A 57,671-nucleotide genomic window follows, 5' to 3' on the forward strand; every position below is an offset into this window, starting at 1 on the left:
AGAACCGTGAGCCGCGCGGCCTCGTCTCGTACCCTGGCCGCATCCGCGGCCGCACCGAAGCCGGCAATGCCGCAGATATTCTCCGTGCCCGCGCGTCGTTTCTTTTCCTGCCCGCCGCCCTCGATGAGTGGCGTGAGCGTCAGCCCGTCTCGCGCCACCAGCGCTCCAACGCCCTGGGCTGCGCCGAGCTTGTGTCCGCTCAGCGACATCATGTCGACCCCGAGGATCGGCCAGGCAATCGGCGTCTTGCCGGCGCCCTGGACGGCGTCCGTATGGACGAGCGCCTGGTGCTGCCGCGCGAGTTCGACCACCTGCGCCAGGGGTTGCACGATGCCCGTCTCGTTGTTTGCCATCATCACCGAGACGAGGCAGCGTCGCTTGTCGCGCGCCAGCACCCGGTCCAGTCGATCGAGATCGAGCACGCCCTCGGCGGTGACCGGAGCCACATGGACCTCGGCGCCCGCGGCCCGCGCCGTTTCGATGACGCTGGGATGTTCGATGGCCGAGATCACCAGCCGCTCCACGCCGGCCCCCTTCAGGGCCAGCGCATTGGCTTCCGTGCCACCGCTGGTGAAGGTCACCATGTCGGCGCTGGCACCGACCAGGGCTGCGACCTGCGCCCTCGCCGTCTCGACGACACTGCGCGCCAGCTGACCCTCGCGATGGACGGAGGAGGCATTGCCGCCTGCGTCTAGCGCTGCAATCATCGCCGCCCGCGCTTCCGGACGCAGGGGAGATGTCGCATTATGGTCGAGATAGCTACGCATTGCCGTCATGTCTTCATCTAATGCGTGAGTTCGAGCGCCGGCGACTTCACCACCGGAACCGTGCGTCCAAGCACGCGCTTGTTGATCACGTCGGCGAGGCTGACCGAGGCCAGGAACACATGGATGTGCCGCCCCAGCTCCTCCCACAGATCGTGGGTCTGGCAGCGCGAGCCGCCGACGCAGCCGATGGGCGAGCCGCTCTCGCACCGTGTCACCTTCAGCGGCTCGTCCACCGCGATGATGATGTCGGCGACGCGGATATCGTCCGCCGTCCGTGCCAGTCGATATCCTCCACCGGGCCCGCGGGCGCTGTCGACCAGGCCGCCGCGCCGCAATTTCACGAACAGCTGCTCGAGATAGGCCTGGGAAATTCCCTGCCGATCGGCGATCTCTGCAAGGGTCACGGCGGCGCCATGGGAATGGGTCGCGATATCGGCCATTGCCATTACCCCGTAGCGCCCGCGTGTACTGAGCTTCATGCTCTGGTCCTCTGCTGAGTCCGCCGCGGTTCCGAGAAAGCTGGAGCCATGTGCGAATGACTTGAAATTGCCGGCCCGGCCTGTGATATGAACGCAGGCGGCGGGCTCCGACGCACCCTTGAATTATTCTAAGGTGCATATAGAAAACCTGACCGCGCAAGTCAACTAATGCCCGACGTCTTTCCATATGCTGAAAGTGTCGATCATTCTCGAAACGTTCAAAACACAGGACTGAAAGTGCGATGCCGGAAGTGATTTTCAATGGACCGGCCGGTCGCATCGAGGGCCGTTATCACCATAATAAGGGCCCCAACGCGCCGGTTGCGATCATCTTGCACCCGCATCCCACCTTCGGCGGCACGATGAACCATCCCATCGTCCACGCGCTCTACTATGCCTTTGTGAAGCGCGATTTCTCGGTCCTGCGCTTCAATTTCCGCGGCGTGGCGCGCAGTCAGGGTGTCTTCGACAATGGCGCCGGGGAATTGTCCGATGCAGCCTCCGCTCTCGATTGGGCTCAGGTGATCAACCGCGATGCCCGCACCTGCTGGATCGCGGGCTTCGATTTTGGCTCCTGGATAGCCATGCAGCTCCTCATGCGCCGGCCGGAGATCGAGGGTTTCATCTCGGTGGCGCCCATGGCCAACCACTACGATTTTTCGTTCCTCGCCCCCTGCCCAGCCTCGGGCATCTTCATCAATGGCGACAAGGATTCGGTCACCTCGCCTGAGCATGTGAATACGCTGGTGAGCAAGCTGAAGACCCAGAAGGGCATCCAGATCGAGCACCGTCCGATCGTTGGCGCGAACCATTTCTTCGAGAACAAGCTCGATGAGCTGATGGAGGTGGTCGAGGACTATATCGACCGTCGCCTGGCCCAATCCGAAGCCGCCTGACGGTACGGAGCCATTCCGGAGGGGTCGGCAAGCAGTGTTTGGCGGCCGAGCAACGCCGCCTCACTCCCCCAGCAGCCTCTCCAGGCGCGCCTGCTCCTCCACAGAGAGCGGCGCCTCCGGTTCTTTTCCGCGCATCCGCCGCCGCTGCATCGCCACCAGGCTCACCCCGGCCAGCAACAGCACGAAGGGCGTCAGCCACAGGGCCCAGGTCGCGGGTTCAAAGCGGGGCCGCAGCAGCACGAATTCGCCATAGCGCGAGACCACGTAGTCGATGATCGTCTCGTCGCTGTCCCCCGCCGTCAGCCGCTCCCGGATCATCAATCGCAGGTCGCGGGCCAGCGGTGCATCCGAATCGTCGATCGACTGGTTCTGGCACACGAGGCAGCGCAGCTCCGCCGACAGCGTCCGTGCCCGCGCCTCGAGCGCGGCATCCGGCAGCACCTCGTCCGGCTGCACCGCCAAGGTCGGCACGGTCATTGCCAAGGCCAGGAGGCTCGCCAGGATCAGTCGCCGCATCATCAGGCCTGTTGCAGCGAGCGGCCGGGCTTCGCCTTCGCCGGCATCGGCGCGCCGATGCGGAAGCGCCGGTCGGTGAGCGAGATCGCCCCGCCCAGGAACATGATCCCCGCGCCGATCCAGACCAGCGGCACCAGCGGGTTGAAATAGAGCCGCACCACCCGGGCACCCGCCGGGGCATCGGCCTGGGAATCGCCCATGGCGAGGTAGAGATCTCCAGACCAGAAGGGATGGATGCCCACTTCCGAGGTCGTCTGGCCGCTGGGCTGGAAGGTCCGCTTGGAGGGTGTCAGGAGGCTCACCACCCGGCCGCCCGATTCGACCTTGAACCGCCCCTGCTCGTCGCGCCAGTTGGGCCCGCTGACCGGCACCGCCCCTTCGAAGGTGACGGTGGCCCCGGCCATGTTGACCACCTGTCCCGGCGCCATGACCAGAACCTGCTCCTGCCGCCAGGCGGTCACGCCGACGATTCCCAGCACCATCACGCCGACACCGGCATGGCCCAGCACCGAGCCGAAGGTCGAGCGTGGCAGCCCCACCAGCCGCCGCAGCGAGGCTGCCGGCCTGTCCTGGCCGAGCTTGGTCCGGAAAGCGAGCTCTGCGAAGGCTCCGGCAATGAGCCACAGCCCCAGCGCGATCCCCAGTGGCGCCAGCATCGGCCCCTCGGATTTGAGCGCAAACGCGATCCCGCCGCCGAGGAGGGCGATCAGCGCCGCAGCCCAGAGCCTTTGCACCGCAGCCCAGGCATCCGCCCGCTTCCAGGCGAGCATCGGCCCGATCGGCACCAGCAACAGCAGGGGCAGCATCAGCGGCCCGAAGGTCAGGTTGAAGAAGGGGGGGCCCACGGAGATCTTGGCGCCCGTCAGCACCTCGAGCGCCAGGGGATAGAGCGTTCCCGTCAGCACCGCGGCCGCCGCTGCCGCGAGCAGCAGATTGTTCACGACCAGCGCACTTTCGCGGCTCACCGGCGCGAACAGCCCGCCCTGCTTCAGCTGCGGCGCGCGCCAGGCAAACAGGCTCAGGGCGCCGCCGATGAACAGGCACAGGATGAGCAGGATGAAGACCCCGCGTTCGGGATCGACGGCGAAGGCATGCACCGAGGTCAGGACGCCCGAGCGCACCAGGAACGTGCCGAGCAGGCTCAGCGAGAAGGCCAGCACCGCCAGTAGGATGGTCCAGACTTTCAGCGCATTGCGCTTTTCCACCACGACCGCTGAATGCAGCAGTGCGGTGGCCACCAGCCACGGCATCAGCGAGGCGTTTTCCACCGGATCCCAGAACCACCAGCCGCCCCAGCCGAGTTCATAATAGGCCCACCACGAGCCCATGGCGATGCCGACCGTCAGGAACATCCACGCAGCCAACGTCCAAGGCCGCACCCACCGTGCCCAGGCGGCGTCCACCTGCCCGCCGATCAGGGCGGCGGCGGCAAACGAGAACACGATCGACAACCCGACATAGCCCGCATAGAGAAAGGGCGGGTGGAAGGCGAGCGCCGGATCCTGCAGCAGCGGATTGATGCCGTTGCCGTCCACCGGCGGTGGCATCAGCCGCTCGAACGGATTGCTCGTCAGCAGGATGAACAGCAGGAAGGCGAGCCCGATCATACCCTGGACGCTCAGCGTCCGCGCCTTCAGCGGCAGCGGCAGATTGCGCCCGAACAGCGCGATCAGCGCGCCGAACAGCGACAGGATCAGCACCCAGAGGACCATGGAGCCCTCATGATTGGCCCACACCCCCGAGATCTTGTAGAGCAGCGGCTTGGCGGAATGGGAATTCGCCCAGACGAGACGCACCGAGAAATCCGAGACGACGAAGGCATAGGTCAGCGCCAGAAACGCCGTCGCAATGAACACGAACTGCGCCAGCGCCGCCGTGCCGGCGACGCCCATCATCCGCGCATTGCCGCGTTGCGCGCCATAGAGCGGCACGAGCGCCTGGTAGAGCGCCATGACGGTGGCCAGAACCAGCGCAAAATGTCCAGCCTCGATGATCACTGCGTCTTCACCGCCTCACCGTCCTTCCACACGCCCTTGGCCTTCAAGGCATCCGCGACCTCGCGCGGCATATAGGTCTCGTCATGCTTGGCGAGCACCGTATCGGCCGCAAACCCGCCTTGTCCGTCCAGCGCGCCCTCGGCGACCACCCCCTGTCCCTCGCGGAACAGATCCGGCAGGATTCCGGCATAGACGACGGGCAGGCTTTTGTCCGTATCGGTCACCGTGAACTGGATGCGTCCGTCTGGCAATTGCTTGACGCTGCCCTGCTCCACCAGCCCGCCCAGCCTGAAGCGCTGCCCTGGTGACACCTTCAGGGCTGCTTCGCTGGGTGTATAGAAGAACACGATCGTATCGCTCAGCGCATAGAGCACCAGTCCGGCGGCGACGCCCAGCACCGCCAGTCCCGATCCGATGAATGCCCCTCGCCTCTGCTTCCTCGATAGTGCCATCGTGTCTCTTCGCTTTCATCGTGCCGGTCGAACCGGCTGCCGTTCTATCCTTCGACCCCCAGCGCCTTGCGCGCTTCCGCGATGCGCGCCATGGCCGCCTGGTCGTCCTTGAACCGGCCGGCCGCCGCATTGAGCGCGGCCTTCGCCGCCTCCGCCTCGCCCAGCACCACCCGCGCCCTGGCGAGCCGGAGCCAGCCCTCCAGATCATTGCCGTCCTGTTCGAGCCGTGCCGCCAGCCCGTCCACCATTTGGCGGATCATCGCCTGCTGGGAGACTGCATCCTGCGACGTCACCGCCTCGACCTGCCCCTCCGACAAGGCGGGCGCCGCATCTTGCCCCGCGACGCTCCGGATCGGCGCCTTGGTCTGGTCGATATTGGCCTGCACGAAGCCGCGCCAGGGCGCGTCAGCGGGAGCCTCCGCGATCAGCTTTTCCCAGCGGGCCAGGGCCTCGCTCGTTTTGCCGTCCTGCTTCTCCGCCATGCCCAGGTAGAAATCGGCCTTTGCCTGTTTGGGATCGGCCTTCAAGGCCGCGCTGAACGCCTCCCGCGCCCGCTCGGAGACGATCCCGCCATCGGCAAGCGTGGCCGCTTCGCCATAATTGGTCAGCATGTCCGGGCTCTCGCCCTTGAAGCTCATGATCCGCACATAAGCGTTGGCGGCGTCTGCATAGCGCCCCTGGCGCAGATAGACCGGCGCCACCACGCCCCAACCCTCGGCATCGGTGGGATTGTCCGCCAGATGCGCCTCCACACGCGCCACCAGGGCGTCGAAATCGCGGTTCTCCAAGGCATGTGCCATGCGCTCCGCATGGGGTACGCCCGGCATCAGCGGCTGGCCCAGCGTCAGATAGGCGGCAAGGCTTAACAGGGGAACGCCGATGAGCCCGGCCAGGAGCATGGGCCTCACCGGCCCCTCCCGGCGGACGTCCTGTGACCGGTCGGCAGCAGCGATCAGCCGCCGCGCCACCTCGGTGCGGGCCGCCTCCGCCTCGCGCGGTGCGATCTGTCCGCGTCCGAGGTCCTGGTCGATCTCGGTCAACTGGTCCCTATAGACGGCTACCTCTTGATCCGCCGCGGTCGGGCCTGCCGCATCGGCGCGCACCAAGGGCCAGAGCACCGCCACGAGGGCGATGGCAGTCAGCAGAGCAACGAGTATCCACAGACCCATCGTATTCAACCCGGTCGACCGAGCACGCCTCTGCGTGGTCCGGTGTCGCAGTTCTGGCTCCCTGCGTCGCAAACCCGTGGGCTCGGCAAGCAGCCGGTGTTAAGTTCCAACCGACAAAAAATCCAGGCGCACGCGCGCGCCGAAATTCCCAGGATTCTGGGCCGGGCCCGTGAGACCATGAAGCCTTACTCGATTTTTTCTCTCGCACGCAATGCGTTGAACTATCACAAGGACTGGAGCCGCGCCTGGCGCAGCCCGGAACCGAAACCCGCCTATGATGTAGTGATCATTGGCGCCGGCGGCCATGGCCTGGCCACGGCTTATTATCTGGCCAAGGAGCACAAGGTCACCAATGTTGCCGTGCTCGAGAAGGGCTGGCTCGGCGGCGGCAATACCGGCCGCAACACCACCATCATCCGCTCAAATTACCTCCAGGACGAGTCCATGGCGATCTATGAGCTGTCCCGCCAGCTCTATGAGGACCTCTCCCAGGACCTGAACTACAACACCATGTTCTCCCCGCGCGGCCTCTTGATGCTGTGCCAGACCGAACATGAGCTCCGCGCCATGAAGCGCACCGACCATGCCAACCGCCTGGCCGGGATCGACGCCCGCATGATCGACCGCGCGGAGGTCAAGCGCCTCGTCCCCATCATTAATGACGACATGAACTGCCGCTATCCGATCCTCGGCGCCTATTACCAGCCTCGCGGTGGCACCGGCCGCCACGACGCCGTGGCCTGGGGCTATGCCCGCGGTGCCGACAGCCGTGGCGTCGACATCATCCAGAATTGCGAGGTCTTCAAGATCCTGCGCGATGGGGGACACGTCACCGGCGTCGAGACCAGCCGCGGCACGATCCGCGCCAGGAAGGTGGCGGTCGTCACCGCCGGCAACACCTCGCCCATCATGCAGTCGGCCGGCGTGCAGATGCCCATCGAGAGCGTCTGTCTCCAGGCCCTCGTCTCCGAGCCGATCAAGCCGGTGATCGATGTGGTCGTCATGGCCAATACCGTGCACGGCTATATGAGCCAGTCCGACAAGGGCGAACTCGTCATCGGTGGCGGTGCCGATCCCTACAACAACTATTCCCAGCGGGGCTCTCTACCGGCTCTGGAACATACGGTGACGGCCCTGGTGGAGACCTTCCCCATCATCTCGCGCCTTCGGATGCTGCGCATGTGGGGCGGCATCGTCGACATGACCGGCGACCGTTCGCCGATCATCGGCAAGACCGACGTCCAGGGTCTCTACGTCAATTGCGGCTGGGGCACCGGCGGCTTCAAGGCGATTCCGGGCTCGGGATTTGTCTTCGCCGACACGGTGGCCAATGACCGTCCTCACCCCATCGCCGCGCCCTTCGGCCTCGACCGTTTCGCCCAAGGCCGCCTCATCGACGAAAGCGTCGCCGCCGCGGTGGCCCACTGATGCTGACAACCCTCCCCCCACCCCCATCCCGGGCCTTCCCCCCACCGTCATCCTCGGGCTTGACCAGAGGATCCAGGATCCCAGGGGAATGCGTATGCCGCTTGGCCCTTCACCCTCGGGTCAAGCCCGAGGACGACGCCCAAAAAGGAGCCATGCGGCGCATCCCCTCTCCCCTTGCGGGAGAGGGAGGGGCCCGTTGCGCCAGCAATGGGAGGGTGAGGGGCACCCTTAGACAACCCCGTTGCGCCAGCGCTGGGAGGGTGAGGGGTCGCCGCGCGCTCCCCAGTCAAACGAGAGGCACCGAATGCTCCTGATCACCTGCCATGTCTGCGGCGCCCAGGGCGACGAGACCGACTTCCATTACGGGGGCCAGGCCCATGTCCGGCGCCCCGCCACTGCTAACCCTGAGGACATCAGCGAGGCCGCCCAGCGCGACTACATGTATACCCGCCTCAATCCGAAGGGGCTTCATTTCGAGCGCTGGCGCTGCGATCGCGGCTGCGGCAAGTGGTTTCACGCCGCCCGTGACACCGTCACCATGGCCTTCGCGGCGACCTATGGAGTGACCGAACGTCCCCCGGCCCACATCATCGCGATGATCCCCGAGACGAACCCCTGGCACGGCGTCTTCACCGAAGCCCCCGTCTCGGAGCCTCATCCTGAGGAGGCCCATCGGGCCGTCTCGAAGGACGGAGAGCCCTCATGACCGGCAAGCCTTATCGCGTGGCCTTGAGCCCCGAGTCCGGCCGGCTCATTGATCCGACCCGTCGCCTCTCCTTTACCTTCGATGGTCAGCGTATGACGGGCTTTGCCGGCGACACGCTGGCCTCGGCCGTCCTTGCGAACGGCCAGCGCCTCTTCGGCCGCTCCTTCAAATATCATCGCCCCCGTGGCCTCCTGGGCCTCGGCTCCGACGAGCCCAACGCCCTGGTCGGCATCGGCGAGGGCACCCGCCACGAGCCCAATTTGAGAGCGACTCAGGTCGAGCTCCATGACGGCCTTGTCGCGGTGAGCCAGAACCGCTGGCCCGATCTGAGGCTTGATGTGGGTCAGCTGAACCAGCTCGCCTCCCGCATTCTCCCGGCCGGCTTTTACTACAAGACCTTCATGTGGCCGCAGAGCTTTTGGGAGAAGCTCTACGAGCCGGTGATCCGTCGTGCCGCCGGCCTGGGCCGGGCCCCCACCGGCTGGGATCCCGACACCTATGAGCACATCAACGTCCATTGCGACGTGCTCGTGGTCGGTGCCGGCGCCGCTGGCCTTGCTGCCGCCGAAGCGGCAGCGTCCCGCGGTGCGCATGTCATCCTCGCCGACGAGAATCCGCGCCTCGGCGGTCTTGCCGACATCGGGGGCGGCCTGATCGATGGCCATGCTCCCATTGACTGGGCCAGGCAGACGGCAGCGAGCCTTGCGGCCGCGACCAACGTGCATATTCTGACCCGCACCACCGTCTGGGGCCATTTCCACGACAATTTTGTAGGGCTTTTTGAACGGCTCGGAGACCAGAATCCGGGCTTGACCGGCACACCGCGCCACCGTCTGTGGAAGGTGCGCGCCCGCCATGTGATCCTGGCCACGGGTGCCCTGGAGCGTCCCGTTCCCTTCGCGAACAATGACCGCCCCGGAATCATGCTGTCGACCGCGGCCCGCGGCCTTCTCCATCGCTACGGTGTCTCGCCCGGCAGCCGCGGCGTCGTCTTCACTACCAATGATGACGGCTATCGCACGGCACTGGCCCTCGCCAAGGCGGGCGTCCCCATCGCCCGGGTTCTCGACGCCCGTGCCGAGGTCGATTGCGAACTGGCCGATCTGACCCGGGAGGCGAACATTCCCGTATCCCGCGGCATGGCCGTGTCCAACGTGGCCACGAGCTTCGGCGGGCTGGGCATCACCGGCATCACCGCGGTGGGCTATCGCCCCGGCCAGGGTCGCGTCACCAGCCACGAACAGATTGCCTGCGACTTCGTCGCTGTCTCAGGCGGCTGGAATCCGGCCGTCAATCTCTGGAGCCACAATGGCGGCAAGCTGAAATATGACGAACAGCTTGCGACCTACCGACCGGATGCGCACTCCGCCGCCATGTGCGCTGTGGGCGCCGCGAACGGCACTTTCGCGCTCCCCGACATCCTCGAGGAGGCCTATGCGGCCGGTGAAGCGCTGTCCGGCGCCCCGCGCCGTCACCGCCCCCGCGCCCATCAGCGCGAGATCAGCCCGGCCGAGCCCGTCTGGTTCGTGCCGGCCACCGGCAAGTCCAACGAGGGCAACAAGCATTTCGTCGACTACCAGAACGACGTGACGGTCGCCGACCTCGAACTCGCTGTGCGTGAGGGCTATCAGTCCATTGAGCACGTCAAGCGCTACACCACCTGGGGCATGGCCACCGACCAGGGCAAGACCAGCAGCGTGATTGGCTTAGGCATTGTCTCCGGCGCCATCCACAAGCCGGTGCCCCAGATCGGCACCACCACCTACCGTCCGCCCTACACCCCGATCTCCTTCGGCGCCATGGCCGGCAGCCATGCCAAGCACCTCTTCATTCCCGTCCGCCGCACCCCGATCAACGCGTGGCATGTCGCCAACAATGCCTCGTTCGAACCCGTAGGCCACTGGCGGCGCCCCTATTGCTATCCCAGGCCTGGCGAGGACCGTCACGCGGCCGTCAATCGCGAGATTCTGGTGGTGCGCGAGAAGCTCGGCCTCATCGACGCCTCGACCTTGGGCAAGATCGAGATCAAGGGCCCCGACGCGGCAGCCTTTCTCGACCGCATCTATACGAACACCTTTTCGACCCTGAAGGTCGGCCGCGCCCGCTATGGGCTGATGATGAACGAGGCCGGCTTCCTCTTTGACGACGGCGTCACGGTGCGCCTGGGGCCGGATCACTTCCTCATGCACACGACCTCCGGCGGTGCCGACCGGGTCGCGGCCTGGCTGGAGGAATGGCTGCAGACCGAATGGACCCAGGATAAGGTCTATGTCACCAACGTCACCGAACAATGGGCCCAGTTCGCCATTGCCGGGGCCAAGGCCCGCGCCCTGCTTGAGAAGCTCGGCACCGACATCGATCTCTCGCCCGAGGCCCTGCCGTTCATGGGCTATGCAATGGGCACCCTCGCCGGCACGCCTATTCGCCTGTTCCGCATCTCCTTTTCCGGTGAGCTCTCCTTCGAAGTCGCCACGCCCGCAGGCTTCGGCCGGGGTCTGTGGGATGCGATTCTCACGGCTGGGCAGGAGTTCGGTATTGGCCCCTACGGAACGGAGGCCCTCCACGTCCTGCGGGCCGAGAAAGGGTTCATCGCCATCGGCGACGAGACCGACGGCACCGTGACGCCGCTCGATCTGGGTCTCGACTGGGCCGTCTCCAAGAAGAAGCCCGACTTCCTCGGCAAGCGCGCCCTTGAGCTCTCTTATCTCAAAGCCCCCCACCGCAAGCAACTCGTCGGCCTCCTGACCGAACTGCCCGATGAAATCCTCCCCGACGGCGCCTACGCCGTGGAGCAGATCCTGCCCAAGCCGCCCATGACCATGATCGGCCAGGTCAGCTCCACCTATTGGAGTCCGACCCTAAAGCGCTCGATCGCCCTGGCCCTCATCAAGGACGGTCGAGCCCGCATGGGCACCACCCTCAGCTTCCCCGTCGGCGGAGATAAAGTGATCCGCGCCAAGGTGGTCGAGCCGATCTTCTTCGACAAGGAAGGGACACGCCAGAATGTCTGAGCCGATCTTTGCGAGCCCGCTGTCCCATCGCCGCGAGCCCACTCCGCCCCCGGGACTGTCCATCGCCATCGAGGAGATCACCGGACAGGGCGCCATCGACCTGCGCGGCGACCCCGCCGATCCGGCGTTTCTCGACGCGGTCCGTGACGTCTTCGGCCTCACTTTGCCCACCGCGCCGCGCACCTCCGCCGCCCATGGGGCGGTGACCGCCCTGTGGCTGTCGACCGACCAATGGCTCATCCTTGTCCCCCGCGACGAAGCCCCCGCCATGACGGTGGCTCTCAGTGCTCGGCTCGGCGATCTCCACAGCCTGGTCTGCGATGTGAGCGACATGCGCTGCATCTTTCGTCTGGAGGGAGACGGCGTCCGCGAGGTCCTGATGAAGGGCTGCTCGCTCGATCTGTTCGGTGCCGCGATCGAGCCGGGCTACGTCAAGCGCGTTCTGTTCGCCGAGATTGCCGCCCTGATCCGTGTCGTTTCGCGTCAGCCCGAGGTCTTCGAGCTCTACGTCTTCCGCTCCTATGCCGATTACGCCTATGACTGGCTCCTGAAGACCGCGGCCCTGGGCGCCAGGCTCACGCTCTATGGCGAGCAACCACCCCCCGCCGTCTAGCGCGCCCACATTCCGTCGCAACCAAGCACCCCGCCAGCCTCCTCCCGCGCGACTGTAACGCAGTTGCGAAACCTCTCATTTCCGTGTTTGAGAATGTCGCCGCCCCTCTTGGGCGCACGCTTCGGGGAGAGTTTCATGGAAATTGCTAAGCCGTATCTGATGTTCTTGGGCGACGTGCACGACCAGCTTGCCGCCAAGACGGCGCAAGGGGTCGTCGATTGGCGTCCGGACTGGTGCGTCGGCCAGCTGCGCCTCCCCGGCTGCAAGGCCGATTGCGGCCTCAAGGACGTCTCCATCGACGAGGCGGTGAAGCTCGGCGCCCAGACGATGGTGGTGGGTGTCGCCAATGCCGGCGGCGTGCTTCCAGAGCATTGGGTGGCCGAGATCGTGACTGCCTTGGAACAGGGCCTCGACGTGGCGACCGGTCTCCACAAGCGCCTGAATTCTATCCCTGAGATCGCCGATGCCGCAGCGCGCCATGGCCGTAAGCTGCACGACGTGCGCTTCTCCGATCAGGCTTTTGCCACTGGCAAGGGCACCAAGCGGCCCGGCCTGCGGCTGCTCACCGTCGGCACCGACTGCTCCGTCGGCAAGAAATACACAGTCCTGGCCCTGGAGAAGGAGATGGTCGCTCAGGGCCTCGATGCCGCCTTCTGCGCCACGGGCCAGACGGGCGTCCTGATTTCCGGCCGCGGTGTCGCCATCGATGCCGTCATCGCCGACTTCATCTCCGGCGCGGCCGAGTGGATTTCTCCGGCCAATGACCCCAAGCATTGGGACCTGATCGAGGGCCAGGGCTCGCTCTTCCATCCCTCTTTCGCCGGCGTCACCTTGGGCCTGCTCCACGGCGCTCAGGCCGATGCCTTCGTCGTCTGCCACGAGCCCACTCGCAAGACCATGCGCGGCGTCCAGCATCCCCTGCCCACCATCCAGCAGGTGATCGACCGCACCATTCTCGAAGGCAGCCTGACAAACCCGGCCATCGCCTGCGTCGGCATCGCCGTGAACACCCAGGCTCTGGGCGAGGCCGAAGCCGAGCGTTACCTCGCCGCCGTCACTGAGGAGCATGGCCTGCCCGCCACGGATCCGATCCGCTACGGTGTGGCCCCCATCGTCGCCGAGATCCTGAAGCAGTTCCCCCGCTGACCCTGCGGAGCATCCCCATGCGCAGCCTTGCCGTCGCCCATGAGAGCTGGCCCATCGCCGGCACCTTCACCATTTCCCGCGGCTCGAAGACGAGTGCCGAGGTGGTGGTCGCCACCCTCACCGAGGACGGGGTCACCGGCCGCGGCGAATGCGTCCCCTATCCCCGCTATGGCGAGACGGTGGCCGCGGTGATGACCCAGATCGAGGCCATGGCCGGCGAGATTGGCGCAGGCCTCGACCGGGACCGCCTGCGCAGCCGGATGCCGGCGGGAGCGGCCCGCAATGCCCTTGACTGTGCCTTGTGGGATCTCGAGGCCAAGCAGGCCGGCCGGCGCGCCTGGAGCCTGGCGGGCCTGGCCGAAATGAAGCCCCTGGTCACCGCCTTCACCCTCAGCCTGGATGAGCCGGCGGCCATGGCCGCCCAGGCGGCCCGCTCCGCCGACCGTCCGTTGCTCAAGCTGAAGCTCGGCACCGCCGATGGCGACATCGCCCGTCTCGAGGCGGTGCGCCGTGCGGCCCCGAAGACTCGCCTCGTCGTCGATGCCAATGAGGGCTGGCGCCCCGAGCAGCTGCCGGATCTGTTCCGCGCCTGCGCCGATCTCGGCGTCGAGCTCATCGAGCAGCCCTTGCCTGCATCCGACGACGACGCTCTCGCGGGCCTCGATCGCCCCATCGCCATCTGCGCCGACGAGGCGGCTCACGGCCTCGACACCCTGCCCCGCTTGATCGGCAAATATGATGCGATCAACATAAAGCTCGACAAGACCGGCGGCCTCACCGAGGCCCTGATGCTGGCCGAGGCGGCAGCGGCTCAAGGCATGCAGATCATGGTCGGCTGCATGTTGTCGACCTCGCTCGCCATGGCCCCCGCCATGATCGCGGCGCAGACCGCTTCCGTGGTCGATCTCGATGGTCCGCTCCTGCTCGCCCGCGACCGCGACCCCGGCATCACCTTCGACGGCAGCATCATGCAGCCACCCCCGCCGGCACTGTGGGGGTGACCAGACAGGTTCGCCGCCCGCATCTCCCTCCGTCGCGGTCTGCCGACGCGGTCCCGAATCAAATCGTGGCGGGCCCCTTCACGATCTTGACCGTTGCCTCCCCCTTGGCGCGCCGGGACCGTCCTACATAGCGTTCCAGCCGGTTGACGCCGAAGGCGGCGATCAGGCTCACCGCCAGCAGGATCAAGGCCGCCGCCGTATAGGGCTCGTTATAGCGATAGGTCTGGCCGGCGATGTTGTTCGCCGCCCCGAAGACGTCGATGACGGTGATCGCCGCCAAGAGCGGCGTCTCCTTGAACAGGCCGATCAGGTAATTGCCCAGGGGTGGCAGCATGGGCGGCAGCACGACTGCTTCCCCGGCAGCCCCGACGGATCCTTCTCCGAGGTCCTTGCCGCAGCCCTTCTCGACTGGGCTGCCGATGCCGACTGCTTCGTTGATCTCCATGGCGGTGATCTCTGCGAGAACGTCGCCCATTTCACCATCGCCCAGACCGTCGGCGATCCCGAATTCGATCGCCGCAATCAGGAGATCGCCGCCTGCTTCGATCCCGAGATCCTGGTCCGCCTCGCCCCCTCCCATCTTGACGCCCCCGGCCGCAGTTGCACCGGCCGCGCCACCCAGCGCCGCCACGCCGCCTTCGCCGAGGCCGGCCGCATCGGCCTCATCGAGGAGCACAACGTCGCCTTCCATCTGAATGGCCTGCTCCGCCTGGCCCATCTCCACGGCATGATCGACACAGCCCCGCCGCTTTCGCGCCGTCCCGTTCTCGTCGATGACTATCTTTGGCTGCCCGCCCCCAGCGACGGCCTCTACCGCTATGTGGCCAATCCCGGCCAGCGCGTCCTGAAAGGCGAGATCCTGGCCCGCATCAAGAACCTCTATGGCGACGAAATCGGCACCGTCAAAGCCCCCCGGGACGGCCATCTCCTCTGGAGCCTCACCCATGCTCTGGTCATGAAGGACACCTTCGTCATGGGCCTCGGCATCACCGCGGGCTGACCGCCACGGCCCAACCCGTGATCCCTGGCTCACCCACCGCACACCCGTCATCCCGGGCGCAGCGAAAGCAGCGACCCGGGCCCCCGTCCTGCAAGGGCAGTCCCCAACTCCTCGCCCCTAGGATCCCGGCGGCACCGGGATCAGCCGATGCTTCAGCATGATCGCCGTCATCCGCGCCGGATCGGGCGCCCCCGTCGCCATCTCGGCGGCGATGTCGCGGAAATACTGCGCCCCGAGCACGCCCGGTGTCAGCACGCTCAGGCACACCGCCGTCTCCGGCCCCGGATTGCTGAAGCCATGCACCACCCCGCGCTTGATGAACAAGGACCGTCCCGGCTCGACCGCGACCTCCTCCGTGCCCACCCGGAACGTCAACCGTCCGGACAGGCCATAGACCGTCTCATCCCAGCTCTCGTGATAATGCGGAATCGGCACCTTCGCCTGCGCCTGAACCGTCATCCGGAACAGGTCGAGACTGCCCTCGGTCCCGTCCTTGCTCTCCAGGAATTCAAGGCTCAACCCGCCGATGATGATGGTCTCTGTCATGGTGTTTGTGGACCTTCTGAAGCGCGTTGCGAGCTCTGCCCGCCCTGATTGACCTAAGCTCTGCCTAACGGCCTCACCGAGGCGTGCCGTTCTGCAACCCTTCCTCAACCATTCTCCGCGATAGTCCTTGCGAGCAAGGGGTAACGCCGGTTGGACGGGGTCGCGTATGAGTGAAGGGGGCAGATTGGCGCCGCTCCGCGAGGAGGATTACGGGCTGATCGAGAGTGCGGTCATGGAGACCGCCCGCGGTCGCTGGTTCCTCTCCGAATATGCCCGCCGCAACCGGTCGGCCGACACCCGCATCCTGCTCGATGCCATCAAGCGGCTGGAGCGGGTGGTGAGCGCCCAATCCGTCGAATTCCTTCCTTCTCTGGAGGGGGCCGGCGCACCTGAGCGCCTGCGCCTGCTGATGGCCGAGGCGGGCCACGACATCGCTGCCCTGCTGGCGACCTCCGGCAGTGACGCCGACCGGGTGCTGGCGCGCCGCAATCCCGCGGGCGTCCTCGACCGGCGCCTCAGCGAGGCGAGCGCCCTCATGGACGCCCTGATTGCAACAATGCGCAGTGTCCACGATGCCGTGGCGACCGAAAGCGCCGAGGGATCGAGAACCGTCGAACTCCCTCGCGACACGGATGTTCCTGGACCCGGAACGCCGGGTGCCGCTGCAGCCGAGACGCATGTCGCAGATGTGACGCGTGCATCGGGGCTCGGCGAGATCCGGGGCCGCTTGGCCCAGGCCCTCGATCGCCTCACCCTCCTTTCCAAGCACCATCATGGGGTGGTTCAGGCCATGCGCCGCGGCGCTGTCCTCTTCCAGGCCCTCGAACAGGCCATGGGCGGGGAGCACACCGTCCCGGAACGGACGAACGCAGTGTCCCGCGTGCCCAGCCCTGCACCTGTCTCGAAATTCGTCCGCGACCGGGAGGAGTCCGCCCCGTCCTCCGATCAGGCAGGCCGCATCGTCATCATCCGCACCCCTGGCGCGGGCTCTCGTCCCGACGAGGACGAGCCCCTCAGCCTGGTCGCCACCGACCGCTAAAAGAAGCTCCCCTGAGGTCGGAGACCGAAACCCAGATGAGGTCGGTCGAGCAGCGGCCGTTGACTGCGCCGCGGAGCGACGCCGGCACAAGAGTGCCCGCACGATCGGAGGGTCATCGACGACACCCTTGAAGGGCGCTGGAATACGATTGGGACCGGCAAAAGAGTCCCGATTGTCGCGTCTGTACCCTCGATGGCCGCACGACCACCCGATCTCAGCGATCCGAAGCCGGCGACGGAGCGCGTCAAGGACGGCAAAATGTCCCCGCAGCCCTCGGCGATTCGCGATCTCGGGGCCCGCAGAGGAACGCGACCCTGATGACTGGACGAGGGGACCTGCCCCCCGCGGAGGAATACCCCTGAGCCGCCCATGGACATGACAGGCGCAGCAAGAGCGGACCGCCCGCCGACACGGGCTCTGCAGCTGCTCGACACCAAGGTCGGACGGCGCCTCACCCTGCTGGGCACGAGGCCGGAGCCCTCCAGGAACGACAGGACGCAGTGGCGTCGCCGCGCCTTCAAGGTCAGCGCGAGTGAAGAACGTCGAGCAACCGAGCACGGCCTTTTCGTCGACGAGGACGGTCGCAATCGAGTACGGCGTGCCGTGGAGGACGACGTGCACCCAAGCACGACATTCCGTCGCGGAGGCCTGCATCGCACGCGGCGTGCCGTAGAGGACGGCTTGCATCACGGTTGGTGAGCCGCAGAGGACGGCTTGCGACCGCGCACGGGCGTTCAGTCGCGGACGCCTGCATCACGTTAGGCGTGCCGTGGAGGACGGCTTGCGACCGAAAACGGCGCATCGTCGAGGACGGCTGCCGCCCCGGCTCGAGCCTATGCGCCGGCCATTCTGCTGTGCACCGCGCCCCCATTCCTGAAGACCGACTCATGCCGCTGGTCGCGCCGCCGCCTCCTCCGTCGGCAGCGGTGACGCCCGTCGGCGTAGGGTCTGGCCCGGTGCGACCCCCTCTGGTCTGCCGGGCCTTGCGATCAGCCGTTGATCGCGGCGGCGAAACTGTCCCGGTCGACATTGCCTCCCGAGGCGACCACGACCACGGCCTGCCCGGGCTCCGCGTTGAGCTTTCCCGACAGCACCGCGGCCAGCGCGACGGCGCCGCCCGGCTCGATCACCAGCTTGAGCATGTCGAAGGCCACCCCCATGGCTGAGCGTACCTCGTCGTCATTGGCGACGAGGCCGCCGGCAAGCCTCAGCCTGTTGATGGCGAAGGTGAGTGCCCCTGGCTCCCGCGACATGAGGGCATCGCAGATCGAGCCGGTGGCCTGTGCATTCTGCTGCCGCGAGCCTGCCGTCAGCGAGCGCGCATGATCGTCGAAGCCCTCCGGCTCCGCACACCAGATCTTCGTGTGCGGCGAGCGGTGCTCCAGGGCCAGCGAGATGCCGGCCACGAGACCGCCGCCGCTGGCCGGGACCACCACATGGTCGATGCTGATCCCCTCCGCCTCGGCCTGATCGGCGATTTCGAGGCCCACCGTCCCCTGTCCGGAGATGATCTGCGGGTCGTCGAAAGGCGGAACGATCACGGCGTTGCGCTGTTCTGCGAGCGTTGCGGCGATGGCCACCCGGTCTTCCCTGGCCCGGTCGAAGGTCACGACCTCGGCGCCGTAGGAGGCTGTATTCCGGAGCTTTATCGGGGGGGAATCGGCCGGCATGACGATCACCGCCGGCAATCCGCAGAGCTGCGCCGCCGCAGCGACACCCTGTCCGTGATTGCCCGATGAGAACGCCACGATGCCCTTGGCCGTGCCGCCCTGGCTCAGCTGCGACACGCTGTTATAGGCGCCCCGGAACTTGAACGATCCGGTCCGTTGCAGAACCTCCGCCTTGACGAACAGCCTAAAGCCCAGCCGCTCGTCGAGTTTCGGCGAATTGAGCAGGGGTGTCCGGATCGCCTGCCCCTGAATGCGCACGGCCGCGCGCTGAATGTCGTCGAAGCTGGGGATTTCTGGACGTTCCGGATGCATCTTGCCCTCCAAACTCTCTGCCGCGGATCTTGAAGACCGCCCCCGATATCCCATATTTTAGGCCTAGCATGGAGGCCCTTAAATGACACTCACGAAGACGAGCGGACGCCGGTGGACCCCCTTGAGCATTGCCGCCCTTGTCTTGGGATTCATCGTCTGGTGGCCGTTGGGGATAGCCTTGGCCGCCTACATCCTATGGGGCGGCAACGTGGATGGCCAGCTGAGAAATGCCTGGGATGAGATCACCTGTCGTAAGCGCCCCTTCTATGGGTTCATGCCAGCCTCCCCCAGCTCCGGCAACCAGGCCTTCGACGACTACAGGCGCGCGACCCTGCACCGTCTTGAGGAAGAGCAGCAGGCCTTTGCCGCGCATGTGGAGCGACTTCGTGCGGCCCGCGATCAGGAGGAGTTCGACCGCTTCATGGCCGAACGCAGCCTGCAACGGACCTCGGAGTAAAGTCACAGAGGCTCGGGGCAATCCCTCGGGCTTCTGTTCAGGGGGCATGGCCCTCGGAGGCGCCCCCACGGGGCCTTGCCTCGGAGGCACTCCCTCGGCGGAACTGCCTCGGGAGCACGCCATCGGGGCCGGCCGACAGGGACACAACCCTCGAGGGAGATCGCCCTCGGGGGCATCGCCTCAGACGCGCCACCTCGGGACATTGCCTCGGAGGCACCGCCTCGGAGACTGCCGGAGGGGGCAGAGTGCTCATGGGCACAGGCTCGGAGGCACGGGCTCGGAGGCACAGCCTCAGAGGCACCGCCTCGGCGGAACCGCCCTCACGGGCTTTGCGGCTCGGCAAACTCTGCAGCGTCGGAACCATCAAACGCTTGGCGCCTTTCGCCCGCACGGCCAAACAAGCCTCTTTATCGCCGGCCAGACCGGGACACGCCTTGCGAGACACGCCTTGCGCGCCACGCCCTGAGCACCCCACCGCCGCACACCTTGCGGCGGCACAGCTCGAACGCGAAGCTTGAGCTCAAAGAAGCTTGAGCTCCAAGCGGCAGGGAACCGCGTGTATCCACCTGAGCGAGGCTCTCTCCCTCACCCGCCACCGGACAAATTCCCGCACCACGTCGCGCCGGGACCTGTCTGGAGCGACAGCCATCCGGAGCGACAGCGACCGGCCCACCGCGAGGGCAGGCCCCGGGTCATTCCGCGGCGAGCTCTTCAGTCTCCTCGCTGCCCAACAACAGGGAGGAGGCCACGAGCCCTGCATTGCTGCGAATGGCGCGCTCGATCGAGGCGGCGATATCGGGATTGGCCTTCAGGAAGCTTTTCGCGTTCTCGCGGCCCTGGCCGATGCGGTCGGAATTGTAAGAGAACCAGGATCCCGATTTCTCGACGATTCCCGCGGTCACGCCCAGATCCAGCAATTCCCCGTTCTTGGAGATGCCCTCTCCATACATGATGTCGAATTCGACCTGCTTGAAGGGAGGCGCAAGCTTGTTCTTGACGACCTTCACGCGCGTCTGGTTGCCGACGATGTTCTCCCGATCCTTGATCGCGCCGATGCGCCGGATGTCCAGCCGCACCGAAGCGTAGAATTTCAGGGCATTTCCCCCGGTCGTGGTTTCCGGATTGCCGAACATGATGCCGATCTTCATGCGAATCTGATTGATGAAGATGACCATGCAGTTGGATTTGGAGATGGAACCCGTGAGCTTCCGCAAAGCCTGGCTCATCAGCCGGGCCTGCGAGCCGGGAAGGCTGTCACCCATTTCGCCCTCGAGTTCGGCCTTTGGCGTCAGGGCCGCGACCGAATCGATCACGAGGACCTCCACGGCCCCCGACCGAACCAGCGTGTCGCAGATTTCGAGCGCCTGTTCTCCGGTATCGGGCTGCGAGATCAGCAACTCGTCGAGCTTGACGCCCAGCTTGCGCGCATAGATGGGGTCGAGCGCATGCTCGGCATCGATGAAGGCGCAGATGCCGCCGCGCTTTTGAGCTTCGGCGATGGTCTGCAGCGCAAGCGTTGTCTTTCCGGAGGATTCGGGACCGAAAATTTCGACCACGCGGCCCCTCGGCAGACCACCGATGCCCAGGGCGATGTCGAGCCCCAGCGATCCGGTCGAGACCACCTCGGTCTCCACGGCCTTGTCGCCCTGGCCGAGCTTCATGATCGAGCCCTTGCCGAAATGGCGCTCAATTTGCCCCAGGGCCGCTTCTAGTGCCTTCTGTTTGTCCATAGCCCCGTTCTCGATGACGCGCAGGTCCGGTTTTGACATGTTCTATCCCTTATTCCATATGGCTCCAAGCGGTGCAACGGGGGCTCATCACCAATTCGTTCTACATATGTACTTTTTTTGTTCCAAAGCAAGCGCTATCTGGGGCGCGGCTGCCTGTCCAGGAGGGATTTTCCGACGATTGTCGGCCTTTGCGGCAAGAGTTTTCAACAACAAGTGGGAAGGTTCCGGGTGCCAGCCTGAGGGGCATTGCAAGAAGCAGCCGCCGATTGGGGAGAGAGGAATGGCACCCGGTCCTGTTCTCCGCCTCGAAGGATGAGAGCGGATCACGTCGCCCACCCACCATGCCGAAACTTCACCCGCGCGTCAACCTGAAGTAGTTCTATTCCAAAAATGCATCTCTAGAGGGTTCCGCACCACCTCAGGGCAGGTTGAGGGCGTCCAGTCCGCGATACCAGGCTGAGGCCGCCGCGACATAGGCTCGTCTCAGCCCGTAGAAGGGAATTTCTCTCGTTTTGCTGAGGGGGATGGGAAGCGACGCCGCATCGCCATTGGCGGCGTATGTACCCGTGGCCCCGCCCAAGGCGGACGCCATGGCCACCCCCCTGCCATTATAGCCCATCACCCCGATGAGGCCGGGTTCGGGCTCGATCACATGCGGAAAATGGTTGACGGTGACGGCCACCCTCCCGGACCATCGGAACTCGAAGGGGACGGATCCCAATTGCGGAAAAAGGCTCCGGGTCGCTTTCTCCACATGGGCGAAATCTGCCGGCGAGACGGGATCGGCAAAGCGGCCCCTGCCCCCGACGACGAGCCGCCCCGCGGGATCTTTGCGACAATAGAGGAGGAGACGGCGCGTATCCGAAGTCCCCTGTCCGTCGGGAAGGATTGAGGATGCGACATTTCCTGACAAGGGCTTCGTCGCCACGATGAAGCTGGCGACGGGAATGACTGTCCGCTCCAGATGCGGCAGCAGGTCTCGCCCATAGCCATTGGTACACAGGATGATCTTGTCGGACACGACGCGACCCTGTGCGGTTTTGGTGAGCCAGCCTTGGCCCTGTCGCTCCACCGCGACCGCAGGGGACGACATGTAGATGTCCACACCTTCCGAGATCGCGGCACGCGCCAGTCCGCGGGCATAGCTCAGAGGATTGAGTACGCCCCCCCGCCGGTCCAGCAACGCCCCCTCATAGGCGCCCGTGCCGCTCAGGCGACGCGTTTCGGACGCATCGAGAAACTCGACTGGCTGCCCCCTCGCCTGCCACTGCTCCACCCGCGACTGAACGGTGGGAATCATCTTTCGCGAATGCACGGCCTGCAGCCAGCCGCGTCGGCTGGCGGCGCAGTCGATGCCGTAATCCTTGATGAGCTGAAACACGACATCTGCCGAGGCCGCCCCGAAGGCGATGATTTTCTCACCCTGACTGGGCCCGAAGGCTTTGAGGATGTCGTCCGGATCCCATTTGAATCCGGGAATGACTTGGCCGCCATTTCGGCCTGAGGCGCCCCAGCCCGGTTCACTGGCTTCGAGCAGGATCACCGTCGCGCCGGCCTTTGCCGCTGCGAGCGAAGCCGCCAAGCCGGTGAACCCCCCGCCGATCACGCAGATATTGGCGCGTTTCTCGCCCGCCAAGGAGGGCAGTTCGAGAGCCGGTGCCGCAGTGGCAGCCCACAGCGAGGGGGGAAGCCGTGCGGGGTCGGCCATCGCTGAAATCATCGTCATGTCCGTGATCACTCCCGTCGCCTTTGCTGACTCATAAGGGCTGACGGCTCCACGGGAAAGCCCGTCTCGTGGCGAATCGCGAGGGATCGCATGATCTGCAGGATCACTCCGAACCGCCACCGTCCCACCTTTTGTGCAGCCGCCCCGTGCGCTGCAACATTGCTCAACGCTGCAGTGCAAAAATTAGGAAATATTTTGTAATAAAGCACGCTTTTAGGCGGAACGGAGGTAGCGTCCTCGGAGTTATCGTGTCAGCCTAGAATTCCTGGGCGGTTCGTCAACATGGGAATAGCCAATGCCGCGGCTGATAGTGGTTTCCAATCGAGTTGCGAGCTTTGGGAAGGACAAAGCCGACACGGGAGGCCTAGCGACGGCTCTGAAGGCTGCTCTCGGCGACCATGGCGGGATCTGGTTCGGATGGAGCGGAGAGGTCGTCGATCATACGCCGGGGCCGCCGCAGATTGAAGAACATGGTCAGATCACTCGTGCCACCATTGATATCAAGAAGCATGATTTTACCGGTTTTTATGCGGGCTTTGCCAACAGCGCCCTCTGGCCCCTGCTGCATTATCGCACCGATTTAGTTCAGTACTCATCCAATGACTACAGCGCCTATCAGCGTGTGAACGGACATTTTGCCGAGGAGCTTCTTGGTCTGCTGCGCCCGGATGATGTGATCTGGGTCCATGACTATCATCTCTTCCCGCTTGCCAAGCGCTTGCGTGAGCTGGGCGCTCACCACCGGATTGGGTTCTTCCTGCATACCCCCTTCCCGCCCTGGCAGGTGATGTCCACGCTTCCCGTGCACCAGGAATTGGCCGAGTCCCTTCAGGCCTACGATCTTATCGGAACGCAGACCGAGGACGACGCGACGTCCATGCGTGAGTTTCTCAGCAAGGAGCTCAATGTCAGCTTCTCGGGCGATGAATGTCAGAATTCGCCGTCGCGCCTTCGCGTCAGGGCCTTCCCGATCAGCGTAGATGTTGAGGCGATTTCAACCCAAGCGGCCCGCACGGTCCGCTCTGTGCAGTCCCAGGGCATTCTCAAGAGCCTCCAGGATCGCGCCTTGGTCATCGGGGTTGACCGCTTGGACTACACAAAGGGCCTGTTGCAGCGAATCGAAGCTGTGCATCGGTTCTTGGAGCTGTGGCCGGAACGGCTGCGCGAAGTCTCGTTTCTCCAGATTGCCCCTCCCTCCAGGGATCAGGTGCCGGAGTATCGTCGGCTGCGCAGCGCCGTGGAGGAAGCGGTTGGCCGCCTCAACGGACAATATGCTGAATTCGATAGCGTTCCTGTGAAATATCTGTGCAGGTCATTTGCCCAGTCGACACTCTTTGGCTTCTACCGGGCGGCCAGCGTGGGCTTGGTTACCCCTCTTCGCGATGGCATGAATCTCGTCGCAAAGGAATATGTGGCCTGCCAGAACTCCCAGGATCCGGGCGTTTTGGTTCTCTCCTCCTTCGCGGGTGCCGCAAAGGAGCTGGACGCCGCATTGATCGTCAACCCTCACGATGCCGAGGGCGTGGCCCACGCGATTCGCAAAGCCTTGGACATGAAGCTCGAGGAGAGGATCGACCGCCATTCTGCCTTGATGGCCAAGTTGCGCAGCAATGACCTCGAGAATTGGCGCACGAATTACATGCGCGCCCTGCTCACAAAGACCCATGAGGCCGTCGTGCGTCGTTTGACACCGAACAAGCGTGATCTGCTCGCCGTGGCTCCTGGATAGGGCTTTTGGCCCTGATCACGTTAGCTTTAGGTTGATCACGTCAAGGACGTCTCAGCGGCGAGCACTTGCAGCCATTTCCGGAAATCCTGAACCGTGTCGAGGCGCTCATGCGCCAATGTCCGTGACGGTTGTCCGATGCGAATGGCCGACCCCCCAAAGCTGCGGGCCAAGGCGAATGCATCCTCGTCGGTGATGTCGTCTCCCGCCATAAGCGGCCGCCTGCCGGAAAAGGGAGGCTCTTCCATGAAGGCCGCGATGGCGCTGCCTTTATTGGCCCCATGGGGCTTCACCTCGACCACCATTTTTCCTGGTTGAAGCCCCAGCGTCTTCGAATAGGGAGCAACCGCTTTCTTGGTGACGTCCAGGACCTCCTGGGCGAGATGCGGAGCCTGCCGGTAATGCATGCCGAGCGCTTTGCCTTTGTCCTCCAGCAGCAGGTCGGGATGGCTCTGTGTGAAGCTGTGAAGGTGATCCCGCACGGCGCTCAGCGCCTCGAGATCGACCTGCAGCTCCTCCACGGCGCCACTGACCTGTCGCCGCTCCAGCCCATGCAGGCCGGCGGCAGGAAATTCATGCAGCGGAAGCAGTCGGTCGATGTCGGAAAGCGCGCGACCACTGACGATGGCGACGGCCCCATCGAAGACGGCCACGAGTTCCTTAAGCAAGGCGCTGAGTCTGGGGTCGGGAAGAACCTCGTCCGGGGTGGGAGCCAATTCGAACAGGGTGCCATCCAGATCGAGGAAGAGGGCCCAGTTCTTGTCGCCCTGGATCCCTCTCATGCGCCCGTCGATCCGTCTTGGGCCTGCCGTGGCGACAACTGTCATCTTCACCCTCCGAACTTTACGATCGTTTCGACAACCTCCGAAGTCGCGGAATCGATCCCGCGCCCTGCCATGCAGGGCAGCCTGCTAGACAGAAACACCTCTGAGGGGCAAAGATCAACACACGCAGAACCGATGCAGGGCCGCTTCTGGGCCGCGAGATCGTTCCGCCCTCTTGAGGCTTCGGGTAATGGGGACAGAGCTGTGAAAATGGACCAGATAAGTACAATGGACCGCAAGGCTTGGGCCGACCAGGCTGCCCAGGTCAAATTCGAGGGGAGACACTTCATCAATGGGGAGTTCGTCTCGGCCAGTGCGGGCGGCAAGTTTGAAAAGGTGAACCCGGCCAACGGCACCACCGTGGCGGAGGTCGCCCGCGGAGATGCCATGGACGTCGATCTGGCTGTCGCAGCAGCGCGACGGGCATTCAAGAGCGGGGTCTGGTCCCGCATGGCGCCGCGCAGTCGCATGGAGATCCTCTATCGCTATGCCCAGCTCATTCGCGAGAACGCGTTGGAATTTGCGCTTCTGGACACCCTCGACATGGGCAAGCCCGTGTCCGACATGATCAATTCGGATGTTCCGGGCTCGGCCAGCACCTTTCAGTATTTCGCCGAGACGATCGATAAGATCGACGGCCAGGTGACGAACACGGCAGCCAGCGAACTGCAATACATCTTGCGCCAGCCTCTGGGTGTGGTGGGCTGCGTCACGCCCTGGAACTATCCTTTGATGATGGCCGCCTGGAAGGTGGCCCCCGCCCTCGCCGCAGGCAACACGGTCGTGCTCAAGCCGGCGGAACAGTCGCCTCATAGTGCAAGCTTGATGGCGCGGCTTTTCATGGAAGCGGGCGGTCCGGCCGGTGTTTTCAACGTCATTCAAGGCTTGGGCCACGAAGCGGGTCAAGCCCTGGCCCTGCACATGGACGTCGACAAGATCGCCTTCACTGGCTCCGTCGAGGTTGGAAAGCTCATGCTCGTCTATGCCGGCCAGTCGAACATGAAGCGCGTGACCACCGAATGTGGAGGGAAAACGCCGCAGATCATCATGGGCGATGTGCCGGATCTGGACACGGCCGTAACCTACGCGATCAATGGCATCTTCGGAAACCAGGGCGAGGTCTGCAATGCAGGATCTCGTCTGCTCGTCGACGAGAAGCTTCACGACGACTTCGTTCATCGCTTCCTGGAGAAGAGCAAAACCGCGTTTACCCCCGGCGATCCGCTGGATCCGTCCACGACCATGGGCCCGCTGGTCACCAGGGAACAGCAGAAGCGGGTGCTGGGCTACATCGATGACGGGGTGAAGGAGGGGGCCAATCTGGCTCTTGGAGGCGATGTTCCGGAGACGCTGAGAGAGGGCGCCTACGTGTCACCGACGCTGTTCACGGGGGTGAACAATCAGATGAAAATCGCTCGGGAGGAAATCTTCGGCCCGGTCGCCGCGGTCCTGCCGATCAAGGACATTCAGCAGGCCGTCGAGATCGCCAATGACAGCATCTACGGCCTCGCCGCCAGCATCTGGACCAGCGACCTGTCAACGGCCCACAAAGCAGCGCGCGACATTGATGCAGGCGTCGTGTGGGTGAACTGTTTCGATCACGGTGACATGACCCAGCCTTGGGGCGGGTTCAAGCAATCCGGGAACGGTCGCGACAAGTGTTTCGAGACAATGATGCACCATACCCAGACCAAGTCGGTCTGGATCCACCTGGGATAAAGAAGACCGTCAGAAGATCAGTTCGGCGGCGTTTCCAGACCGGCGCCGCCGCGAACCTCTCGCAGAACCCGTTCCACATCCTCCAGCTGGAACGGCTTCTGCAGGGTCGGCACGCTGGCATACACGCCTTCGAGCAATGTGGACCCGTAACCCGTTGCAAAGACGAAAGGTGTCCCCTTCTCGAGGAGCTTGTCGGCCAGCGGATAAGTCCACTCTCCACTCAGATTGAGGTCGAGAATGGCGAAATCATAGGTGTCGCTGTCCAGCTTCTGCCGCGCCTGATCCATTCGGCCCGCAACGGAAACTGCGCCACATCCACAATCGATAAGCATGTCTTCGATGAGCATGGCTACCATGGCCTCATCCTCAACCACCAACACGCGCAACTTTTCGGCTCCTTCGGCGAGTTTCCGTCGATGTAGCACGCCTGTTCTCCATCTCAAACATTTCTGGAAATGAACAGAGCCCCGCCAAGTAAAACTTTCCGCTAGGGATGACAAGCCCGTCGGATCTGTCTTGCATCGCCGGATTTATGATCTCATGCTGATGTGATTGCAGCAGCGGCTTGGCGAGGGAACGGACGGCTGGAGCCTACGTTCGCCTCAGATGGGCTTTAACAGCGGAGGATCTTATGCTCGCTCTCCAAATCACCGCGGCGCTGCTCGCAACAATCATAGGAACGGCTGCCGTTCACGGTCAGACCTCCTCCGGTGCCGGAAGCGCTGGCGGAGCGGGCGGCGCGAGCGGCACAGCGGGGTCCAGCGGCGCGCCGGCGGCGACCCAAGGCGCCCCGGCGACGTCGCCGAGCGCCCCGGCAAACGCGCCATATCAGGGCCAGTCTGGCGTCACCAGCCCCAACAGCAATGCCATCACGCGGGGTGGAAACAATACATTGCCCGCGTCGGGCAGTGGCAATCAGGGCAGCAGCGGTGCCATAGGCCAACAGCCGTCAGGCACATCAGCGGCGACCGTCCCCCAGACAAACCGCGCCTCTGATGTCCTGTCACGCGACAGCGGATCGGCGATCGAAAAGTCGATCATCCACCCTTCGGACACGGAGGCCCGGAATACGGGCACCACGTCGCGAAGCTCCAACTGATCAGTTCACGACGCGGACGGCCCCCTTTGCGGCACTCGTGGTCAAGGCCGCATAGGCCTTGAGCGCGGTCGACACTTTACGGGGACGCGGCGCGCTCGGCTGCCAGGCTTTGGAGCCCCTGGCTATCATTTCCGCCCGCCGCCTGCTCAGCTCCTCCTCCGAAACGAGCAGCTCGATGCGACGGTTCGGGATGTCGATGTCCACGAGGTCGCCATCTTCGACGAGACCGATCAGGCCGCCCTCGGCCGCTTCGGGGGAAACGTGACCGATGGAGAGACCCGACGTTCCGCCCGAGAACCGGCCATCGGTGATCAGGGCACAGGCCTTTCCGAGCCCTTTGGACTTCAAATAGCTAGTGGGATAGAGCATCTCCTGCATCCCGGGTCCGCCTCTTGGTCCTTCGTAGCGGATGATCAAGACATCTCCAGCCGAGATCTTGCCGGTCAGGATGGCACTGACGGAGGCATCCTGGCTTTCGAAGACTCGCGCCGGTCCTTTGAAGGTGAGGATGGACGCATCCACCCCGGCCGTCTTTACGATGCACCCATCGACGGCAATGTTGCCGTAAAGGACTGCAAGCCCACCATCGGTCGAGAAGGCATGGCCCACATCGCGGATGACGCCGCCGGCGCGGTCCAGATCGACGGAGTCATAGCTGCGTGACTGGCTGAAGGCGACCTGTGTCGGCACACCCCCCGGTGCTGCGCGAAAGAACTCGTGCACCGCCTGGCTTTTCGTTCGCATCACATCCCACCGGTCGAGGGCGGAGCCGAGCGATTCCGAATGGACGGAACCGACGCTGGTGTCGATGAGGCCGGCGCGGTCGAGTTCACCGAGAATCCCCATGATGCCGCCGGCCCTATGCACATCTTCCATGTGAACATCGGCCTTGGAGGGCGCAACTTTGCACAGGACCGGAACCCGCCGCGACAGCCGGTCGATATCCGCCATGGTGAAGTTGATCTCCCCCTCATGGGCTGCGGCGAGCAGGTGCAGAACCGTGTTCGTCGATCCCCCCATGGCGATATCGAGGATCATCGCATTTTCGAATGCCGCCACCGATGCGATCGACCGGGGGAGGACGCTGGCATCATCCTGCTCGTAATAGCGCCGGGCGAGATCGACGATCAGATGGCCGGCCTCGACGAACAGCCGCTGCCGATAGGCATGCGTCGCCAGTGTCGAACCATTGCCGGGCAGCGCCAGGCCCAGCGCCTCGGTCAGGCAGTTCATTGAATTCGCCGTGAACATGCCCGAGCATGAGCCGCATGTCGGGCAGGCCGAGCGCTCGATGGCCTTGACCTGCTCATCGCCCATGCGATCGTCGGCGGCCGCGACCATGGCGTCGATGAGGTCGAGGGTGAGTTCCTTGCCTTCCCACACCACTTTGCCGGCCTCCATGGGGCCGCCCGAGACGAACACGACCGGGATGTTGATGCGCAGCGCCGCCATCAGCATGCCCGGCGTGATCTTGTCGCAGTTTGAGATGCACACCATGGCGTCGGCGCAATGGGCATTGACCATATATTCGACGCTGTCGGCGATGATCTCGCGCGACGGCAGCGAATAGAGCATGCCGTCATGGCCCATGGCGATCCCGTCATCGACGGCGATCGTATTGAACTCCTTCGCCACGCCGCCGGCATTCTCGATCTCGCGGGCCACCATCTGGCCAAGGTCCTTGAGGTGCACATGCCCGGGCACGAATTGCGTGAAGGAGTTGACGACCGCGATGATCGGCTTTCCGAAATCCTCATCCTTCATCCCCGTCGCGCGCCAGAGTCCGCGGGCGCCTGCCATGTTGCGGCCATGAGTAGTGGTACGGGAGCGATATGGAGGCATCGAACCTCTCCTTGTTCTTACGCGGGGTGACCGACCAGGGGCGGAGCCCCAGGGGCCGTGCAAAGTTATGGCCCTGATTTAACGGATGAAAGCTGAATTCTCCAGCCTTTTAGCGAGGCAGGCTCAGATCTGCCATATATGATGAGCGAGACTGGAAGAAGGCGCGCATCGCCGCTCTCGCCTCTTCGGAGCCGACGCTTCGTGCGATTTCCTCTGCTTCGAGCGCGAGTTGCTCGCCGAGCACCGCCTGCCGGCTGGCCTGCAGCAGGGCCTTGAGCCTCGGGAGTGCCGTCCCCGGCGTCGCCAGCAGGGAGGCGACCATCCCCTCAACCGTCTCAGCCAGCAGGCCATCTTCGACGACTTTGCTCAACAGACCAAGCGAAAACGCATCCTCCGCCGTGAGAACAGGATTGAGGCTCATCAGTTCGAACGCTCTCCGCATCCCCACGATTCGCGGCAAAAAATAGGACAGCCCGCCATCGGGTGTGAGGCCGACGCGGGTATAGGCCGCGGTCAACCGGGCAGCGCGCGCGCCCACGGCGAGATCGGCGGCGCAGACGAGGCTCAATCCGGCACCCGCGGCAACGCCCTGCACGACAGCGATGGAGACGACGCTCGACTGGCTGAGAAGAAGGATGCCCCGGTGAAGGGCCGTCGCGGTCTGCAGGACGGCCGCCTCCGGATCCTCCCCGAGCGTCAGGAATTCCTTCAGGTCGCCTCCGACGCTGAAACAGTCGCCCGAGGCCTCGATGACCGCGACCTTGATCATCGTGTCGTTGACGATTGCCGCGGCGGCGGCTTCGAACTGCGCGCAGAACAGTCCATTGATGGCATTGTTGCGCGACGGCCTGTCCAGGCGGATCGTGGCGCGCGGTCCCGCGATGGTCAGCTGTATGGGCGTTTCAGCCATGGATCTTCCTAAACATTTCAGACTCCCCAGGAGCAGAGACCTTCGGCGTTGACGGTTGCGGTTCTATCCCCTAGGGGATACCGCATGGAGACGTGGCCGAGAGGCTGAAGGCGGCGGTTTGCTAAACCGTTATACGGTCTAAAGCCGTATCGAGGGTTCGAATCCCTCCGTCTCCGCCATCTCCCGCCATCGGTCCCTGTCCGGAACCTCCCCTCCAGCGGGCAGGGTGAAGACGGCCACGTTGGCATCCAGGCTGTCGCAGACCAGGGCGGAGACATAATCCGGCTCGGGTCGATGGCCGACCAGGCGCAGCGTGGTGACCCGCACATCACCTTTGGAGATCGCCAGTGTGGCACCGGGCCCCGGCCTGCAGTCATAAAGTGCGATGTCGCCGTCGATGCCCGTGCCGAGCATCTTCACATAGGCTTCTTTCCGCGTCCAAATGTCGAAAAACGTAGCAAGCTTGATCGCCTCCTCGCTGTGGTCGATCTCCCTTTGCTCCGCGGCGCTGAAGAGCCTCCGGGCCAGGCGCCGGTAATCCGGGACGGGTCGCATCGCCTCGATATCCACACCCACCGCCCCGGCATTGCTGAACCCGATGACGATGCGATCCCCTGAATGGGAGAGGTTGAACTCGAGGGGAGCGCCATCCTGAAGTCGGGGCTTGCCGTCCTGATCGGCGCACAGCCTGATCTGCTCGGCCTCCCGCTGCAGATAGTGCCCGAGCAAGCGCCGCAAAAGTCCCCGTCCGAGAATGAAGTTCCGGCGGTCTTCGTATCGGAGGAACCGCCCGGCCCGGACGGTTTCGTCCGCAGTGAGGAGCGGCAGAAGGGCGTCCGCCTCGTGCTCCCTTGCATCGATCTGCCAGACATGCACCGACCGGCCCTGCAACGCCGAGGTCACTTCGTGTTCCTCAGCGGCGGGCGCGGCAGGGCGAAATGGGTCCGGCCATGCTGGAGCCCGCGCGGATGCATCCACGCATCGATCCGGCCGTCGCTCATCTCCACGACGCTGTCGAACAGGTCCGTCCACCGTGGATCATGGGTGATCACGCAGACGGCGACCTGGCGCTCGTCGGCGAGTTCGCGAAACTGCGTCATCACCAGCCGCCCGAGGCGTCCGTCCAAGGCCGCCGTAGGCTCGTCGGCCAGCAGCAGGATCGGCTCGTTCGCCAGCGCCCGGGCGATGGAGACGCGCTGCTGTTCCCCCCCTGACAATTGGGATGGATAATTGTCCCGCCGGTGCCCGACGCCGAGCATGCCGAGGAGGTGATGGGCCTTCTCGCGCGAATTGCGCCGGTGGTCGTTGATCTCGAGGGCGATCTGCACGTTCTCGGTCGCCGTCAGGAAGGGGATGAGATTGGCCTTCTGGAAGACGAAGCCGATATGGTTCCGCCGGAACTCCCGCAAGGTGTTCGGCTTCGTCTTGGGATGCGCCACGATCTTGCCCCCGAAGAGCACGTCTCCGTGGCTGGGCGGCTCCAGCAGCCCGGCGATCATGAGAAAGGTGGTCTTTCCCGAGCCGCTGGGTCCCATGATCCCGGTGAGCTCTCCGGCGCGCAGGCCGAGGCTCATGTCGGACAAGGCGATGACCTGCGCCTCGCCGCTCTTGTAGATCTTTTGCACGCCCCTCACTTCGACGACGGTCTGCCCCGTCTTGAAGCCGCTGCTCACGAAAGCACCTCCTGCGCTTTGACGACGAGAGCCCGGCGGATCGCAAACCAGCTCGCGATCAAGGTGATGACGAACAAGATCGCTCCGATCGCTGCCAAGTCCCCCACCTCCAGCAGCACGGTGCGCGGGAAATGGGGATAGACCGTCACCGAGAGCACGATCGCCAGAACGAAACCGGCCGCAGCGATGAAGGAGGCTTGCTGCACGATCATCCCGACGATGGTCCGATCCCGTGCCCCGATGAGCTTGAGCAGGGCGATATGGGGGATTTTCTCCAGGGTCATCGTGTAGATCGTCAGCGCGACCACGCTTCCCGACACCAGCAGGGTCATGGCCGTGAAGGCGAGGATCTGAATGCGCAGACGCCAGAGGCGACCGTCCAGCAGCAGCGACTGCTGGTCTTTCTTGGTGAGAACCGACACATCGCCCCATCGTTCGATGCGGTCCTTGATGGACTGTGGATCGATTCCGGGCCGTGCCTCGACGATCACCGCGCCGATGCTTCCGGCCTGGCCGTAACCGGTCCGGTTCATCGACGATGCCACACGGTTGAGCAGAATTGCCTCGCTGGGCAGAACGCGGTTGATCGCCTGGGCATCGGGAATGGTGACGAAGAACATTCCATCTCCCGCCATGTCCACTTGGCCGACCGAGAGGCCGACTATGGTGTAGTCGTCGCGGCCGAGCCGGATCACGTCTCCCATCTGCAAGCCGGTGGATTGGTCCGCAATGGCTTCGTATCGGCTGGAATAGAAATACCGCCCCGCCACCAGCGGGATCCAGCTTCCTTTGTCCTTGGGATAATCGATGCCCGTAACCGCCAGCCGTAAGGTTCTGCCGTTGAACGAATATTGCTGATTGTACTGGATGAAGCGGCGCACCTCGAGGACGCCGGGCACGCCTTCGACGCGGCGATCCAATGTCGCCGAGACCGCTGAGGTTTCGGCGAACGGGCCGCCGCGCCCTCCTTCCACCACCCAGAGATCGGCTCCGATATCGTTGATGACCAGCAGCGCCTCATAGACGATGCCGCGATAGAGGCCGATCATCCCCATGGTCGCGCCCAGCAGCATGCCGACGCCGAGCGCGGTGAGAATGAAACGGAAGAGGCTGAACCGCAGGTCCTTTGCGGCCAGGTTCATGATGCCGACCTGACGACCGAGATGGGCTCGTAAGGATACCGCCCGTCCGGCTCGAGCACAGCGTCTCCTTCCGCAAGGCCGTGAGTGATCTGGACGTCGGTCCCGCTGAGATAGCCGAGCGACACCGGGACCCAATGAGCGCGACCGGATCGATTGACCCAGACCCCCGCCCGATTGTCCCGGCGCGTGATATAGGTTTGCGGCACGGCGATCGAGGCTGCCGGCGACTCGCCTTGAATGGCCACATTGGTCCGCTGCCCCATGGCCCAGTTCTTCGGCAACTCATCAAGCGTGATGTCGGCGGTGAACTCGCGGGTCTCCTGATCGACCTGCCGGCTCAGTCGGAGCACCTTTCCATCGAATGTGCGTCCGACCTCGGAGGCGAAGGTGACGCTTGCGCTTTGCCCGGGCTTGATGGCTCCCATGGCGGATTCGTCCAGCCGTGCCGAGACGACGATGGTCGCCGGATCGACGATCTGCATGAGGGTCGCCCCTGGGGTCAGGAGATCGCCGACATTGCGATCTCGGAAGACGACGGTGCCATTCAGCGGCGACAGGATCGTTGCCTCCGCCAGTCTTGATTCCAGGACCTTCACATTGGCGTCCGCGGCCGCCGCCTCTGCTTGGGCCCGCTGAATGCTGGTCGAGGCCCGGGTGAGGTCGGCCTGGGCCTCCTTGTAGAGGGTCTCGACGACGGAGAACTCGGACTCCGAAAGCGTCTTGGATTTGAACAGCGGAAGGCGCCGGTCGTAATCGCGCTTGGCCTTGTCGAGGGAGATGCTGGCCCGTTGCTGTGTACTCTGGGCTTCGGCGATCGACCGTTGCGCCGACTCGGCCGTCGCTTTCGCCGCGACGAGCTGGTTCTCGAGATCCGCCGATTCGAGGGTTGCCAAGACCTGCCCCTGCGTGACGGTGTCGTTGCGATCCACGTTGATGGCCGTGAGAAAACCCTGGATCCGGGCCGTGATGGTGACGCGGTTCGTCGCATCCAGGAGGCCTGGCCCTGTCATCTCCAGCCCCATCATCCGCTGCTGCACGATAAAGGCAGGCACGCTCGACGGCAGCAGGTACCATCCTGCGAGCAGGCTGACGCCGACACAGGCCAGTAAGACGACGATGGCAAGGCGGAGAAAGCCCATGGACACGCGTTCTCTATCCGAGCGGAACACTACCGAAAAGAATTCCCTCAGTCGCCGTTGATGCTGTCGCAGTGCCCCCGTAGAGATTGCCATCCCTAGGTCGGCTCGCTCGTCGCAACGATGGGTTTGATAGCGTCACCCGTCAGGTTCATGCGATCGAGAACATCCTCAAAGATCTCCAGAGCTTCGGCTGGTGAAAAGGAGACGCTGTCATAGCCCAGGCGATAGCTCAACCCGTCGGCTCCTTGGAAGCTGCGGACATCCAGCTCATACATGGTGTGAGACCGGATCTGGGTTGGCCCGATACTGGAGACCTTCACAATACCGAAGTCGATTTCATCTGTGCCTCCGAGCCGTTGCAGCGGGGAGCTGGACGCGCCTGTCGCCCATTTCTCCGCGGTCTGCATGCCGGCATTGAAGCGTGCCATATAGGAGCCCGCAGCGAAAATCTCCTCTGCGAAGGGCCCTTGCATGAGGCTGTGGAAGGACATCACCTCCATCGCGGCGTCGAGCTGATTTTTGAGGTCGACAGCCAACGCGTCCACGGACGCAAATTTTTGTGTATCCGCTCGCAACAGGGCCAGATCGGCCACGTAGCCCACGAAATTCGTCATCCGCCGATCGGTCCGCATGGCGGTCGGCACGGACATGATGACTTCTGCGACCTGGGCCTTGTGTGCGATGGCCTGAGCGACCGATGCGATCAGCAAGGCGCTTTCCGTGATGCCTGAGGAACGCACCCTGTCCTGAAGCCGCTGCCGGCCTGCCGGGGTGGTTGCCGCAACGAATTCTCCGGCATAGCCGCTCTCCACCAAGCGGCGGTTCGACGGCAGGCCGCGCGCTGTTCGCCCGATCTTCGGCAGGGGTGGCAGGGGCTCTCGATAGAGCTGGCGCAGATAAGCCTCGGCAGCGGCAAGACCCGCAGGAGTCGTTGCCTTGTCGAACAGGGGGAGCGCCTCCTCGATTCCGATCTCGACCGGCGGCAGGGACATGCCGATGAAGGCCGACAGCATCTCCTCGACTATGAGACCGAGGGACCAGCCATCGACGATCGTGTGGTGGGCATTGATGTGGATGACGTCGGAATCGGCGCTCCGGAGAACGCGCAACTGGAAAAGAGGATCCGCCAGGGGATCGATGGTCTCCTCTCCGAGCTGATCGAGACGCCGCATCAAAGCCGCATCATCGGCATCACCGAGATCTTCGACGATCATCGGGGAGCGCGGTCCAGCCTCCACAAAGGCGCGGAACTGATCACCCGCCATCTCGAAGCGCGTCCGCAAAGCCTCATGGCGTTCCACCACGGTTTGGTAGGCGCGGCCAAGGCGCGAGATATCGATACTCGGTCGCACACGGATGGCGCGGCTGATGCACCAGAACAGATCATAGGATTTGCTGACATGCGCGGACTGCAGACTGCGAAGCAGCCAGACCTGCTTCGTAGACAGCCTGATTTCACGTGCTTTGGCGGGCGATGCAGCCATGTCCCGTGGACCACTGGCTGGCACTGGCGCAGCAGCGGGAACGCGCGACGACACGGGATCGACCCAGCCGACCGGTCCAATAGCCTTCAGCGAAGCTCCATCGAGCAGCAGGGACAGTTCCGCAGCCATCCGTTGCAGAAGGCTCTCGGCGAAGGCTCGATCGACCACGTCTGAATCGACGGAAAGGGCGAGATGAGCGACCTCCCCTGTCGCGACCACATCAAGTCGAACTTCGTTGGACGGCTCACTGAGCTGATGGACGATGTCAAACGGTTCCGCAGTGCTGCTGAGACCCGTCGGATCCAACAGGGCAAAACCCACCTGTCTCAGATGGATATTCCCGGCGCGCAGGAAGCTCTCCAGGGCCGCTTCGATCTCTGCGGTATCGTATAGCCGATGGCGCAAGGCCACATCGAGAGCATGCCGAGCCCGGCGCAAAGTCTCCGCAGGACCGTCGCCGAGATTATGCAGCAGCACCGGGACGCTGTCCGCAACCGGACCGATGACGCCGGGGGCCAGTGCCCGGCGAGAGGGATCATGCCGCTCGATGACGATGGAGGGGGCATTGAGAGCCTGAGACAGGCTGCGGGCAAAGGCTGAGACGAACAACGCCTCCTGACCGGCGGCCGCAAGCTCTGACAGACCCGGGATGTCCAACGAGACCGTCGCGATCCCCACAGGACCCCGGTTCTGTCCGAGACCTGCAGGAGCCGCCGCCCGGGCCCGATGTGGCATGATGAGAAGAGGGGGTGCATCCTCCAGGATTGCGGTCCAGAACGACTGATGCCGGATCATCTCCGGGCTGCCCTCCGCACCCCGGCTGGAGGTGACGAGGTCGCTGAAGCTCGACACGGGCGGTTCGACAGTCTCTTCCATTGCCGCGGCGACGATCGCGCGAAGGGCAAGCAATGGCGACACGGCATCGGCGGCGGCACGATGCGCCTTGGCGATTAGCACGCCGTGATCATTCTCGTCCCGTCGAAGGCCGAAGCGCCACAAGGGCCCTTCCTGCCCCGGATCGGCGAGCTCCTCCATTGAGGCGATGGCCTCCAATCCAGGAACATCACCGAGTTCAAGCACCAAGGTGCCATCCGCTTGCCGCCGGCCGTGCAGCGCGATGGCATCATGCAGCAGCCCCATCTTGGCCAGCGCCGCACTCAACGCCTCATGGGGCTGGTCCACCGTGAGTTCGGCATGTCTGATCTCTGCCGCGGCAAGGGGCGACGTCATGGGTGCCGAGGGTCGGCCGAGTTCGAGCAGCTGGCGCGCCAGCGGTCTCAAGCTGGCGCGATCGGCACCCGCCATTGTGCTTTCGGAGTTTTTCCGTGCCTCCGCTGCCGCACGAGAGGCGAGCACAGCCTCGAACGCATTGGCGACGACCACCGACAGACCCGCCACGGTGGGTGTCTGCAGGAATTTTGCCACCGGAATATTGATGTCGATCTGGGCCTCGATCCGGTTCTTCAGTTCGAAGGAGGACAGGCTGTCGAGCCCCAACTCGCTGAGCTTCCGGTCGGAGGGAATCTCCGACGGCTTAACCTTGAGCACCTTGGCCACTTCTGTCCGGATGAGATCGGACAGGAGGGCATCCCAGGCACTGCGCGGCGATGTCACCAGCTCTGCCTGGAGCCGCGAATTGCCGGCGACCCGCCGCGCAAACAGCGATTTCATGCGCGGGTTCGCCGGTGCGCTCGGAACCGTACGGGCGACCATCGCCCAATCGACGCCGGCATACATCAGCAGTTCGTTGGCATTGCGCAGCGCATATCCGAGGGAGGCCGCAGCGAGCGTATCGGGGATGGATTTGATGCCGGTGCTGTCGAGATAATTCGTGAGGGCTTCCGACCGCGAGACGAAGCCGCTTCCGCCGATGGCGCCCCAGGCCACTGACACCCCTGGAAGACCACGGCTGCGTTGGAATCCGGCGATGGCATTCAACACGGAATTGGCCGCCGTGTAGTTGCCCTGCCCCGAGGAGCCGATCACCTGCGCCACCGAGGAGAAGCTGGTGAAGAAATCCAGCGTGAGGCCCTCGTCGATGACCGCGCGGTGCAGGTTCCATGCTCCCGCCACCTTCGGCCGGATGACGCGTTCGATCTGTCCCCGGTCGAGCTGCGGCAGGAAGCCGTCTTCGATCACCGCGGCACCATGGATGATGCCCCGCAGCGGCTTGTCCGAATGTCCGTGTTCGGCTACCAGGGCGGCCACGGCCACGGGGTCTGTGACATCCAGCGAGAGCGGCACCACCTCGGTCCCCCTGGCACGCATGGCATCGATCGCAGGCTGCACGTCTTCTGCAATGTGGCCGTTGCGGCCCGCAAGCAGCAGCCGGCCGGCCCCGCACAGGCTCATCCACTCGGCAACCGAGACACCGAAACCGCGCAGGCCGCCCGTCACCAGATAGCTGGCGTCAGCGGAAAGCGCGAAGGGCTTGGTCAAGTCGAGTTCGACCTCCACCGCACTTTCGTCGAAGGAGACGACCACCTTTCCGATATGCTGGGCCTTCGACAGAAGGCTCATCGCTTCCGCCGCCTTGGACGCCGGGAAGATGGTCGAAGCGATGGGCTTGTACGTCCCATCCAGAGCTTTGACCGAGATCTCATCGAGCAGTTTGCGCAACAGATCGGGTCTCTCTCCGCCCAGGGTGGAGAGATCCACCACCGAATAGGAGTTGTTGTAATAGAGCGACTTCAGCCCGACGGGCTTGTCCTGGGCCAGGTCGCGCTTGCCGATCTCGACGAAGCGGCCGAAGGGCGCCAGGCATTCCAGCCCCTTGTCGATGCCGGTCCCGGACAAGGCGTTAAGCACCACGTCGACGCCGCGGCCTTTCGTGATTGTGCGGATCTCGCCCGAAAATTCCAGAGTTCTGGAATTCATGACGTGCTCAATGCCGAGATCATGCAGATATCTGCGCTTGTGATCGCTGCCTGCGGTCGCAAGGATCTCCGCTCCCAGATCGCGAGCCACCTGGATCGCGGCCAGGCCGACGCCGCCGGTCGCGAGATGGATCAGGACCTTTTCGCCCTTCTTCAGCCGGCCGATCCAGTCGAGAGCGTAATGCGCCGTCATCAGGCCGACCGGCATGGTGGCGGCGGCGACGAGGTCGACCCCGTCGGGAACCGGCATCAGCGCTGAAGCCGGCACCGCAGCGTAGCGGCGCATGAGACCCTTCCCCATGCCCATGACCCGGTCGCCGATAGCAACGCCTTCGACCTCATGTCCGATCGCCCGGACGGTTCCGGCGAATTCAAGGCCGAGATTTCGCCACCAGGCGTCCTCCCCGTCGGTTTCATCGGGCAGGATGCTGGTTGCGGCCATCACGTCGCGGAAATTCAATCCGACCGCTGCGATGGAGACGATGACCTCGTCCGCTTTCGGCTCCGGCATGGCGGCTTCGCGGATCACGATGTTGTCGATCACGCCCGGTGCCGACATGGTCACCACATAGTTCGAATCATCCGACGATGTGTCGATGACGCGCTTGGCGGGAGCAAGTGCGGTGGGATCGCGGCGCTCCACCCGACCGACAAAGTCCTGATCCCCCCGCAGCACGACTTCGATCTCCGGGCTGGCGCCCAGCACGAGGTCGGCGATGGAGGCTCCCTGCTGGAGCGCCTCCTGGTCGACATCGATCTGTTTGATGACGAATTCGGGGCACTCGTTGATGAGGGTGCGGGTCAGGCCGACAAGCGCACTGCTGACGACCCCATCGAGGCGCATGGGCCCGTCCACGGGGACGCGTTGAGCATTTCTGGTCATGACGACGACCTTGGGCCGCGACGGTGCAGCCCTCAACCGGTCAAGGGCCTGCCCAAGCGTCACGAGCCCGATTGTCGCTTTTTCGAGAGGGGCGAGAAGCTGCGCCGTCTCGATGGTCTCTTCGGAGCCGAAATGCGATGTGGCTCCGACCGCAAAGAGGATACCCGACAGGCCGCCGGCCATCGCTTGGTGCGTTTCGATGGCCTTGGTCACCGCCGGGGTGTTCATGCTGGCGAAGGCTTCGCTTCCCATCCGCTCCACCGCGACGCCGCGCTCCGTCAATCCCTCCACGAGTGAAGTGAATTCAGGATCTTCGTCGGCGATGACGAGCCATCGCGCTGCGATGTCGGACGGCAGGCTGCCCTTGAGGCGATCCACGCCCCCTTCGACGGGCTCGAAGACTTCCTCGTAGAACGTCGCGCTTGATTGGCTTCCTGAAGCCCGCTGCGAACTGCCCAGCGCCTTGGTGGTGAAGCCTTCAATGGCGAGATAAGGGGTCCCGTCGCTCCCGAACACGCGATACTCGCCCGCGAAATCCTTCCGATCCGCCGTGAACGTGGTCACGATCTCGGTCGGCAGAACATCCATCACGAGGATCTTTCGGGCCCCGATCGGGAGTTTTAGTTTGTAGCGATCGTCATTCTCGACGAGTTCGTCCAGGGGCTCCCCTGGACGCCACACGCCCGTGTCCATGTCGTTGATGGCAATGCCGGACTGCAGGACGCTATCGAGGAGTCCCGGGAACGCGATGAACCCCTTTGCCGGCACGTCTCCCATATCCATATGGGCCAGCGCCGTCGTGTCATTCACCACCCACAGCTTGTCGATATTCCTGAAGGTCGGGCCGTAATCCAGGCTATGGCGGCCCGTCAGCTGGTAGAACTCGCCGCGCGAAATCGCTGGATCGGCCGCCATCACCCCGAAGTCGATCGTCGATGGCCGCAGAGTGAAGTCATGGCGCCAGCCATAGGCTTCCGACCTCAGTCGCCAACCTTCCTCGGAATCCCGCAATTGGCTGTAGATCTTGATCCGGCTGTTGATCGGATCGATGCTGGTGCGGAGCAGTATCGCATCGTCCACCCCGATGGAGAGCGCTTCCAGGAAGCGGACGTCCCGCAGCTCGACCGAACCGGCCCCATGCAGTTCGCGCAGGGCCGCAACCATGATCTCGACATATCCAGCGGCAGGAAACAGGCAGTCGCCGCTGACCCGATGATCATTGAGATATTTGTGGCTCTTGAGACAGATTTCGTTGGACCAGGACGGCTCCGGTCCCATCTCCCGCTGGCCCAGCAAGGGGTGCCCGCTGACGGCAAAGAGGACTTGGCGGGATTCCAAGGGCAGATGGTTGAACTTTTCCTTGGCCCAGGGATGTGCCGGAAATGGCGCCCGCTCGCGCAGCGTGCCTGACGTGAAGACCTTCCAGTCGATCGGCACGCCGGCGACATGAAGATTGGCGGCAGCCTTGCTGATCGACAGGAAGTCGTCATCGCCGCGCATCAGCGTTCCGATCGCCGCGACGCTCTTCCCTCGGTCTTGAGCGATGCCCCGGATCAACGGCGTCAGCGTGTGGTGCGGGCCGATCTCCAGAAAGCTGTCGATGCCAAGATCGAGGCAGAAGTCGATCGCCTTCTTGAAGGCGACGGGTTCCCGGAGATTGCGCCACCAATAGTCGAGGTCGAATTTGGTATGGAGCAAGCCGGTCACCGTTGATACCACCGGCAGCGACGGCGTCGTCCATTCGACGGGACCGAGAGCCTTGCGGAACTCGGCTTCGCAATCATCCAGATGTTCGCTGTGCCAGCCGAAATCCATCGTCAGCCGGCGCGCGAGGGCATCCGGAAACAGCCGGTTGACCTCCGCCAGCACCGCCACGACGCTGGGCTCCATGCCCGTGATCGTCTGCGCTGCAGGCCCATTATAAGCACCGATGACCGCGGAGCCGTCGGCCGGCATGAGCGGCTCCAGCTGCTCGAGAGTAAGGCCGATGACCGCCATCGCACCGCGGCGACTGCTGTTATGGGGAATCTGTCCGCGCGCGCAGATGATGCGTGCTGCGGTCTCCATGGAGATGGCGCCGGTGATATAGGAGGTTGCGACCTCGCCGAAGCTGTGTCCGACGATCAGTTCCGGCGTCAGGCCTCTCGCCATCCACATCTTGGTCAGCGAGATCTGGTTGGCGAAGATCGAGCCTTGCGTCACATCGGCGTCGTTGATGCGCGTCTTGTCCTCGTCGCGCAGCATCTCTTCGACGACCGACCAGCCGGCGATCGGCCGCAATACGGCGTCGAATTCCTCGACGCTGTCACGGTAGCTGGGCTCGCTCTTGAGGAGCGCCCGGCTCATGGCCCACCATTGCCCGCCCTGCCCCGAAAACGCCAGGGCAAGGCGACGTGCCTTCTGTGCATGGCCGGTGATGATCGTCGTGCCCGTCGCGGCAACGGCGGCGATCGAATCGCCTCCGCGGGCCAGCGCTGTCAGCCCCTCGCACAAGCTCGCCCGGTCGTCGCGGGTGATGACCACCGCGCGCTCTGCGAGGTGATCGCGGTTGCGCGCCATTTCTTCCACGATGTGTGAAACCGGCTCATCGGCCAGTTCGCCGCTCTCGATCGCCGCTGCCAGATCGAACGCCCATGTCGACAACATGGCCTTCGAGGACGCCGACACCGGCATCATGACCGGCCACGGGTTGGAATCGAGCGCAACCGGCGACAGCGATCTCAGCGGTGCGGATGACCCGCTCCAGCTCTCGATCATCACGGACGCATTGGTGCCGCCGAAGCCGAATGAGTTGATGGCGGCAAGACGGGATCCGCGCGCTTCTGGAAAGGGTTGCAGCTCTTGGGGGACCGCGATGCCGAGCGCGTCGAAGGGTATGTGGGGATTGGGCCGTTCGAAATTGCGGTTCGGGAGGACCATCCCATTGCGGATCGACAGGAGAACCTTGACCAGGCTGGCGACCCCTGAGGCGGATTCCAGATGTCCGATATTGGGCTTGACCGAGCCCACGAGGATCGGTGTGTCGGTGCGGTCTCTGCCGAAGACGTTGCCGATGGAATGGGCCTCGATCGGATCGCCGACGGGTGTGCCCGTGCCATGGGCTTCGAGATATCCGACATCGCGCGGATCCGTGCCCGTGACGTCCACGAGATTGGCCAGCATGGCCGTCTGTGCCTCGCGGCTGGGGGCGGTGAGCGTCGGCGTCCTGCCATCCTGGTTGACGCAGGTGCCACGGATCACGCCATAGATGCGGTCCTGGTCCGCGACGGCCTTGGTGAGAGGCTTCAGGAGAACCAGCCCGCATCCCTCGCCCCGGACGAAGCCGTTGGCGCGCTCGTCGAAGGTGTAGATCTCACCCGTCAGCGAGAGCATGTTGGCCTTGGTGAAGGCGATGAAGACGCCGGGGTCGAGCATGCAGTTGACACCACCGGCCAGGGCCATGTCGCAGGTCCCCATGCTCAGATGGCGCACCGCTTGGTCGACCGCCACCAGAGCGGACGAACAGGCCGTGTCGATGGCCATGCTCGGCCCGGAAAGGTCGAAGCGATGCGAGATCCTGTTCGCCGCAATCGACATGGCAGCGCCGGTGCCGGCGAAGATGTCCGAATGGTTGCGCCGGTACTTTTGGCTGTAACTGAAATCCGTGGTGGAAATTCCGACGAAGACACCCGTGCGCAGGCGCTGGGCCTCTCGCATGGTCGTGCCGCCGTCCTGCATGGCTTCGTAGGCGACCTGGAGCAGCAGACGTTGCTGCGGGTCCATCGCGGCAGTCTCGCGCGGCGACAAATCGAAGAATGTTGGGTCGAAACTGAAGACGTCCTCGAGAAATCCGCCCCAGCGCGATCGTGTTTTTCCGATGGCATCGGGATCGGCATCATAGAAGGCGTCGAGATTCCATCTCTCTTCGGGCACCTCGACGATGCCGCTCTTCTTGTCCCGAAGAAATGACCAATAAGCAGATCCGCTGTTCACACCGCCAGGGAACCGAATACCAACGCCTACGACAGCAACTGGAATGGTCTCAGCGTAAATATTTGACAGTGTAAGCTGCTGATCGAGTTGTTCAAATTTGTTCATTCGCCCCTGCCCCGGCGTTATTCAGCCCCTACTGCGAGATGCTATCGCTCAGACGGATAATTAGCGAATCGATTCAGTGTCGAGATTAATATTGCGGCTCAGAGACGCGAAAAGGTCACAATCTCTGGCGCGACCACCATGTCGGATATGCGAGCCCCGATCTGTTTTTAAGTCATGGTTTTGCAACAAATGTGCAACGGCGCCTGCAAATCCGACAAATGCTTCGCCGATACCAGCATCCTCGACCGGCTATTCTTTGTCTAAAATTTAATCATCTGCCCAACGAATGGATATAGATGTCTGCTGGGGGGATCGTCTGAAGGGCCCCGACCACACTCCTGGGAAATAAAAAGAAATTTTTTTACCCGCGCGTCAGCGTCGCGCTGTGGTGTCCTGCGCCGTCGCCAGCTGTTCGAGCCGGGTGGCGATATGGTCCAGACGTTCGGCCAATTGCGCGCTTGGGTTCTCCGGAAGAGCGGGGACGGCGGCCAGTCCGCGATAGATCATCTCCGCGATGACGTCGGCAGCCCTGTCGATATCGACGCGGCCATGTCCCCTGATCAATCCCCAGGTATGGTGTTCGACGCAGCCGAAGATCATGTCGCGCACGATGCGCAGCGGAACATCCTTTCGGAACTCCCCGCTCGTCATGGCCTGTTCGACGATCTCCAATGTGCGTTTTGTATATTCCTGATTGAGCTCGAACACGGAGGTGGTTCGATATTCCGGACCCGGCCGCAATTCTTGGAAGACGAGACGGCAGAGCGCCGGTTCTCTCTCGATCGTCGCGAGATGCTTCCAGATCATGAACCGCAACCGGTTCCAGGTTCCGCGGATGCCCTGGAGCTGCTCGTCGAAATCCGACAGCATCTCGTCATACCAGCGTTCGACCACCTTGATCATCAAGTCGCGCTTGTTCTCGAAATACCGGTAGATCGTGCCCTCCACGACGTCGGCGCGGGCGGCGATTTCCGAGATCAACGCTGCATCATAGCCTTTCTCCAGAAAGACGGCTTTCGCCGCTTCCATGATGTCCGCGACCCGCCGCTCCCGTGAGAGCCTGAAAATCTGCCGTCTCTGAAAAACTTCGCTCATCAACGTTTACTCATACCCGCTTTTCTTCGCCCATGACCGCCTGCGGCGAATTCATGGCCCACTATAATCACGCCGTGCCTCAAGGTCGAGAGAACGCTGGAACAGAGCTCCCAGCGGCCTCGACCGGGATCAGAAAGAACGTTACAGCAGTGTCTTGTAGACATAATGAACTTAGCTCATTAATCTGCCATGAGACACCCGCCTGAGACGGGTGCAGTTCTGGGAGATTGCCATGCACCTGTCGAACGGGGCCGCCCTGCCGAATAGCACGACCATGTTTGATCTGGGCCCTGATCATCAGGAAATTCTCGACGCCGCCGACCGGTTTGCCCGCAACGAGCTCCATCCCTTGGCCGAGCGGATGGACAGGGACGAGTGGTGGCCGGAACAGATCTTTCCGGAAATCGGCAAGGCAGGCTTCTTCGGCATTACCGTCGATCCCGAATATGGCGGCTCCGGCGCCGATCTTTTCACCAGCGGCCTGATCCTGCAGGCCTTTTCGCGATGGAATCACGCCTTGGGCCTGGCCTGGGTGGCCCATGAGAACCTCTGCCTGAACAACATTTTCCGCAATGCCGGGGAGCCGCTGCGCCGCAAATATTTACCCGCACTCTGTGACGGCACCTCGATTGGAGCGCTGGCGCTCACCGAGCCCGGTGCAGGCTCCGATGCGCTCGGCTCCATGCGCACGACGGCGCGTCGTGACGGCGATGACTATGTGCTCAACGGCACGAAGATCTACATCACCAACGGCCCTGTCGCCGACATTCTCCTGGTCTATGCGAAGACTGATCCCGAGCTTGGCCCGAGAGGCATTTCCGCCTTCATCGTGGAGAAGGACATGCCCGGTTTCCACGTCGCCCAGAAGCTGATCAAGATGGGCTTCCGGGGAAGCCAGACCGCCGAGCTCGTCTTCGACAATTGCCGCGTGCCCGCCGTCAATATGGTCGGCGCGGAGAACCGCGGCGTCTCCATCGTCATGAGCGGCCTCGATCTCGAGCGCGCCATGATCTCGCCGATCTGCCTCGGGATCTGCGAGCGGGCGCTCGAACTCTCCATCGACTACGCCAAGACCAGGACCCAGTTCGGCAAGCCGATCGCCGAGTTCCAGATGATCCAGGCCAAGATCGCGGACATGTATGTCTGGACCGAGACCATGCGCAGCTTCACCTATCGGGTCTTGGCGGAGGCGAATGCGCTGGAGGTCGGCGGCGGGGGCCGCGGCCAGATCCACGCCCTGACGGCGGCCTCGGTGATGTATGCGGCCGAAACCATGGGCCGCGTCCTCTCCGACGCCGTCCAGATCCATGGCGGGTCCGGCTATATCTGGGAAAGCGAGATCAACAGGCTCTACCGCTCGTCAAAGCTCTTGGAGATCGGCGCCGGCACGACCGAGGTCCGAAAACTCATCATTGCCGGCGAATTGCTGAAGGCCTGAGCTCACCAGTTCGGCTTGCGCTTCTCCACGAACGCGCTCACGCCCTCGGCAAAATCGGTCGTCGACATGAGCACCGTCATCGCCTCGAGGCCGAAGTCGCGCGCACTTCTCGGATCGACCGCCTCGGAGCGATAGACCGCGAGCTTTGCCTGGGCGATGGCTCTTGGACCGCCGCCCTTCAATTGTTCGATCAATGCGGCGACCGCGCCTTCCAGCTGCTCGGGCGCTGCGACCGCAGTGACGAGCCCGAGCCTCTCGGCCTCCTCTGCCTCGATGCTGCGCCCGGTCAGCACGATGTCGAGCGCCCTCGCCCGCCCCACGAAGCGCATCAGCTTTTGCACCCCGCCCCCGGCGGGGATGATGCCGACCTTCACCTCGGGCAGGCCCAGCCGCGCCGTCGAGGCCATGATCCTGAAGTCGCAGGCCAAGGCGAGCTCGAAGCCGCCGCCCAGCGCATAGCCGTTGATCGCCGCAATCGTCGGGAACGCCATCGCCTCCAGCCGGTCGAACAGGCGGCAGATCGGCCCCACATAGCGGTCGCGGTAATCCACCGGCGTCGACCCGATCGGCGAGGCCTTGTCCGTGAAATATTTGAGCTGGGCGCCGGCGCAGAAGGCCCGCCCCTCCCCGGTGATGACGAAGGCGCGCGCATTCTTGGCCTGAGCGTCATCCAGCGCTCGGCCCAGCGCTTCGATGACCTCCAGGCTGATCGTGTTCAGTTCGTTGGGCCGGATCAATCGCGCCCAGGCGACGTCGCCGTCGACCCAATCAAGTTGGAGCGCCTGTCCGTAGCCATCTGTGGTCATGTCGTCCCCCTGTTCGGAAGCGGGGTTCGACCCCCGCCCATTGCTTCATCACGCTTCACTTGAAGTAATCGGGTTTCGGGATCGCCCAGAACTCGCCCCACAGCCTTCCGCCGCCATCGAGGGCGAGCACTTCTCCCGTGATGAACTTTCCCGTGGGACCCGCCAGATAGGCGCAGCCCTCCGCGATATCGAAGGCATCGCCAAAGCGCATCATGGGGTTGGACCGCTTGTAGCTCTCCCGAGCCTCGTCTGAATAGACCGTCATCCCCTCGGTCATGATCGCCCCCGGCGCTATGCAATTGATGCGAATATTGAGCGGCGCCCATTCCACGGCAACCGTCCGGGTGACGCCGATGACCCCGGCCCGTGCCGCGCAGGTATGCGCCACCCCGGGCATGCCGCGATCGACCACGGTCACGATGTTGACGATCGTGCCGCCCCGCTCGGTCTCCCGCCAGCGCTTGGCCGCCGTCTGCATCATGGCCCAGGTGCCGTTCAGATTCGTGTCGATCACCGCGTTCCAGCCCTTGGGACTGAAGTCGATGGCGGCCTGGGGAAATTGCCCGCCGGCATTGTTGATGAGGATGTCGAGGTCACCGGCCGCCTCGAAGAGCGCCTCCACATCCTCGGGGCTGCGGATATTGCCGCCGATGGCCCTGGCCGTCAGCCCATGGGCGCGCATGACCGCGGCGGCCTCGTCCAGTCGCTCGATCCGCCGACCCGAGATGATGACCTCCGCACCCAGCTTGCCGAAAAGCCAGGCCGTCGCCTTGCCCAGGCCGGACCCGCCCCCCGTGACGAGAACCCTTGATCCGCAGAAAAGGTCTTTGCGGAATGCGCTCTCATAGGCCGCAAGGTCCGCGTCGCTGAAGCCGTAGCCAGCCTCGTCTGTCATTTCCACCCGTACCTTCCGCCGGGCTGTGTCCCGACATTTTCTGGATTGACACTCATCGACGCTTTGCCGTTAATGAGGATCACTCACTTAATCGCATCACCCTGCTCAAGTCAACGTGGTGAGGCGAAAACGAGAAGAGCCGAAACCGGCCGGTCCTGGAGGAAACATGAGGGAAATCACCGCAAAACTGTAAGGCCTGTCCTGGTGCAGGCGAGCCCTCTCGCCGCGACCGTCCCGGGCAGTGACATCGTTCTTTCAGTGAATCCCCGATTGATGAACATCACTCATCAACCGCATCACACTCGGCTGGAGTTCAGTTTGGATCCCGTACTTGTCGACCGCCGCGATGCCGCCCTCTGGATCACGATCAATCGTCCGGAGCGCCGCAATGCCATCAACGAGGCGGTCATCCGCGCGATTGCGGGCGGCGTGGTCCAGGCGCAGACGATGCCGGAGGTCCGGGCGATCGTGCTGACCGGTGCCGGAGACAAGGCGTTTTGTGCCGGCGGTGACCTCAATCCCAATGCGGAGGGCGTGCCCTTCACGGTCGATCCCGCCGATCCGCGCAATTACGTGATCGACCTCTTCAAAATCATCGAAGACTGCACCCTGCCCATCATTGCACGCGTCAACGGACATGCCCTCGCCGGCGGCCTTGGCCTGCTCTGTGCCTGCGATCTCGCCGTCGCCGTCGACACGGCGACATTCGGCACGCCCGAATCGAAGATCGGGCTCTTTCCCATGATGATCCTCCCTTACATGATGCGGACGCTGTCTCGCCGCCGGCTCATGGAACTGTGCATCACGGGCGATCCTTTGACCGCCGCGGAAGCCCTGGAAGCCGGCCTGGTCAACAAGATCGTTCCTGCGGCGGAATTGGACGGCGCCATCGAGGCTTATCTCGGCCGCATCGTCGCGCGGTCGCCCTCGGCCATTCGCCTGGGGAAGATGGGCTTCCACGCCATGCAGGACATGGGCCTGCGCCAGGCTTTTGAATACGCCCAGTTGATGCTGCCCATGATGGCCCGGACCGAAGATGCCCGCGAGGGCATGCGCGCTTTCGGCGAGAAGCGGCAACCGGTATGGACGGGCCGCTGATGGGCGACATCCTGCGCATCGGCTGCGGTGGCGGCTTCTGGGGCGATACCAGCGAAGGACCGGGGCAGCTCGTCCGTGCCCGCGCCATCGACGTCCTCGTGGTGGATTACCTCGCCGAGATCACCATGTCGCTGCTCGCCCGGGCGCGCATCAAGGATCCACAGGCCGGCTTCGTGCCCGATTTCGTCAGCCAGATCGGTGCTCTCGGATCCGACCTCGCAGCGCAGGGCATCAAAGTCGTCGTCAATGCCGGCGGCGTCAATCCGCTGGGCTGCCGCGATGCGCTCGCGGCGAAGTTCGAGGCCGCGGGGGTAAATCTCCGGATCGCAGCCATCCTCGGCGATGACCTGACCGGCATCCTGGACAGTCTGCGTGAGCGGAACACGGTGGAGATGTTCAGCGGCGATCCCCTGCCGAGCGAGCCCTGGAGTGCAAATGCCTATCTCGGCGCCTTCCCCATCGCTGCGGCCCTGACCGCGGGGGCCGACATCGTCATCACCGGCCGCTGCGCGGATTCCGCTTTGGTCCTGGGCCCCTTGATTCATCGCTTCGGCTGGACCCCGGCCGACCTTGATCGCCTGAGCATGGGCAGCCTTGCCGGTCACATCATTGAGTGTGGCGCCCAGGCGACCGGCGGTCTCGCGACCGATTGGGAGGATGTTGAGGGCTGGGAGGATATGGGCCTGCCCGTCGTGGAATGTGCCGCCGACGGCAGCTTCACCGTGACGAAACCCTCCGGAACGGGCGGCAAGGTGACACCCACCACCATCGCCGAACAGATCGTCTATGAGATCGGCGATCCCCGACGCTACATTCTTCCCGACGTGGTCTGCGACTGGTCTGAGGTTCGCCTCGAGCAGGCCGGCCCCGATCGTGTGGCCGTAACCGGCGCCCGCGGCCTGCCGGCCACCGCGAGCTACAAGGCCAGCATCACCTGGCCCGATGGCGTCAAGGCCGTCGGCACCTTGATGATCGGCGGACGCGATGCGGCAGCCAAAGCGCGGCGAACCGCATCGGCGATCCTGGCGCGCACCCGACGGCTGATGACGGCCAAGGGCTTTGGCGATTTCCGCCGCGTCTCGATTGAGGTTCTGGGTGCGGAGGCAACCTACGGTCCGCACTCCCGGGCTGAGGCGGCACGCGAAGTGATCCTCAAGCTCGCCGTTCATCACGACCACAAGGCTCCCTGCGAGATCTTCTCGCGCGAATTCCTGCCCAGCGCCACCGCCATGGCCCAGGGCATTACGGGCTTCGCCGCAGGCCGCCCGAAGGTCTCTCCCGTCGTCCGCCTCTTCTCCTGCCTTGTCGATAAAAGCCTGCTCCGTCCCGCCTATGTCCTTGAGGCTGAGCCGGTCGCCCTGCCCCCGGCCCGCGACGATCTCCCGGCGAAGTCAGAGGCGGCACGCGCCACACCGCCCGCGTCACTGCCGCCTGCGGATGGGACGCAGCCGACGGTCGCGGTTCCCTTGATCGCTCTCGCCTATGGCCGCAGTGGCGACAAGGGAGACGATGCCAATATCGGCATCCTCGCGCGTCACGCCGACTTCCTGCCCGTCATCTCCACGCATCTGACCCCTGAGGTTGTCGCCGCCTATTTCGCCCATCTCGTGAGGGGACCCGTCGAGCGTTTTGATCTCCCCGGCCTCGGTGGCTTCAATTTCCTTCTGCATCGCGCCCTCGACGGGGGTGGCATCGCGTCCCTCCGCCACGATCCCCAGGGCAAGGCCTACGCACAGATGCTCTTGGATTGTCCCATCGAGGTGCCCGCGCACTGGCTGCAGGCCGGCGGCCTCCTCCATGGAACCCGATACGCGCGGGAGGCCGCATGAGTCCCGCCACCCGCAGAATTGTGAATCGCCTGCCGCGCGAGCGGCGTGAAAGCGATATTCTCGCCGCCGCCACCACGGTCTTCGGCGAGCAGGGCTACGACAACGCATCCATGTCCGAAATCGCGGCCAGTGCCGGCGTGGTGGAAGGCACGATCTACAAATATTTCGACAATAAGCGCGACCTTCTGCTGCGCGTGCTGACGCGCTGGTACGAGTCGATGCTGGCCTCCTACGAAGACCAGCTCGGCGGCATCCGCGGCACCGAGAGCAGGCTTCGTTATGTGATCTGGCGCCATTTGAGCGTCATCGCCCTCAATCCGGCTTTGTGCAGAGTGTTCTTCCGCGAGGTGCGCACCAGCGGCGATTATGGCGACAGCGCGCTCTTCGACCTCAATCGTCGCTACACCCATTTCATCGTCGAGATCCTCCGCGAGGGTGTGGCCTCCGGCGACCTCGATGCGGACCTTTCGATCCCCCTGGTCCGCGACGTGATCTACGGCGCCATCGAACACCACACCTGGAAGTTCGTCTGCGGCGTTGGCACCCTCGATGTGGAAACCACGGCGGACCAACTGACCCGCCTGATCATGCGGGGCATTGCCGCGAAGGACCCCGAGACGCGGCTGGCCCGGACGGCAGACCGGCTTGAGCGTCTGGCGACCTCTCTCGAGGAGGCCCGGCGATGACGACCGTCCTCAGCCTCACCAATATTCAGGTCTTCTACGACCGCGCGATCGAAGCGGTGCGCGACGTGTCCCTCGAGGTGACGGAGGGCGCCATCATCGCTCTCCTGGGATCCAACGGGGCCGGCAAGTCCACCGTGCTCAAGGCCATCTCAGGGATCCTGGACCGCGAGGAAGGCGAGATCGTCGGGGGCTCCATCGAGTTTCTCGGAAAGGACATCGCCAAGCGGTCTGCCGACGAGATCGTCCGCGCCGGCCTGGTGCAGGTGCCGGAGGGGCGGGCTCTGTTTCCCACACTGACGGTCGAAGAGAACCTCCTGATGGGCGGTTATATCCGCAAACCCGCGGAGAATACGGAGACCTTGGAGCAGATCTACGCCCTGTTCCCGCGCGTCAAGGAGCGCCGCACGCAGATCGCCGGCTATCTCTCCGGCGGCGAGCAACAGATGGTGGCGGTGGGCCGCGCGCTCATGGCCAAGCCCCGCATTCTGATGCTGGATGAGCCGTCATTGGGCCTCGCCCCCCAGGTCATCGACGGCATCTTCGAGACGATCATTCGTCTCAACCGGGACCACCGGCTGACGGTCCTGCTTGTCGAGCAGAATGCCCAGCTGGCCCTCGACGTCGCCTCTTACGGCTATATCATGGAGAATGGCCGCATTGTTCTCGACGGCCCCTCGGAACGACTGCGCTCGAACGCCGACGTCCAGGAATTCTACCTCGGCTTCGGCGCCGCCGGCACGCGCAAGTCCATGCGCGACGTCAAGCATTACAAGCGCCGCAAACGGTGGCTGTCATGAGCGCGCCTCTGCTCGAGCTGGTCGACCTGTGCAAGACCTTCGGCGGCCTGCGCGCCGTCTCGGACGTCTCTTTCTCGGTCGCGCCCGGCACCATCTGCTCCCTCATCGGCCCCAACGGCGCCGGCAAGACCACGGTCTTCAATCTGATCAGCGCTGTCTTCCGGCCGACCTCGGGCCGGATCATCTTCGACGGCGCCGAGATCACAAACAAACCGACCTATTCCCTCGCCCGGCTCGGCATTGCCCGCACCTTTCAGAACCTCGCCGTCTTCAAGCACGAGACGGTGGTGAGCAATCTTCTGGTCGGCATGCATTCAAACCTCCGCACCGATCCCTTCTCCGCGGCGATCTTCTGGGGCCGGGCGCGGGCCGAGGAGATCCGGGCGCGCGAGCGGGTGGAGGAGATCATCGAATTCCTCGAGATCGAGGATCTGCGCGACAAGCCCGTCGGCACCCTCTCCTACGGTCTCCAGAAGCGGGTCGAGCTGGGTCGCGCGCTGGCCATCCAGCCGCGCCTGCTCCTCCTCGACGAGATGGTGTCCGGCATGAACCAGGAAGAGCGCGAGGACATCGCGCGTCTGATCCTCGACCTGAAGGAGGAGCTCGGGCTCACCGTCTTGATGGTCGAGCATGACATGGGCATCGTCATGGACATTTCCGATCATGTCTGCGTCGTCAACCACGGTAGCAAGATTGCCGATGGGACCCCGGCACAGGTCTCCGCCGATCCGGCCGTCATCGACGCCTATCTCGGCCGCAGGAGCGCCGCATGACCGCTCCCGCTTTGTCGACCCTCGAGACCCTGACCTTGCCCCAGATCCTGGCGGCCCGGGCCAAGGCGCATCCTCAGGCACTGGCGCTGCGAGCGAAGGTCCGCGGCATCTGGCAGCGCACCACCTGGACGCAATATCATCGCAATGTGCGCCTCACCGCCTTGGGGCTCTATGCCCTCGGCTTCCGCCCCGGCGACCGGCTGGCGATTGCCTCGGAGAACACGCCCGAGTGGTTCTATGCCGATCTGGCCGCCCAGATGCTGGGGGGCGCCGGCCTCGGGGTCTATCCGACCAATCCCTGGCCCGAGCTTCAATACATCCTCCGCCATTCCAAGGCCCGCCTCGTCATCTGCGGCGATCAGGAGCAGACCGACAAGGTCATCGATGCCCGGCGCAACGAAGACGGTCTTCCGGATCTGGTGAAGCTCATCTGCGTCGACATGAAGGGGCTGCGGAATTATGACCGCACCGACCTCATGTCCTTCGATGAGCTCATGCAGCTGGGTGAAGCCTCGGAAGCCGAGCACGGCGCAGCGGTCGACGCCCTCCTTGCGCAAGGCAAGACCGACGACGTCGCCATCATCGTCTACACCTCCGGCACCACGGGAAATCCCAAAGGCGCGATGCTCACCCATCGCAACATGATCCACTCGGCCGCCCGCGTCGTCGAGGCGGCCGGCCTGTCCGCCGACACCTATTCCGTCGTCTGCTATCTGCCCCTGTGCCACGTGGCCGAACGGTCGTTCTCGTTGCTGATGCATCTCCTGTCCGGTGCCGTCGTCAACTTTGCCGAATCCGTCGACACGGTCGTCGAGAATCTTCGCGAGATCGCCCCGTCGGGCTTCTTGGGTGTGCCCCGCATCTGGGAAAAGATGCAGCAGCGCATTCTCTTCCGCGTGAAGGATGCCACCGCGTTTCAACGCCGCGTGTTCGATGCCTGCATGAAGGCCGGCCGGCCGATTGCCGAGCGTCGGCTGCAGAATGGCGGCGACTTCGCATCCGCCGCGGACCGTTTGAAATTCCTGGCCCTGTACTGGCTCTGTTACCGCGGCCTGCAACGCTTCGTTGGGCTGAACCGCCTGCGCAACGGGTTTTGTGGCGGCGCCACCGTCTCTTCCAAAGTTTTGTTGTTCTTCTGGATCATCGGCGTTCCCGTCTATCAGGTCTACGGCATGACCGAGACCGGCGGCGTCAGCCACATGCAGCGCAGGGGCTATGCCCGCGCGGGCTGCTCCGGTCTGATCATCGACGGCCTCGAGCAGAGGACGGCCGAGGATGGCGAGCTCCTGCTGAGGGGTGCCTCCGTTTTCAAGGGCTACCTCTTCGACGCGGAGAACACGGCGCGGACCCTGGAGGGCGGGTGGCTCCATACCGGCGACGTGGTCGAATTCGAGGACAATGGCGAGTTGCGCGTCGTCGACCGCAAGAAGGACATTCTGATCACCTCCGGCGGCAAGAACATCACGCCCTCTCTGATCGAGAACGCCCTGAAGGACAGCCTGTACATCCGCGAGGCGATCCTCCTCGGCGATGGCCGCCATTTCGTCTCGGCCCTGATCCAGATCGACTACGAGACCGTGGGCCAATGGGCCCAGGCGCGCAATCTCGCTTATACGACTTATCGCTCCCTCGCCGAACGCCCCGAGGTCTTCGACCTCGTCCGCGCCGAGGTGGACAAGGTCAACGGCCGCTTTGCCCGCGTGGAGAATATTCGCAAATTTGTCCTCCTCACCAAGGAGCTCGATCATGACGACGGAGAGCTGACCGCCACCATGAAAGTCCGCCGCCGGGTGATCGAGAGCAAGTTCCGCGAGGAGATCGTGGTGATCTACGGGAGTGCGGCCTGATGGAATTCTTCGTCCTCCTCGTCGCGACGGGTCTCGTCTCCGGGGCCGCCTATGGCATGATCGCCATGGGTTTCGCCTTGATCTACAAGGCCACCGGCGTGGTGAACTTCGCCCAGGGCGAGCTGGTCATGCTGACCGCCTATATCGCCTTCTCCATCGCCACGAGCTTCGAATTGTCCTTTTTCCCGCTGCTGCTGGTCACGATCCCCATCGCCATGGTGATCGGCTTGCTGCTGGAGCGGATCTTCATCCGGCCGATGCTGGGCGAGCCGGTCTTCGCCATCGTCATGGTGACCATCGGCCTCGCCGTCATCATCCGCGGGGTCACCATCATGATCTGGGGGCCGGACCCCTTCGAATTCCCGGGCCTTCCGACCACCGTCATTTACCTGGGCAGTCTGCCCTTCTACCCGGCCCAGCTCTATGCGCTGGGAGCCTTGGCTGTTCTCGTCCTCGCGGCTTGGGCCTTTCTCAATCGCAGCCGCGTCGGCATCGCCATGCGGGCCGTCGCCGCCAATGAGAAGGCAGCCCTCCTCATGGGCATCGGCGTGCCGCGGATCCACGCTTTGGCCTGGTCGCTCTCCTCCGCCATCGCAGCGGTCGCCGGCATCCTTTTCGCCGCCAATTTCAAGCTGGGCCCGGATCTCTGGTTCCAGGGCCTCAAATCCTTCCCGGCCGTCATCCTGGGGGGCCTCGACAGCGTCATTGGCGCAGCCATCGGCGGCTTGGTCATCGGCGTCATCGAGAACATGGCGCAAGGCTATCTGGGCCAGGGCCTGCGGGAGATCGCCGGCTTCGTGGTGATCGTCCTCGTGCTGATGATCAGGCCCTACGGCCTCTTCGGCGAACGTGAAATCGAGAGGGTCTGAAGCAGATGATCACCCCCTCCAACCCAGGGCATTCCTGATGCGCACCGGTCACTTCAAGGAATCCTACGCCTCCCTGGTCGCCCTGAACGACAGCCACGTGGTTTGGGCCTGGACGGCCGTCCTTCTGGCGGGCCTCCTGGCCCTCCCCCTCTTTGCCGGAAACTATCCTCTGTCTCTGGCCTCTGCCGCCTTGATCGCCGTCGTCGGCGCCGTCGGGCTGAACCTGTTGACCGGCACCACCGGCCTGATTTCCATCGGCCAGTCGGGCTTCCTGGCCATCGGCGCCTATACCAACGGCCTCCTGCTGGCGGATTACGACTGGCCGCTCTGGGCGACGATGCCGGCTGCGGGCATTCTCTCGGCCTTGATCAGCCTCCTGGTCGGGATCCCCTCCCTGCGGCTCAAGGGTCTGTATCTCGCGATCACCACCCTCGCCTTCGCCTTTATCGTCACTCACATCATCCTTTACGCCGAGGACATCACCCATGGTCCCAACGGCGTCTTTCTGCCCAAGGTCACGGCCTTCGGCTTCGATCTTTCGCGCGATCGCCCCTTCTTCTATTTCACTCTCGCCTTCACCATCCTGGCGATCCTGCTGGCGCTGAACCTGTCGCGGACCCGCATCGGCCGCGCCTGGATGGCCATCCGCGATCATGATATCGCCGCCCGTGTCATGGGCATCGACCTAGTGCGCTACAAACTGCTCGCCTTCATGATCTCCTCCTTCATCGTGGGGATTGCCGGCGCGCTGATGTCGCTGCAGATTCGCTTCGTCAACACCGACGTCTTTGGCCTGATCCTGTCCATCGAGGCGCTCGCCATGATCATCCTCGGCGGCCTCGGCTCGATCGCCGGCGCAGTGCTCGGAGCGGTGTTCCTGTCGCTGCTGCCGGAGGTGATCCGCCTCGCCTTCGAGACCTTTGGCGATCCCTCCTCCACCACCTACACGACCTATGTCTACGAGATCCGCGGCATCGCCTATGGCGTCGTCATCGTCGCCTTTCTGCGCTTCAAGCCGGAGGGGCTGATCGGACTGTGGAGGGATGCCAAGCGCTACTGGACGAACTGGCCACTAGCATACTGAACCCGCGTCAACGAAACGCGACACTGGGAGGAAAAGAGCATGCGCATGAAATCACTGGTCCTGGGCTTTGCGGCCTTGCTCATGTCGAGCAGCGCCTACGCCGCCGATCCGGGCGTCACCGACACCGAGATCAAGATCGGCGACGTCAACATTCTGACCGGCCCGGCCTCCTTCATCGGACGCGCCGTGTCCGTCGGCTCCAAGATGGCCGCCGCCGAGATCAACGAGGCGGGCGGCGTCAATGGCCGCAAGATCGTCATTGCGACCGAGGATGACGGCTACGTCCCGGCCCGCTCGTTCCAGGGCCTGAAGAAGCTCATCGAATCCGATGAGATTTTCGCCCTGAACGGCACGTCGGGAACCGCCAACATCCTGGCCATGCTGCCGCTGATCGAGGAG

The 57,671-nt window shown here is 64.1% G+C and carries 47 protein-coding genes and 1 tRNA gene (2 of these 48 only partly in view); 25 read left to right on the plus strand and 23 right to left on the minus strand.

The window, feature by feature from the left end; all coding sequences use genetic code 11:
• A protein-coding gene (locus FKM97_RS08295; protein ID WP_144291940.1) for a cysteine desulfurase family protein crosses the window boundary here: on the minus strand, positions 1-776 show its 5' portion. It extends 349 nt beyond the left edge of the window; the window shows 776 of its 1,125 coding nt (coding positions 1-776); its start codon is at positions 774-776; the stop codon falls past the left edge of the window.
• 8 nt (positions 777-784) lie between these two features.
• Positions 785-1,246 (minus strand): Rrf2 family transcriptional regulator, encoded by a 462-nt coding sequence (locus FKM97_RS08300; RefSeq protein ID WP_144291941.1) that lies wholly within the window; start codon positions 1,244-1,246, stop codon positions 785-787.
• Between the two features lie 242 nt (positions 1,247-1,488).
• Between FKM97_RS08300 and FKM97_RS08305 the strand changes: the two genes are divergently transcribed.
• The gene (locus FKM97_RS08305; protein WP_144291942.1) at positions 1,489-2,142 is read left to right on the plus strand and encodes an alpha/beta hydrolase; all 654 of its coding nucleotides are present in this window, start codon (positions 1,489-1,491) and stop codon (positions 2,140-2,142) included.
• 60 nt (positions 2,143-2,202) lie between these two features.
• Here FKM97_RS08305 and FKM97_RS08310 read toward each other — a convergent pair whose 3' ends face one another.
• Genes FKM97_RS08310 through ccmI form a run of 4 tightly spaced genes read right to left on the minus strand, consistent with a single transcriptional unit; the run spans position 2,203 to position 6,276 of the window.
• Positions 2,203-2,658: a cytochrome c-type biogenesis protein gene (locus FKM97_RS08310; RefSeq protein WP_144292165.1), complete on the minus strand. Its 456-nt coding sequence runs from the start codon at positions 2,656-2,658 to the stop codon at positions 2,203-2,205.
• Positions 2,659-2,660: 2 nt separating this feature from the next.
• The gene (locus FKM97_RS08315) at positions 2,661-4,655 is read right to left on the minus strand and encodes a heme lyase CcmF/NrfE family subunit (protein WP_144291943.1); all 1,995 of its coding nucleotides are present in this window, start codon (positions 4,653-4,655) and stop codon (positions 2,661-2,663) included.
• The gene (gene ccmE, locus FKM97_RS08320; RefSeq protein ID WP_144291944.1) at positions 4,652-5,107 is read right to left on the minus strand and encodes a cytochrome c maturation protein CcmE; all 456 of its coding nucleotides are present in this window, start codon (positions 5,105-5,107) and stop codon (positions 4,652-4,654) included. Before ccmE ends, FKM97_RS08315 begins: the two co-directional genes overlap by 4 nt.
• A 44-nt stretch (positions 5,108-5,151) precedes the next feature.
• Complete coding sequence (gene ccmI, locus FKM97_RS08325; RefSeq protein ID WP_144291945.1) at positions 5,152-6,276, minus strand: c-type cytochrome biogenesis protein CcmI; 1,125 nt, start codon at positions 6,274-6,276, stop codon at positions 5,152-5,154.
• A 177-nt stretch (positions 6,277-6,453) separates the two neighbouring features.
• On the opposite strand from ccmI, the gene FKM97_RS08330 reads away from it, so the two are divergent.
• From FKM97_RS08330 to dgcA, 6 genes are all read left to right on the plus strand, one after another.
• Positions 6,454-7,704 carry a sarcosine oxidase subunit beta family protein gene (locus tag FKM97_RS08330; protein WP_144291946.1) on the plus strand — a complete coding sequence of 417 codons (1,251 nt, stop codon included), beginning with the start codon at positions 6,454-6,456 and terminating at the stop codon, positions 7,702-7,704.
• Positions 7,705-8,008: 304 nt separating this feature from the next.
• A complete protein-coding gene (locus tag FKM97_RS08335) occupies positions 8,009-8,410 on the plus strand; it encodes a sarcosine oxidase subunit delta (protein WP_144291947.1) in 402 nt (133 codons plus the stop codon).
• Positions 8,407-11,421, plus strand: coding sequence for a sarcosine oxidase subunit alpha family protein (locus FKM97_RS08340; RefSeq protein WP_144291948.1), 3,015 nt, complete (start codon positions 8,407-8,409; stop codon positions 11,419-11,421). Before FKM97_RS08335 ends, FKM97_RS08340 begins: the two co-directional genes overlap by 4 nt.
• Positions 11,414-12,034: a sarcosine oxidase subunit gamma gene (locus FKM97_RS08345; RefSeq protein WP_144291949.1), complete on the plus strand. Its 621-nt coding sequence runs from the start codon at positions 11,414-11,416 to the stop codon at positions 12,032-12,034. Before FKM97_RS08340 ends, FKM97_RS08345 begins: the two co-directional genes overlap by 8 nt.
• A 135-nt stretch (positions 12,035-12,169) precedes the next feature.
• Positions 12,170-13,180, plus strand: a complete 1,011-nt coding sequence (gene dgcN / locus FKM97_RS08350) for an N-acetyltransferase DgcN (protein ID WP_144291950.1) — start codon at positions 12,170-12,172, stop codon at positions 13,178-13,180.
• Positions 13,181-13,197: 17 nt separating this feature from the next.
• Positions 13,198-14,181 (plus strand): N-acetyl-D-Glu racemase DgcA, encoded by a 984-nt coding sequence (dgcA, locus tag FKM97_RS08355; RefSeq protein WP_144291951.1) that lies wholly within the window; start codon positions 13,198-13,200, stop codon positions 14,179-14,181.
• 58 nt (positions 14,182-14,239) lie between these two features.
• Here the strand turns inward: dgcA and FKM97_RS27170 are convergent, their stop codons facing one another.
• Positions 14,240-14,899 (minus strand): ABC transporter permease, encoded by a 660-nt coding sequence (locus FKM97_RS27170; protein ID WP_428977899.1) that lies wholly within the window; start codon positions 14,897-14,899, stop codon positions 14,240-14,242.
• A 9-nt stretch (positions 14,900-14,908) separates the two neighbouring features.
• Here FKM97_RS27170 and FKM97_RS27175 point away from each other — a divergent pair, with 9 nt between their 5' ends.
• A complete protein-coding gene (locus tag FKM97_RS27175; protein WP_428977897.1) occupies positions 14,909-15,181 on the plus strand; it encodes a hypothetical protein in 273 nt (90 codons plus the stop codon).
• Between the two features lie 117 nt (positions 15,182-15,298).
• On the opposite strand, the gene FKM97_RS08370 is transcribed toward FKM97_RS27175, so the two are convergent.
• Positions 15,299-15,727 carry a cupin domain-containing protein gene (locus tag FKM97_RS08370; RefSeq protein WP_144291952.1) on the minus strand — a complete coding sequence of 143 codons (429 nt, stop codon included), beginning with the start codon at positions 15,725-15,727 and terminating at the stop codon, positions 15,299-15,301.
• Between the two features lie 166 nt (positions 15,728-15,893).
• On the opposite strand from FKM97_RS08370, the gene FKM97_RS08375 reads away from it, so the two are divergent.
• Positions 15,894-16,766: a hypothetical protein gene (locus tag FKM97_RS08375; protein WP_144291953.1), complete on the plus strand. Its 873-nt coding sequence runs from the start codon at positions 15,894-15,896 to the stop codon at positions 16,764-16,766.
• A 369-nt stretch (positions 16,767-17,135) separates the two neighbouring features.
• Positions 17,136-17,465, plus strand: coding sequence for a hypothetical protein (locus FKM97_RS08380; RefSeq protein ID WP_144291954.1), 330 nt, complete (start codon positions 17,136-17,138; stop codon positions 17,463-17,465).
• 290 nt (positions 17,466-17,755) lie between these two features.
• Here the strand turns inward: FKM97_RS08380 and FKM97_RS08385 are convergent, their stop codons facing one another.
• Positions 17,756-18,748, minus strand: a complete 993-nt coding sequence (locus FKM97_RS08385; RefSeq protein ID WP_144291955.1) for a threonine ammonia-lyase — start codon at positions 18,746-18,748, stop codon at positions 17,756-17,758.
• 82 nt (positions 18,749-18,830) lie between these two features.
• On the opposite strand from FKM97_RS08385, the gene FKM97_RS08390 reads away from it, so the two are divergent.
• Positions 18,831-19,205, plus strand: coding sequence for a DUF2852 domain-containing protein (locus FKM97_RS08390; RefSeq protein ID WP_144291956.1), 375 nt, complete (start codon positions 18,831-18,833; stop codon positions 19,203-19,205).
• Between the two features lie 692 nt (positions 19,206-19,897).
• On the opposite strand, the gene recA is transcribed toward FKM97_RS08390, so the two are convergent.
• A complete protein-coding gene (gene recA / locus FKM97_RS08395) occupies positions 19,898-20,974 on the minus strand; it encodes a recombinase RecA (RefSeq protein ID WP_144291957.1) in 1,077 nt (358 codons plus the stop codon).
• A gap of 379 nt (positions 20,975-21,353) precedes the next feature.
• The gene (locus FKM97_RS08400; RefSeq protein WP_205014827.1) at positions 21,354-22,661 is read right to left on the minus strand and encodes an NAD(P)/FAD-dependent oxidoreductase; all 1,308 of its coding nucleotides are present in this window, start codon (positions 22,659-22,661) and stop codon (positions 21,354-21,356) included.
• Between the two features lie 295 nt (positions 22,662-22,956).
• Between FKM97_RS08400 and FKM97_RS08405 the strand changes: the two genes are divergently transcribed.
• Positions 22,957-24,390 carry an alpha,alpha-trehalose-phosphate synthase (UDP-forming) gene (locus FKM97_RS08405; protein WP_144291958.1) on the plus strand — a complete coding sequence of 478 codons (1,434 nt, stop codon included), beginning with the start codon at positions 22,957-22,959 and terminating at the stop codon, positions 24,388-24,390.
• 35 nt (positions 24,391-24,425) lie between these two features.
• On the opposite strand, the gene otsB is transcribed toward FKM97_RS08405, so the two are convergent.
• The gene (gene otsB, locus FKM97_RS08410; protein ID WP_144291959.1) at positions 24,426-25,214 is read right to left on the minus strand and encodes a trehalose-phosphatase; all 789 of its coding nucleotides are present in this window, start codon (positions 25,212-25,214) and stop codon (positions 24,426-24,428) included.
• Positions 25,215-25,421: 207 nt separating this feature from the next.
• On the opposite strand from otsB, the gene FKM97_RS08415 reads away from it, so the two are divergent.
• Positions 25,422-26,930, plus strand: a complete 1,509-nt coding sequence (locus FKM97_RS08415; protein WP_144291960.1) for an aldehyde dehydrogenase — start codon at positions 25,422-25,424, stop codon at positions 26,928-26,930.
• A 17-nt stretch (positions 26,931-26,947) separates the two neighbouring features.
• Here FKM97_RS08415 and FKM97_RS08420 read toward each other — a convergent pair whose 3' ends face one another.
• The gene (locus FKM97_RS08420; protein ID WP_246104991.1) at positions 26,948-27,355 is read right to left on the minus strand and encodes a response regulator; all 408 of its coding nucleotides are present in this window, start codon (positions 27,353-27,355) and stop codon (positions 26,948-26,950) included.
• A 206-nt stretch (positions 27,356-27,561) separates the two neighbouring features.
• Between FKM97_RS08420 and FKM97_RS08425 the strand changes: the two genes are divergently transcribed.
• A complete protein-coding gene (locus FKM97_RS08425) occupies positions 27,562-28,029 on the plus strand; it encodes a hypothetical protein (protein WP_144291961.1) in 468 nt (155 codons plus the stop codon).
• Here the strand turns inward: FKM97_RS08425 and ilvD are convergent, their stop codons facing one another.
• Positions 28,030-29,871 carry a dihydroxy-acid dehydratase gene (gene ilvD / locus FKM97_RS08430; RefSeq protein ID WP_144291962.1) on the minus strand — a complete coding sequence of 614 codons (1,842 nt, stop codon included), beginning with the start codon at positions 29,869-29,871 and terminating at the stop codon, positions 28,030-28,032.
• 109 nt (positions 29,872-29,980) lie between these two features.
• On the minus strand, positions 29,981-30,781 hold the full coding sequence (locus FKM97_RS08435; protein WP_144291963.1) for an enoyl-CoA hydratase/isomerase family protein: 801 nt from the start codon (positions 30,779-30,781) through the stop codon (positions 29,981-29,983).
• An 86-nt stretch (positions 30,782-30,867) separates the two neighbouring features.
• Between FKM97_RS08435 and FKM97_RS08440 the strand changes: the two genes are divergently transcribed.
• Positions 30,868-30,960 (plus strand) — tRNA-Ser (locus tag FKM97_RS08440).
• Here the strand turns inward: FKM97_RS08440 and FKM97_RS08445 are convergent.
• From FKM97_RS08445 to FKM97_RS08470, 6 genes are all read right to left on the minus strand, one after another.
• Positions 30,920-31,684 carry a 4'-phosphopantetheinyl transferase family protein gene (locus FKM97_RS08445; protein ID WP_144291964.1) on the minus strand — a complete coding sequence of 255 codons (765 nt, stop codon included), beginning with the start codon at positions 31,682-31,684 and terminating at the stop codon, positions 30,920-30,922. The genes FKM97_RS08440 and FKM97_RS08445 overlap by 41 nt on opposite strands.
• Positions 31,681-32,454, minus strand: coding sequence for an ABC transporter ATP-binding protein (locus FKM97_RS08450; protein WP_246104992.1), 774 nt, complete (start codon positions 32,452-32,454; stop codon positions 31,681-31,683). The genes FKM97_RS08445 and FKM97_RS08450 overlap by 4 nt, the downstream gene beginning before the upstream one ends.
• Positions 32,451-33,596, minus strand: coding sequence for an ABC transporter permease (locus FKM97_RS08455; RefSeq protein ID WP_144291965.1), 1,146 nt, complete (start codon positions 33,594-33,596; stop codon positions 32,451-32,453). The genes FKM97_RS08450 and FKM97_RS08455 overlap by 4 nt, the downstream gene beginning before the upstream one ends.
• Positions 33,593-34,735, minus strand: coding sequence for an efflux RND transporter periplasmic adaptor subunit (locus FKM97_RS08460; protein WP_170240819.1), 1,143 nt, complete (start codon positions 34,733-34,735; stop codon positions 33,593-33,595). Before FKM97_RS08460 ends, FKM97_RS08455 begins: the two co-directional genes overlap by 4 nt.
• A gap of 95 nt (positions 34,736-34,830) precedes the next feature.
• Positions 34,831-44,055 carry a type I polyketide synthase gene (locus FKM97_RS08465; protein ID WP_144291967.1) on the minus strand — a complete coding sequence of 3,075 codons (9,225 nt, stop codon included), beginning with the start codon at positions 44,053-44,055 and terminating at the stop codon, positions 34,831-34,833.
• Positions 44,056-44,427: 372 nt separating this feature from the next.
• Positions 44,428-45,150: a TetR/AcrR family transcriptional regulator gene (locus FKM97_RS08470; RefSeq protein WP_144291968.1), complete on the minus strand. Its 723-nt coding sequence runs from the start codon at positions 45,148-45,150 to the stop codon at positions 44,428-44,430.
• Between the two features lie 232 nt (positions 45,151-45,382).
• Here FKM97_RS08470 and FKM97_RS08475 point away from each other — a divergent pair, with 232 nt between their 5' ends.
• Positions 45,383-46,588: an acyl-CoA dehydrogenase family protein gene (locus FKM97_RS08475; RefSeq protein WP_144291969.1), complete on the plus strand. Its 1,206-nt coding sequence runs from the start codon at positions 45,383-45,385 to the stop codon at positions 46,586-46,588.
• Positions 46,589-46,590: 2 nt separating this feature from the next.
• On the opposite strand, the gene FKM97_RS08480 is transcribed toward FKM97_RS08475, so the two are convergent.
• Positions 46,591-47,394: an enoyl-CoA hydratase/isomerase family protein gene (locus FKM97_RS08480; protein ID WP_144291970.1), complete on the minus strand. Its 804-nt coding sequence runs from the start codon at positions 47,392-47,394 to the stop codon at positions 46,591-46,593.
• A gap of 55 nt (positions 47,395-47,449) precedes the next feature.
• Positions 47,450-48,289, minus strand: coding sequence for an SDR family oxidoreductase (locus FKM97_RS08485; RefSeq protein ID WP_144292170.1), 840 nt, complete (start codon positions 48,287-48,289; stop codon positions 47,450-47,452).
• A 318-nt stretch (positions 48,290-48,607) separates the two neighbouring features.
• Here FKM97_RS08485 and FKM97_RS08490 point away from each other — a divergent pair, with 318 nt between their 5' ends.
• The 9 genes in view from FKM97_RS08490 to FKM97_RS08530 are tightly spaced (at most 45 nt apart) and all read left to right on the plus strand, a layout consistent with a single transcriptional unit that may run on beyond the window.
• Positions 48,608-49,387: an enoyl-CoA hydratase-related protein gene (locus FKM97_RS08490; protein WP_246104993.1), complete on the plus strand. Its 780-nt coding sequence runs from the start codon at positions 48,608-48,610 to the stop codon at positions 49,385-49,387.
• Entirely contained in the window at positions 49,372-51,216 is a 1,845-nt protein-coding gene (locus FKM97_RS08495; protein ID WP_205014829.1) for an acyclic terpene utilization AtuA family protein, read from the plus strand. Before FKM97_RS08490 ends, FKM97_RS08495 begins: the two co-directional genes overlap by 16 nt.
• Complete coding sequence (locus FKM97_RS08500) at positions 51,213-51,902, plus strand: TetR/AcrR family transcriptional regulator (RefSeq protein ID WP_144291972.1); 690 nt, start codon at positions 51,213-51,215, stop codon at positions 51,900-51,902. The genes FKM97_RS08495 and FKM97_RS08500 overlap by 4 nt, the downstream gene beginning before the upstream one ends.
• A complete protein-coding gene (locus tag FKM97_RS08505) occupies positions 51,899-52,699 on the plus strand; it encodes an ABC transporter ATP-binding protein (RefSeq protein WP_144291973.1) in 801 nt (266 codons plus the stop codon). The genes FKM97_RS08500 and FKM97_RS08505 overlap by 4 nt, the downstream gene beginning before the upstream one ends.
• Positions 52,696-53,472, plus strand: coding sequence for an ABC transporter ATP-binding protein (locus tag FKM97_RS08510; protein WP_144291974.1), 777 nt, complete (start codon positions 52,696-52,698; stop codon positions 53,470-53,472). Before FKM97_RS08505 ends, FKM97_RS08510 begins: the two co-directional genes overlap by 4 nt.
• On the plus strand, positions 53,469-55,319 hold the full coding sequence (locus FKM97_RS08515) for an AMP-dependent synthetase/ligase (RefSeq protein ID WP_144291975.1): 1,851 nt from the start codon (positions 53,469-53,471) through the stop codon (positions 55,317-55,319). Before FKM97_RS08510 ends, FKM97_RS08515 begins: the two co-directional genes overlap by 4 nt.
• The gene (locus FKM97_RS08520) at positions 55,319-56,188 is read left to right on the plus strand and encodes a branched-chain amino acid ABC transporter permease (RefSeq protein ID WP_144291976.1); all 870 of its coding nucleotides are present in this window, start codon (positions 55,319-55,321) and stop codon (positions 56,186-56,188) included. The genes FKM97_RS08515 and FKM97_RS08520 overlap by 1 nt, the downstream gene beginning before the upstream one ends.
• Positions 56,189-56,225: 37 nt before the next feature.
• Positions 56,226-57,272, plus strand: a complete 1,047-nt coding sequence (locus FKM97_RS08525; RefSeq protein ID WP_144291977.1) for a branched-chain amino acid ABC transporter permease — start codon at positions 56,226-56,228, stop codon at positions 57,270-57,272.
• Between the two features lie 45 nt (positions 57,273-57,317).
• Positions 57,318-57,671 carry the beginning of an ABC transporter substrate-binding protein gene (locus tag FKM97_RS08530; protein WP_205014831.1) on the plus strand. Its footprint extends 822 nt past the window's final position, so the window shows 354 of its 1,176 coding nt (coding positions 1-354); it begins with the start codon at positions 57,318-57,320; its stop codon lies beyond the right edge, outside the window.

The organism is Rhodoligotrophos appendicifer (assembly GCF_007474605.1).
In the GTDB taxonomy this organism is placed as follows: domain Bacteria; phylum Pseudomonadota; class Alphaproteobacteria; order Rhizobiales; family Im1; genus Rhodoligotrophos; species Rhodoligotrophos appendicifer.

Bases quoted from the DNA above. Each gene is read 5' to 3' on its own strand.
- dgcA (WP_144291951.1), top strand. From the start codon at position 13,198: ATGCGCAGCCTTGCCGTCGCCCATGAGAGCTGGCCCATCGCCGGCACC.
- FKM97_RS08505 (WP_144291973.1), top strand. From the start codon at position 51,899: ATGACGACCGTCCTCAGCCTCACCAATATTCAGGTCTTCTACGACCGC.
- FKM97_RS08460 (WP_170240819.1), bottom strand. From the start codon at position 34,735: ATGGGCTTTCTCCGCCTTGCCATCGTCGTCTTACTGGCCTGTGTCGGC.
- dgcN (WP_144291950.1), top strand. From the start codon at position 12,170: ATGGAAATTGCTAAGCCGTATCTGATGTTCTTGGGCGACGTGCACGAC.
- FKM97_RS27170 (WP_428977899.1), bottom strand. From the start codon at position 14,899: ATGGGCCAGGCGGAGCAGGCCATTCAGATGGAAGGCGACGTTGTGCTC.
- FKM97_RS08375 (WP_144291953.1), top strand. From the start codon at position 15,894: ATGAGTGAAGGGGGCAGATTGGCGCCGCTCCGCGAGGAGGATTACGGG.
- FKM97_RS08475 (WP_144291969.1), top strand. From the start codon at position 45,383: ATGCACCTGTCGAACGGGGCCGCCCTGCCGAATAGCACGACCATGTTT.
- FKM97_RS08500 (WP_144291972.1), top strand. From the start codon at position 51,213: ATGAGTCCCGCCACCCGCAGAATTGTGAATCGCCTGCCGCGCGAGCGG.
- FKM97_RS08330 (WP_144291946.1), top strand. From the start codon at position 6,454: ATGAAGCCTTACTCGATTTTTTCTCTCGCACGCAATGCGTTGAACTAT.
- FKM97_RS08435 (WP_144291963.1), bottom strand. From the start codon at position 30,781: ATGGCTGAAACGCCCATACAGCTGACCATCGCGGGACCGCGCGCCACG.
- FKM97_RS08470 (WP_144291968.1), bottom strand. From the start codon at position 45,150: ATGAGCGAAGTTTTTCAGAGACGGCAGATTTTCAGGCTCTCACGGGAG.
- FKM97_RS08400 (WP_205014827.1), bottom strand. From the start codon at position 22,661: ATGACGATGATTTCAGCGATGGCCGACCCCGCACGGCTTCCCCCCTCG.
- FKM97_RS08405 (WP_144291958.1), top strand. From the start codon at position 22,957: ATGCCGCGGCTGATAGTGGTTTCCAATCGAGTTGCGAGCTTTGGGAAG.
- FKM97_RS08340 (WP_144291948.1), top strand. From the start codon at position 8,407: ATGACCGGCAAGCCTTATCGCGTGGCCTTGAGCCCCGAGTCCGGCCGG.
- FKM97_RS08390 (WP_144291956.1), top strand. From the start codon at position 18,831: ATGACACTCACGAAGACGAGCGGACGCCGGTGGACCCCCTTGAGCATT.
- recA (WP_144291957.1), bottom strand. From the start codon at position 20,974: ATGTCAAAACCGGACCTGCGCGTCATCGAGAACGGGGCTATGGACAAA.
- FKM97_RS08305 (WP_144291942.1), top strand. From the start codon at position 1,489: ATGCCGGAAGTGATTTTCAATGGACCGGCCGGTCGCATCGAGGGCCGT.
- FKM97_RS08345 (WP_144291949.1), top strand. From the start codon at position 11,414: ATGTCTGAGCCGATCTTTGCGAGCCCGCTGTCCCATCGCCGCGAGCCC.
- FKM97_RS08300 (WP_144291941.1), bottom strand. From the start codon at position 1,246: ATGAAGCTCAGTACACGCGGGCGCTACGGGGTAATGGCAATGGCCGAT.
- otsB (WP_144291959.1), bottom strand. From the start codon at position 25,214: ATGACAGTTGTCGCCACGGCAGGCCCAAGACGGATCGACGGGCGCATG.
- FKM97_RS08480 (WP_144291970.1), bottom strand. From the start codon at position 47,394: ATGACCACAGATGGCTACGGACAGGCGCTCCAACTTGATTGGGTCGAC.
- FKM97_RS08525 (WP_144291977.1), top strand. From the start codon at position 56,226: ATGCGCACCGGTCACTTCAAGGAATCCTACGCCTCCCTGGTCGCCCTG.
- ccmE (WP_144291944.1), bottom strand. From the start codon at position 5,107: ATGGCACTATCGAGGAAGCAGAGGCGAGGGGCATTCATCGGATCGGGA.
- FKM97_RS08465 (WP_144291967.1), bottom strand. From the start codon at position 44,055: ATGAACAAATTTGAACAACTCGATCAGCAGCTTACACTGTCAAATATT.
- FKM97_RS08515 (WP_144291975.1), top strand. From the start codon at position 53,469: ATGACCGCTCCCGCTTTGTCGACCCTCGAGACCCTGACCTTGCCCCAG.
- FKM97_RS08485 (WP_144292170.1), bottom strand. From the start codon at position 48,289: ATGACAGACGAGGCTGGCTACGGCTTCAGCGACGCGGACCTTGCGGCC.
- FKM97_RS08425 (WP_144291961.1), top strand. From the start codon at position 27,562: ATGCTCGCTCTCCAAATCACCGCGGCGCTGCTCGCAACAATCATAGGA.
- ilvD (WP_144291962.1), bottom strand. From the start codon at position 29,871: ATGCCTCCATATCGCTCCCGTACCACTACTCATGGCCGCAACATGGCA.
- FKM97_RS08495 (WP_205014829.1), top strand. From the start codon at position 49,372: ATGGACGGGCCGCTGATGGGCGACATCCTGCGCATCGGCTGCGGTGGC.
- FKM97_RS08520 (WP_144291976.1), top strand. From the start codon at position 55,319: ATGGAATTCTTCGTCCTCCTCGTCGCGACGGGTCTCGTCTCCGGGGCC.
- FKM97_RS08510 (WP_144291974.1), top strand. From the start codon at position 52,696: ATGAGCGCGCCTCTGCTCGAGCTGGTCGACCTGTGCAAGACCTTCGGC.
- FKM97_RS08455 (WP_144291965.1), bottom strand. From the start codon at position 33,596: ATGAACCTGGCCGCAAAGGACCTGCGGTTCAGCCTCTTCCGTTTCATT.
- FKM97_RS27175 (WP_428977897.1), top strand. From the start codon at position 14,909: ATGATCGACACAGCCCCGCCGCTTTCGCGCCGTCCCGTTCTCGTCGAT.
- ccmI (WP_144291945.1), bottom strand. From the start codon at position 6,276: ATGGGTCTGTGGATACTCGTTGCTCTGCTGACTGCCATCGCCCTCGTG.
- FKM97_RS08310 (WP_144292165.1), bottom strand. From the start codon at position 2,658: ATGCGGCGACTGATCCTGGCGAGCCTCCTGGCCTTGGCAATGACCGTG.
- FKM97_RS08335 (WP_144291947.1), top strand. From the start codon at position 8,009: ATGCTCCTGATCACCTGCCATGTCTGCGGCGCCCAGGGCGACGAGACC.
- FKM97_RS08380 (WP_144291954.1), top strand. From the start codon at position 17,136: ATGGACATGACAGGCGCAGCAAGAGCGGACCGCCCGCCGACACGGGCT.
- FKM97_RS08415 (WP_144291960.1), top strand. From the start codon at position 25,422: ATGGACCAGATAAGTACAATGGACCGCAAGGCTTGGGCCGACCAGGCT.
- FKM97_RS08370 (WP_144291952.1), bottom strand. From the start codon at position 15,727: ATGACAGAGACCATCATCATCGGCGGGTTGAGCCTTGAATTCCTGGAG.
- FKM97_RS08385 (WP_144291955.1), bottom strand. From the start codon at position 18,748: ATGCATCCGGAACGTCCAGAAATCCCCAGCTTCGACGACATTCAGCGC.